Here is a 55,326-nt window from a genome sequence, read left to right as displayed (position 1 = left end):
TCCGGCGAGCAGCCCTTGTTCAGATAGCCGGCGGCCCCGCTTTTCAGCGCGCGTACGCCGAACTGCGATTCCGGATAGGTCGACAGCATGAGTGCCGCGATGCGCGGAAACTCGCCGCGCATCTGCTTGAGCACATCGAAGCCGTCGCGGTCGTTCAGCGCGATGTCCAGCAGCACGACATCCACTGCGGCGTTGCGCAGGAGCTGCATCAGATCGGGGCCGCCAGCGGCTTCGCCCACCACTTCGATGGCCGGATTCTCGCCAAGAATCTGCGCGATGCCGCGACGCAGCATGAGGTGATCGTCGACGATGACGACGCGAGCCCGTTTCATCGTGTCGACTCCGGCACGCGCAATCGCACCGACGTACCTTTGCCCGGCGTGCTTTCGATGGACAGCTCCCCGCCGAGCGCGCGCGCACGTTCGTACATGCCGAGCAGCCCGAACGAGGTGGGTTGTGCCGGCACCCGCATGCCGATGCCGTCGTCGCGGATGTCCAGTTCGAGACCGCTGGGGCTTCCGCCTATCGTGACGATCACTTCGCTCGCCTGGGCATGTCGCACCACATTGGTCAGCACCTCCTGCACGATGCGGTAGACCGCAATTTCCGCGCTCCGGCCGAGGCGGCGTTCTCCACCGCCTTCGGTGGACACCAGGGTGCCGCGCAATCCGCTGCGCGTCTGGGTCTCCTGCAGCAACCATTCCAGCGCGGCCCACAGTCCGAGATGGTCCAGCACGCCGGGCCGCAGATCGGTCAGGATGCGGCGTACCGCACCGAGCGCCTGACCGGTGACCGTCATCATGTCGTCCAGCTTGCGGTTCAGCGCCTCGTCGTCGGCCAGGCGCGGGCGCAGCCAGTTCAGGTCGAACTGCAGCGCAGTCAGCGAGGCGCCCAGTTCGTCGTGCACCTCGCGTGCGATGTGCGTGCGCTCCTCTTCGCGGACTTCCTGCAGGTGGGCCGACAGCCTTCGCAGCGCGCTTTGCGATTGCTGCAGGCGGGCGTTCGCGTCCTGCAGCGCCGCCGTGCGCTCCGATACGCGCCGTTCCAGTTCGATCTGGTTGGCGCGCAGCACGGCCTCCGCGCGCTTGCGTTCGGTGATGTCGGCGAAGGTGACGACGGCCCCCACGATCTGGCCGGCGTCGCGTATCGGGTAGCTGGTGTACTCCGCAGGAAAGGGGGTGCCGTCGCGGCGCCACAGCACCTCCGATTCGCTGCGCACGCCCTTGCCTTCGAGAAAGGCCTTGAAGATGGGGCAGTCATGCACGTCGTAATTGCGGCCATCGGAATGCGCGTGATGGATGAGGTAGTGCATGTTGCGACCCAGCACCTCGTCCGGTTCGAAGCCGATCAGTTCTGCGCCGGCCCGGTTGATGAAGATGCAGCGTCCGCGCTGGTCTATGCCGTAGATGCCTTCGCCGGTCGACTCGAGCAGCATTTCGAGCTGGCGGCGCCAGGCGGCATGATGGGACAGATGATTGAGGTTGGCGAACACGTCATTGCGTCGATACGGGGTGCACAGGCAAGTGCATCATCCGTGCCACGCCGGGCAAACGTCCGCATAGGGCGGCGGCTCGTGCCCGGTGGCCATGCCAACCGTCGAGCCTGGTCATTTTGCGCACCGATATGGTGCGTTCAGACGGTTGCGTCGCGCATGCGCAGTGCGCCGTCGGTTTCGTCGGTCGCGATCAGGCCCTGTTCCTCGTAGCGGCGCAGCTTGCGCCACAGGGATACGCGGTCTATGCCCAGCAGCCTCGCCGCCAGAGCGCGGTTGCCACCCACGCTGGCCAGCACGTCGAGGATGTGCAGACGTTCCACGGTTTCCAGCGTCCGCACTTCGCCGGTGGCCGGACGGGCGGCGCCATTGTTGACGCCGAGGCCTGCCGGCAGATCCTCGCCCCCCAGCATGCGGCCTCCGGTCAGGGCCACGCCGCGTTCGATCACGTTCTCCAGTTCGCGCACATTGCCCGGATAGTCGTAGGCACAGAGCCGCTGCATCGCGGCGGGCGTGATCGCGCTCACGTCCTTGCCCATGGCCTGGGCTGCGCGCCGCAGGAACTGCTGGGCCAGCAACGGAATGTCGCCGCGGCGCGCGCGCAGCGGCGGCAGTTGCAAGGTCACCACGTTGAGGCGGAAATAGATGTCCTGCCGGAAATGGCCGGCCTCGACCGCGGCACGCGGTTCGCGGTTGGTCGCCGCGAGAAAGCGAACGTCGGCGCGCTGCGGTTCGGTGCCGCCGACGCGAAGGTACTCGCGTTCCTGCAGCAGCCGCAGCAGCTTCACCTGCATCGCTGCCGACATCTCCGTGACTTCGTCGAGGAACAGCGTGCCGCCCTGCGCCGCTTCGACCAGACCGCCCCGCGCCTGCTGGGCTCCGGTGTACGCACCCTTCTCGTGGCCGAACAGCTCGTTCGCCAGCAGGTCCTCGGTCAGTGCGCCGCAATTCACCGCGACGAACGGACCGCTGGCACGCCGGCTGTGCGCGTGCAGATGCCGCGCGAGCAGTTCCTTGCCGGTGCCGGTTTCGCCCACGATGAGCACATTGCAGTCGGTCGGCGCCACACCGCGCGCGATATCGAGGATGCCGCGCATGCCCTCGTCGCGCGTGATGATGCGTTCGTCGGCGGCGCTTTCCACGAGCTGGCGCAGGCGCTGGTTCTCGGCCCGCAACTGGGCCTTGTCCGCCGCCTCGCGCACCAGCTTGCGGACTTCGCCCAGACGGAAGGGCTTGGACACGTAATAGAAGGCGCCCGCGCGCATCGCTTCCACCGCCGATTCGGTGGTGGCGAAGCCGGTCACCACCAGTACCTCCATGCCCGGCCAGTTCTCGTGCGCCCGTCGGAGCAGTTCGAGGCCGTCCATGCCCGGCATCTTCACGTCGGTGAGCAGAACGTCGAATTCCCGGCTGCGCAGCAGCGCCAGCGCGGCTTCACCGTTGTCCGCGGTGGTCACGTCCAGGCCGTCGCGCCGCAACGCCGTGGCCAGACCTTCGCGCGCGACCGCTTCATCGTCGACCAGCAATACCTGTGCAGTGCTCATGAGTGGGTCTCCTCCGCCGGAATCCACAGTGAAACCTGGGTTCCACCCTCCGGTCTGTTGTGTATGCCTGCCTTGCCACCGTGCTCGGCGGCGATCTCGTGCACCACGAAAAGCCCGAGTCCGGACCCCTTGCCAACCGGCTTTGTGGTGAAGAAAGGATCGAATACGCGCTGCAGGTTACGCGTATCGATGCCCGGACCGTTGTCGCTGACCGTCACTTCGGTACCACCGTCGCGCATCAATCCGCGCACTGTGATGTGGGGCGTCAGGCCAGCGTCGATACATGCTTCGAGCGCGTTGCGGATGATGTTGAGCAATGCCTGCTGCATGCGCTGACCGTCGGCATAGATCATCAGTCCGGGTTCGACGCGCAGCATCACCGCTTCGCCAGCGTCGGGCTGTTCCGCACTCAGCAGCGCGATGGTTTCCTCGACCAGTGGCGCCAGCGGCTGGGTGATGCGGGCGAAATGGCTGTCGCGCGCGAAATCGAGCAGGGTGCGCACGATGCGCTGTGCGCGCTGGACCTGATCGTCGATCTGCTCGACATAGCCGCCGACCCGACGCGGGTCGGCGCTCTCGGTTTCTTCCTGCAGCAACTGCGCGCTGAGCGAAATGTTGGACAGCGGATTGTTCAGTTCGTGGGCCACGCCGGACAGCATGGTGCCCAGCGACGCCAGTCGGGCGGTGCGCAGCACCGCGAGCTGGCGCTCTTCCAGATCGCCCAGGGCACGGTTGAATGCGCTGACCAGGGCGGCGATCTCGTCGTCGCGGTCGCGTGGCGTGAGCCGGGCCTGATTGCCGGTACCGACGCGGACCAGATCGCTTTCCACTTCGCGCAGTGGCGCCACCACGCGTCGCGTCACCAGTTGCCCGATCACCAGCACCAGCGCGATGGCCGCGATCATGATGGTGTAAAGCTGCGACTCCTGGCCGGACAGGGCGCGCCGCATCGCTTCGCGCGCCTGGTCGGACAGGCGCTCGCTTTCCTCGAACACCTGTTTGCCCACCTCGGTCATGCGCTCTTCCAGCGGAGAAATCGGATCGCCCGGGCGTATGCGCCGCTGCAGGCGGTCATCCAGAAGATCGCGCCAGTCGGCCAGCGACTGTTCCAGTTCGTCCAGCGAAAAGCCCGGCGCCGCCCGCTGCATCAGCGCGCGATCCCGCCGCATCAGCGCCAGCGCCTCTTCCGCCTTGCCGACCGCCGCCTTCAGTTCCGAAGGCTTGCGGAACAGCAGGTAGTTCTTCTCCAGCCGACGGGCCTCGCGCACCACGTCGTGCATGCGGGTCACGTGATGCTCGTCGTCCACCCGCGACAGCAGGTGCCGGACCTGGTCGAGCGCGGCAAACACCAGCAGCACGAACAGGCCGCCCAGCACGATGTAGCCGAGCAGAATCTTGCCGTGCAGGGATCGGGGCAGCAGCTTCATGAATTGCATGCTGCAACGATGCGTTGCCGATTTCAACGATTCCAGGACGCGAGCAAGAGCCGGTTTCATGCGGGTTTTCGATGGAATCCGCAAAGCAGGGCGAAATTCCCGATGCAGGCTGCAACGAGCGGGCCGGATGCTTGCGAGGGCTAGAGTTTGATTCATTGAATAATCAATGACTTGTTGTGCTTGTTCAGCTTGGCACATACCCTGCTAGGAAATCCATGCCAGCCTCGTGGAGAGGGTTTTGAAGGCTCCTCGGGCCGTCTCCGCGGCGGGGCTAGCAATGGGGAGGCCGGTAAACCTAGCGGACAGTACCGGTTCTTTTTGCGGCTCGCGAGAAATCGCGAGCCGCTTTTGTTTTCAGCCTGCGCCGCCGCCGATGCTTCGCATGCGAACCCGCCATTGCGCGGCGGTCACGGCATGGCGTCGTCCCGGTCGGCTTTCCCGATGCGCAGCCAGGGTTGGTGGTGCATGACCATATTCGGGGATAATCCACGACCTTTTCGTCCCCGGGTCGCCACGCGCGATCGCCCGTCCATCCATGGCCGATGCCGCCGATACGCCGATGCTGTCCGCCCGCGCGCTGTCCTGCGCACGCGGCCGTGTGCGCCTGTTCGCCGGGCTCGACCTGGCGGTCAGGCCCGGCGAACTGCTGCAGGTGGCGGGTGGCAACGGCACCGGCAAGACCAGTCTGCTGCGCATCCTGTGCGGCCTGAGCGAGGCCGAGGCGGGCGAATTGATGTGGCGCGCGCGTCCGGTGCGCGAAGTGCGCGACGACTGGAAGGCCGGACTGCTCTACCTCGGCCACCGCAATGCGGTGAAGGATGATTTCACGCCGCTCGAGAATCTCAGGTTCTCGGCCGCCATCGCCGGCGAGGCGCTGGATGCTGACCGCGCGCTGCGCGCACTGGTGGATATCGGCCTGCGCACGCGCCTCGATGTCGCCACCCGGAATCTGTCGCAGGGGCAGCGCCGCCGCGTCGCGCTGGCGCGTCTGCTGTGCGGCACACGGGCTGCGTTGTGGCTGCTGGACGAGCCGTTCACCGCGCTCGACGCGGCCGCGGTGGCCCAGCTTGCCGGCGCCATCGCCGCCCACGTGCGTGGCGGTGGCGCCGTCATCTACACCACGCATCAACCGGTGGACATCGACGTGCCGACCCGCGCGTGCGTGAATCTGGATGACTACGCATGCTGAGCGTGTTCGCCACGGTGTTGCGCCGCGATCTGCTGCTGGCCTGGCGCCGCCGCGCCGACGTGCTGACCGCGCTCGGCTTCTTCCTGCTGGTGACCAGTCTGTTTCCGCTGGGTGTGGGTCCGGAGCCCGAGCAGCTTGCGCAGATTGCGGCCGGTGTCATGTGGGTGGCGGCACTGCTCGCGACGCTGCTTTCGGTGACCCGGCTGTTCGAATCGGACGAGGCGGACGGAACCCTGGAGCAGATGTTGCTGTCCGTGGAGCCGCTGGCCGTGATCGTGCTCGCCAAGGTGTGCGCCTACTGGCTGCTGACCGGATTGCCACTGGTGCTCATCGCGCCGCTGATCGCGCTGCAGTTCAGCCTGTCACCGCAGGAAACCGGCATCGTGTGCGCCACGCTGTTGATCGGCACGCCCACGCTGTCGCTCCTGGGTGCGGTCGGCGCCGCGCTGACGCTGGGTCTGCGCGGCGGCGGCGCGTTGATTGCACTGCTGGTGCTGCCGCTTTATGTGCCGGTGCTCATCTTCGGTGCCGGCGCGGTCGATCGCTGGCGTGCAGGGCTGGACGTGGATGGGAACTTCGCCTTGCTGGGCGCGTGTCTGCTGGTGTCCCTGGCAGTCGCGCCGCTGGCCAGCGCGGCCGCGCTGCGCATCGCCCAGGACTGAGCGATGCCGCGCTCGGTTAAACTTGTTAATTCGTCAGCAATGACCGGAGGCCGTGCGTTGAGCGCGGACATGCGAGCAATCTGCACACCGGGTGTGACCCGTCCATAGATGTCAGAACCCCAGTCTTCCGCCGCCCGCCTGCCAGGCGCTCCCGGCTTCAATCTCTTCCATTACGCGAGCCCGCAGACCTTCTATCCGCTCGCGGGGCGTCTGCTCTGGCCCTGTTGGCTGCTGGCGGCAGCGCTGTGCGCCATCGGTCTTTACATCGGCTTTTTCGTCGCGCCCACCGATGCCACCCAGGGCGACAGCTACCGCATCATCTTCATCCACGTGCCGGCCGCGTGGATGTCCATGGTGGTGTATCTCGCGATGGCCTTCTGGTGCATCGTCGGGCTCATCTTCAATACGCGGCTGTCCTTCATGATGTCCAGCGCACTGGCGCCGACCGGCGCGCTGTGGGCCTTCGTCGCGCTGTGGACCGGCGCGCTCTGGGGCAAGCCGACCTGGGGTACCTACTGGGTGTGGGATGCGCGCCTCACGTCGGAACTCATCCTGTTCTTCCTTTACTGCGGCTACATGGCGTTGCAGGCGGCAATCGATGATCCGCGCCGCGCCGATCGCGCGGGTGCGCTGATTGCCATCGTGGGCGCGGTGAACGTGCCCATCATCTATTTTTCGGTGAAGTGGTGGAACACCCTGCATCAGGGCGCGTCTGTAAGCCTGACGGCGGCCCCGACCATGGCCACCACCATGCTGTGGGGCATGCTGGTGATGGCCCTCGCGGCCTGGGCCTACACCGTGGGCGCAGCACTGCTGCGGGTACGCGCCATCATGATCGAACGCGAGCGGCACACCGACTGGGTGCGCCAGCTTGCCCAAGGAGGAGGCAGCAGGACATGAACTGGGAAAGTGCCCGCCAATTCTGGGAAATGGGCGGCTATGGATTTTTCGTCTGGGGCTCGTACGGCGTGACCGCGCTGCTCGTTGCGGCGGAACTGCTGCTGCTGGCACGCCGCACGAAGCAGGCCCGCGCGCTCGCGACGCAGGACGCGGCGCTGGCCCGCATCGACGCGGAAAGGCGGTCCGGTTCATGAAACCCCGTCACAAGCGCATGGCGCTGGTCGGCGCGGGCGTCGCGCTGCTGGTCGGCGCCGTCGCGCTGGTGCTGAATGCCTTTTCCGACAATATGGTGTTCTTCTTCACCCCCACCCAGGTGGCAGCGAAGGAAGCGCCGCAGAACCGCACTTTCCGCATCGGTGGCATGGTGCAGGACGGCAGCCTGCAACGTCAGCCCGATGGCACCACGGTGCATTTCATCGTGACCGACACTGCACACGCCATCCCGGTCACCTACACCGGTGCGCTGCCCGATCTGTTCAAGGAGGGCAAGGGCGTGGTGGCCCAGGGCAAGTTGCGCGAGGATGGCGTGTTCGCCGCCAGCGAAGTGCTGGCCAAGCACGACGAGAATTACATGCCGCCAGAGGCGGCGCATGCGCTCGAACAGGCCAGGAAGGCCCAGAGCACCGTGGTGCAATAGGCACCGCCCCGCAACGGATCACGAGGTTCCGACATGTTTCCCGAACTGGGTAATTTCTCGCTGGCGATCGCGCTGGCGTTGTCCCTGCTGACCGCCGTGCTGCCTCTGTTCGGCGCGCAGCGCGGCGACGTGCGGCTGATGTCCAGCGCGCGACCGCTGACGCAGGGTGTTTTCGTGTTCGTTGCTTTCGCGCTGTTCTGTCAGATCCAGTCCTTCGTGCTGAATGATTTCTCGGTGCTCAACGTCGCGACCAATTCGAATTCCTCGCTGCCGCTCGAATACCGCATCGCCGCCGCCTGGGGCAGTCACGAAGGGTCCTTGCTGCTGTGGATGTTCATGCTGTCGCTGTGGGCGCTCGCGGTGAGCGTGTTCTCGCGCCGGCTGCCGCTGGACATGGTGGCGCGCGTACTCGCCGTGCTGGGCTGGATAGCGGTCGGTTTCCTTGCTTTCATGCTGGCCAGTTCCAATCCCTTCGACCGCCTGCTGCCGGCTGCGGTCGATGGCCGCGACCTGAATCCACTGCTGCAGGATCCGGGCATGATTTTCCATCCGCCCATGCTGTACATGGGCTATGTCGGCTTTTCGGTCGCGTTCGCGTTCGCCATCGCGGCACTCATCGGCGGCCGGCTGGACGCCGCGTGGGCGCGCGCAGTGCGCCCATGGACGCTGGTCGCCTGGATATTCCTCACGCTGGGCATCGCGCTCGGCAGCTACTGGGCCTATTACGAGCTGGGCTGGGGCGGCTGGTGGTTCTGGGATCCGGTCGAGAACGCGTCCTTCATGCCCTGGCTGGTCGGCACCGCCCTGATCCACTCGCTGGCGGTTACCGAAAAGCGCGGCGCCTTCAAGAGCTGGACCGTGTTGCTGGCCATCGCGGCGTTTTCGCTGTCGCTGCTGGGCACCTTCCTGGTCCGTTCCGGCGTGCTCACATCGGTGCATGCCTTCGCCACCGATCCCGAGCGCGGCGTGTTCATCCTCGCGCTGCTGGTATTCGTGATCGGCAGCTCGCTGCTGCTGTTCGCGATACGCGCGCCGGCGGTCGGCCTGGGGGGCGGCTTCGCGCTGCTGTCGCGCGAAACCTCGCTGCTGGCCAACAATGTGCTGCTGGCGGTCGCCACCTCGGCCGTGCTGCTGGGCACGCTGTATCCGCTGTTCCTGGATGCGCTGGGCATGGGCAAGATTTCGGTGGGCGTACCGTATTTCAATGCGGTGTTCGTGCCGCTGATGACGCCGGTGCTGTTCCTGATGGCCATCGGCCCCTTCGTGCGCTGGAAGAAGGATGACGCGCCCGGCCTGGTGGTGCGACTGCGCTGGGCGTTTGCGGTCAGCGTGGCGGCAACCATCGCGATGATCGTGCTGTCCGGTCGCATGGATGCCATGCTCGGGCTGGGCGCATTCACCGCAGTGTGGATCGTCGCCTCCAGCCTTCAGCTATTCGTCGAGCGCGTGAAGGTGCGCAACGGCCAGGGGAACTGGCTGGAACGCGCACGCGCGCTGCCCGGCGGCTGGTGGGGCATGTGGCTGGCCCATGTCGGCGTGGCGGTCACGGTGGTGGGCATCACGCTGGTGAAGGGCTTCGAACAGAACGCCGATCTGAAGATGGCGCCGGGCCAGAGTGCCACGCTGGCCGGCTACACCTTCACCTTCCAGGGCGCGGTCGAGCATGCCGGGCCGAATTACGATGCCGCGCGCGGCCTCATCGAAGTCACTCGAGACGGCCGTCCGGTCGCCACGCTGCATCCCGAAAAGCGGCTGTATCGCGTTTCGCAGATGCCGATGACCGAGGCGGCCATCGATTCCGGTTTCACGCGCGACGTCTACGTATCGATGGGCGAGCCATTGCCCGACAGCCCGGCGTGGATCGTCCGCATCTTCTACAAACCTTTCGTCAACTGGATCTGGTTCGGCGCGCTCATCATGTCCATCGGCGGCCTGATCGCCGCGGCCGACCGTCGTTACCGCAAGCTCGCGCAGCGCGACGCGCGCCGGGCGACCGCCGGCGACGGTCCGGCCACACCGGTGCGGGAGCAACACGCATGAAACGCTATCTGTGGCCGCTGGCCCTTTTCCTGGTGCTGGCGGGTTTCCTGTTCGCCGGTCTCTACCTCAATCCGCGCGAGGTACCCAGTCCGCTCATCGGCAAGCCGGTACCGCAGTTCAGCGCACCGCAGCTCGCGGAACCGGGCAAGACCTTCTCCCCGGCCGACATGAAGGGCAAGGTATGGCTGGTGAACGTGTGGGCATCGTGGTGCGTGTCGTGCCGGCAGGAACATCCGTTGCTGGTCGAACTCGCGAAGAGCGGGCAGGTGACCCTGGTCGGCCTGCACTACAAGGATGAGCGCGACGCCGGTCTGAAGTGGCTCAAGGAACATGGCGATCCCTACCTGCTTTCCGCGCATGATCGGGACGGGCGGGTGGCGATCAACTTCGGCGTCTATGGCACACCGGAAACCTTCATTGTCGATCGCCAGGGCGTCATCCGCTACAAGCATGTCGGCCCGCTGACCCCGGAAAAGCTGCGCGATGACATCCTGCCGCGCGTGAAACAGCTCGAAACGGCGGCGTCCTGACATGCGCCGCCTGTTCATGCTGTTCGCGCTGGCGGCGCTGCCGTTTCATGCCGTGGCGGACGAAGCCCTGCCGGTGGCGGCGGATGCGGCGCTCGAAGCCCGCGTACAGAAACTGGGCGAGGAATTGCGCTGCCTGGTCTGTCAGAACCAGAACATCGCCGATTCGCACGCCGACCTGGCGCTGGATCTGAAGCAGCAACTGCGCGAGCAGATCGCCGCCGGCCGCAGCGACGATGAAATCAAGCAGTACATGGTCGACCGCTACGGCGATTTCGTGCTGTACCGGCCGCCGCTCAAGACCAGCACCCTGCTGCTGTGGGCGGGACCGTTCGTGCTGCTGCTCGTCGTGGTCGTGCTGCTGCTGCGCCGTCTGCGCAGCCGGGCCATCCGTGCTGCGGTGGCCAATACATTGAGTGCCGATGAAAGTGCCCGCGCGCGTGCATTGCTCGACGGCGAGGAGAACAAGGCTTGATCACTTTCATGGTGGGTGTGGCGCTCATGCTTCTGCTGGCGCTGCTGTTCGTCGCCCTTCCGCTGACGCGGCGAGCGGTGGCGTCCGGAAACGAAGCCCAGCGCACGCTGACGTTGGCCATCCATCGCGATGCGCTGGCCGAACTGGATCGCGATCTTGCGGCCGGTCTGATCGATCCCGAGCAATACCGTATTTCCTGTGCGGAGCTGGAGAGGCGCGTGCTGGATGAAGCGGGCGCGGCGCCCGCGCAGCGGGTCGCTCCCGAGCGGCGCTGGCTGCCTTTCGTTGCAGCGCTGTCGGTACCGGTGGTCGCGGTGCCGGTCTATCTCGCCCTGGGCTCTCCGGCCGCCATCGAGGCGCCGCGGCGTTCCGAGCCGCCCGCGGCGCAACAGGCGCCGGTCACGCCCGAACAGATCGCAGCCATGGTGGATCGCCTCGCCGAGCGTTTGAAGAGCGAGCCGGATAACGCGGAAGGCTGGAGCATGCTGGCGCGCTCGTATTTCGCGATGGGGCGTTTCGACGATGCGGTTTCAGCCTATGACAAGCTGGCGGCGCTGGTGCCCAATGATGCCCAGGTGTGGGCGGACTACGCCGATGCGCTGGCGATGCGTCAGGAGCGCAGGCTGAGCGGCGAGCCGGAAAAGCTGCTGCTCAAGGCGCTGGAGCTGGATCCGGACAATATGAAGGCGCTTGCTCTGGCCGGGGGCGCTGCGATGCAGCGAGGCGATGCCGCCGCCGCGCACAGGCATTGGGACAAGCTGCTCGCCATGCTGCCGGCTGATTCACCGCTGGTACAGCCGATCAAGGACAGCCTGGCCCAGCTCGAAGCGGGCGCGAAGGGCAGCAAATGAGGTGACGGCGTGGTGTGCGCACCCTGTCTTTCTGGTGCGTACGCCGGTGGTCCGGCCTCTTGCGATGCCGTGATGTGTTTGCCGGCGCAGCAAAAGAAAAAAGCCGGCGAGTGCCGGCTTTTTTCATGCGCTCTCTGCCGAGAGATTACTTCTTCTCTTCAGCCGGGGCAGCCGGAGCAGCATCAGCCGGAGCGGCCGGAGCAGCGTCAGCCGGAGCGGCCGGGGCGGCAGCGTCAGCCGGAGCAGCCGGGGCAGCGTCAGCCGGAGCCGGTGCCGGTTCGGCCGGAGCAGCAGCCGGAGCGGGTTCAGCAGCCGGAGCCGGAGCCGGAGCTTCTTCGGGCTTCGAGCAAGCGGCCAGGGCAGCAGCGAGGATGGCGGCGAGGAGGAGGGACTTTTGCATTTTGATTTCCTTGGCTGTTGGCGACAACGTGAATTCGGTCTTTCCACCCGATCAAGCAGATATAGCTCGACCAGCCCAAAATATTAGCATGACCTCAGTGCGGCAAGGGTACGGGGTCGAAACAAGGATTTACAAGCCCAGCCTTGTTGTGCTGATGCAACATGAACAGGCGGCCCAGATTTCGCCGAAACGGTTGGCATAGGCGCTCGCTTCCGCGACATCCTGTCGCATGTAGCGGCCGCGCCAGTGGTCGCGATGAATGCGGCGCACAAGCGCTTCGCGGCCATTCAGGATGAAGCAGTCCGTGAGGTGCTTCAGGCTGCGAGGCGTCTCGCGGATGCGAATGCGATGTGCGTGCGTGGCGCAGGCGGACCACAGCCGGGGCATTCGCGTCTGCAGCGGCTTCGCGTCGTGCAGGACGACGCGCACCTCGCTGCCTGGCGCAGCGATCAGTGCCGCGTGCAGCCGTTCGACCATGGTGCGCGTATCGAGGCCGGTTGCGGTCAGATCGAAATCGAAAATGTCCAGCGAGCCGTGCAGCGTGCCCACGCAGTCGGCGACGGCGGCCTGATAGCCGGCGCGATCGGTGAAGATGAGCTCGCCGCCCGTCATCAGGTACGGTTACCCAGATGCAGGAAGCCGTCGCAGTACCACTCGAACAGCAGGTTCATCGTGTCGCCGTCCGCCGGTACCGCGGGCAGGGCGCGGGTGCTGGCCAGTTCGCGCAGCACGGCGCGCGCGCCAGGCGTGACGTCGACCGGTTCGCCATTGATCCAGAAGTGCGCACCGCTGCGCAGCAGCAGCGTACGGCCATCCAGCCGCACACCGTGCTTCACGGCGCGTTGCGCGAAGCGCGCGGCGCTCAGCGCGTCGTCCGGCGCATCGAAGAACACATGCGGCTTGGGCTCGCTCAGATAGCGGCCGAGAAACTGTTCGACATCCTTGCGTGACCAGGTCAGCGTCTTCAGCAGCGCCTCGACCTTGTCCACCATGGCACCCGGCAGTTGCGCCGGATCGGCCTGCAGCGTGAGGTCGGGATCGGCATACATGCCGCTCACGCACACCTCGTCACGCAGATGGTCGAGAAAGCCGGTCACCAGTTCCTGCATCGACGGCGTGCGGAAGCCGATGGAATAGGTGGTGCATTCGCCCTCGGCAATGCCGTTGTGCGCGCACTTGGGCGGCAGGTACAGCATGTCGCCGGGCTCCAGCACCCACTCCTGTTCCGGCCTGAAATTCTTCAGGATGCGCAGCGGCGCGCCATCGACCAGCGCGAGGTCGGTCTGTTCGCTGATCTGCCAGCGGCGGCGACCGCTGCCCTGCAGCAGGAACACGTCATAGGAATCGAAGTGCGGGCCGACGCCGCCGCCGTCGGTGGCGTAGCTCACCATCACGTCGTCCAGCCGCGCGTAAGGGATGAAGCTGAAGCGGCGCATCAGCGCATCCGCTTCCGGCCGTAGCATGTTCAGGCCCTGCACCAGCACGGTCCAGGGCCGGGTCTTCGGCCGGCGCAGCAGCGAGGCCGGTAGCGGGCCGCGCTCCAGCCGCCAGTTGCGCCCGTCGTGTTCGATGAAGCGCGATTCGACGTCCTCGTCGCGCGCCAGCGCGAGCAGCTCGTCGCGCGGGATCAGTCCGGTGAAGCCGGGGAGGGCGCCGCGTATCAGCAGCGGTTTTTTCTGCCAGTAGTCGCGCAGGAAGGTGCGGGGCGTCAGCCCGCCGAGCAGTGTCTTGTCCATGGGGCGCGATTATCCGCCATGGTGCGGACGCCATGCACGCAACAGGTAAAATCCCGCGCTTTCGCTTTTTCGCAGGACTTGCCATGCCGGTTGCACGCATCGAATCGCTGGATCACGAAGGCCGTGGCGTCACCCATCACGAAGGCAAGGTGATCTTCGTCGATGGCGCGCTGCCCGGCGAAACCGTCGACTTCTCGCCCTATCGCCGCAAGTCCTCGTACGAACTGGCGCAGATCAGTCGCATCCTGCGCAGCAGCCCGCAGCGCGTGACGCCGCGCTGCAGGTATTTCGGCTACTGCGGCGGCTGCAGCATGCAGCATCTGGACGTGTCGGCCCAGGCCTCGGTCAAGCAGCGCGTGCTGGAAGACGCGCTGTGGCATGTCGGCCGGGTGAAGCCGGAAACCGTATTCGCGCCGCTGGTCGGTCCGGGCTGGGGCTACCGTTACCGCGCACGGCTGTCGGTGCGCTACGTTGCGCGCAAGGGCGGGGTGCTGGTGGGCTTCCGCGAGAAGCGTTCGAGCTATGTGGCGGACATGGATTCCTGTGAGGTGCTGCCGCCGCATGTGTCCGCGCTGCTGCCGAAGCTGCGCACGCTGATCGACGGCTTGTCGCTGCGCGACCGGCTGCCGCAGATCGAAATCGCCATTGGCGGCGAGCGCGAAGAACAGATGACGGTACTGGTGTTCCGCATCCTGGAGAAGATGACGGCGGCCGACGAAGCGGCGCTGCGCGCCTTCGGCGACGCGCAGCGCGTGCTCATCTATGTGCAGGAAGGTGGCCCCGAAACCGCCACGCCTTTCTGGCCGCTGCCGATGCCGGAACTGGCCTACTCGCTGCCCGATTTCGGCGTGCGTCTGGCTTTCGCACCGACCGAATTCACGCAGGTGAATCACGGCATCAACCGCTCGCTGCTGCGCCGCGCGATGTCGCTGCTCGCACCGCAGCCGGGCGAGCGCATCGCCGACATGTTCTGCGGCCTGGGCAATTTTTCGCTGCCCATCGCCAGCCTGGGCGCCGACGTGGTGGGCATCGAGGGCGCGGACGCGCTGGTCAAGCGTGCCGCGCGCAATGCCGACGCCAACGGCCTGGGCGAGCGCTGCCGCTTTGCGGTGGCGAATCTGTTCGATACCAGCGAACAGTCGCTCGCGAAGCTGGGGCATTTCGACAAGATGCTCATCGACCCCCCGCGCGAGGGCGCGGTGGAACTGTGCAAGGCGCTGCCGCACGCGGCCGACGACGCGGCGCCGCAGCGCATCGTGTACGTGTCCTGCAATCCGGCTACGCTGGCGCGCGATCTGGCAGTGCTGGTGCACGAAAAGGGCTACCGCGTGCGCGGTGCAGGCATCGCCAACATGTTCCCGCAGACCTCGCACGTGGAATCGATCGCGCTGATCGAACGCAACTGAACGCGGGCAAGCACGCGTACGCCGCAAGTCCCGGGGCGCGCCGCGCGCCCGCGCTGCGGACGAAAAAAAGCCCCGGAGGCTCGCGCCACCCGGGGCTTTTTTCAGGCTGTGCCGACGATCAGTCGCGCTGACCGGTGAAGGCCATGAGCAGGTTCAGCAGGCTCACGAACAGGTTGTACAGATTCAGATACACCGACAGCGAAGCCGACACGTAATTGGTTTCACCGCCGCGCACGATGTTCTGGATGTCGTACAGCATCCAGGCCGCCGAAATCAGTGCGATAGCCGCCGAAATGGCGAGGTAGAGGCCCGGCATCTGCAGGAAGATGTTGGCGACCAGCGCGACCAGGATGACGATCATGCCGACGGCCAGGAAGCCGCGCATGCCCGAGAAGTCGCGCTTGGTGGTGGCCGCGATCGACGACAGCACGAAGAAGGTGGCCGCCGTGCCGCCTGCCGCCATCGCGATCAGCGTGCCGCCATTCGAGAAGCCGAGAGCCACCTGCAGGATGCGGCTCAGCATGAGCCCCATGAAGAAGGTGAAGCCGAGCAGCAGCGCCACGCCCAGGCCGCTGTTCTTGTTCTTCTCGATCGCCCACATGAAGCCCCAGGCAATGCCCATGAACAGCAGGAAGCTGATCAGCGGGCTGCCAGCGAAAAAGCTGAAGCGCATCTGCATGCCGACCAGCGCGCCGAACAGCGTCGGCACCATGGAAACGGCGAGCAGCAGGTAGGTGTTGCGCAGTACGCGATTCTGCCCGGCGGACAGCGAACCGGAGGTCTGGATAGTCTGGAATTGCGGTTGCATCGATGTCTCCCGATGGGAACTTAGTGTCCTAAAGACTAACGGAACCCACCACAAGTTTCAATGCAAGTCCCGTGCTAGACTGCGCGCCTCATCACACCCTGCGCCGCCGCACGGCGCCGCAGCGGCCTCCGGAAGCGTGGCAGAGTGGTTGAATGCACCGGTCTTGAAAACCGGCAACGTCGCAAGGCGTTCGTGAGTTCGAATCTCACCGCTTCCGCCAGCATTCAAGCAAGGCACCGTGATGCTGCCGCTATCCAGCGGGCTCCCGCATTCGCTCGACAGTAATCGCGTCAAGCACCTGACCGTGCCGGACGCGGGCCCAAAGGCGGTTGTGCGCCATTTCCCGATGGCCGATATAGCCACGCCACAACGCGGTGCATGTGAACTCGAATTTCGCATCGACGCCAGCGAGCTGGAAGTAGTCCTGTAGCGGCTCGGAGCACATCGGGCGCGGGCGGCCGTCGACTAGCAGGCTTTCGGGGGTCTGTGCGGTCATGATCGCGTCTACTCAGCGCGCGGCCCGGAAGTCGACGAAGGTCACGTTGCAGCGGTTGTTCGCTGACGGTTCCGGCATACGCCGGGTGGCCAGACGCGCGATGGTTTCATCCAGTCTTGCGAGCACCATCGGCATGACCGCATCGTTCGCATTCAGCATGCAGTCGCCGCGCTGCCGCGCCAGCCAGGCCCGGAACACCGAAGGCTCGCACAGCACCGCGTGGCGCAGTTCGGGCCGGATCGGTGCCAGCACAGAAAGGTGCAGGTTGGGCACCACCGCCTTCCAGTGCGGTCCGCCTGCACGCGGCAGCGTCAGGGCGTGCTCGAGCGCGGGCGAACTCAGCCAGATCAGATTCCAGCGCGCAGCCCTCAGGTCTGCATCCGCTCCGTCGCCGGTTACGGCATGCCAGAGCATGGAACCGTCCGGCATCGGGCTCGGGCAGTAGTCGGTGAAAGGGTGGGGCACGTACATCGCGCGCTCCGCATCGGGGGCCGGCAGTTTCATGGTCGCATCATCCAAATGGCTGATTCATCGGTTGCACACGAAATATCGTCGTGCGGCTGCGGCATCATGTTGCGTACAAGGCTCACCCACTGAGCTCAAGCGAACGGGCAACCATCGACTCGGCTTGGGACTTTGTCCAGACGCACTTGAAGCAACTGCCTGCCGTGAAAGTCACGTCTGGCTACCCGCAGGAGCTTCTGAACATCGTCGAGCGCGACCCGCGTCGTATCTACGATCGCATGGCGTCCTGGTTCATCCGCCACGGCGCAATGGTGCCCATTTCGACGCCAGAGTTTCTGGCCGAGTTGCCGGTCCGCTTCCGCGAGATGGATGGGATGGTGTTCCTGCCCGACCAACTGGTCGAGTACGAAAAGGCGCGGTCGCGCATACCGCAAGTGAAGCAGGCAGAGTTGTTCGTTTCCGATGAGCGAAGTGCCATCGACTGGCTGACCAACTTCCTGCTCAAGCGCCCATCGACTCGATCGGAGATTCACCACGAGTACATTCCGCAGATCGGGTCGGCTAAGCGCAAGGGCGAGCTCATTCCGAAGCTGGACCAGTTGCTTGGACAACTTCTTGCGTTATGACGGTACCGGCGAGGTGCCAAGCCAAATTCACAGCTACCTCTCGACCAACCACAAGGATCTGCGCGGTTTGGAGAAGAACAGCCCAGCGCTGGTGGCCAAGGCCAAGGATCGCTGGTATGTGCCCGATCCGAACAAGGCGCAGGACCTGGAGAAGAAGCGCGAGAAGGCGCTGCTCAAGGAATTCGAGACCTATCGGTCGTTCACCGGTCGCAAGATCAAGGAATCGCGTCTGGAAGTGCTGCGCGCCGGTTTCCGCGCGGCATGGGCAGCCAAGGACTACCAGACCATCATCGGCATCGCCAACAAGCTGCCAGAGGAAACGCTGCAAGAGGACGAAAAGCTGCTCACCCTCTATGATCTCGCGATGACCCGAACAGAGGACGCATCATGATTGTGGGCCTGACGATTCGCAATTTCAAAGGCATCAGGGAGATCGTCGATCTGCCGCTGTCTGCTTTTCATGTGCTGGTTGGCCCCAACGGTGTGGGGAAGACGACTTTTCTGGATGCCATCGACTTCGTTCGCGACTGCTTGGCACAGAGCCCCGCTGCGGCGGTCGAGTCGCGCCACATTGCGGATTTCAACGACCTGACTTGGTTGCGGCAGGGTGGAATCATCGAAGTTGAACTGTGGCTCGATCTTTCGGCACGGTTTCCAGATGCTGCTGAAAGTTTGCTGAATTACCGCCTCGCCATTCGACAAGACCCCAAGTTGGGTGTGTGTGTGGAAGACGAGCAGCTTAGGCAGTATTCGAAGAGCTGGCTGCCCAGCGGGCAGAAGCTGACGTTCAGTCAGAAGGTCAAGCCCAAACGGTTGTTGGGAAAAACAGCCAAGGGTACTGACTTTTACTCAAGGGAAAAGGGAACCTATCAAGACTCCTTCAATTTTGGCCTCGACAAGCTGACTCTGGCTTTGACGCCGCCCGACGAGGAGCGTTATCCCACAGCTAATGCTGTGCGCAATTTCCTGATGCAGGGGGTTCGCTACATCCAGCTTAACAGCCCGGCGATGCGCCTGCCATGTCCGGCCACCCGACCAACGGACCTGGATCTGGACGGCACCAACCTGGCGCGTGTGGTGGGCCGCTTGCTGGGTGCGAATGGCGGACTAGGGCCGTACTGGGCTGAGCCAGATTCGCCGGTTGCTCGCTGGACGGAGCACTTGCGCTATGCCTTGCCCGACTTGGTCAGCATTGGCTGGGCCAGGCGCCAGGCAGACAACGCCGAATACTTGATGCTGCGCTATGAAAATGGTCTGGAGGCGCCGAGCTGGGTGCTGTCTGACGGCACCTTGCGAATGCTGGCGCTGACCATTCCGGCATTTTTGCCGCACGAAACAGCCGTGTACATGGTTGAGGAGCCAGAGAACGGAGTGCACCCCAAGGCACTGGAAATCATCCTTCGATCCCTGTCTTCCATCCCTGGATCGCAGATGTTGCTTGCGACACATTCGCCATTCGTGGTGCAGCAATGTGGCGTGGAGCCGCTCTTGTGCTTCAGTCGGGATGAGCAAGGTGCGCATATCACGCCGGGAGTGGAGCATCCCATGCTCAAGGCTTGGGACGGAGCGCCCGACCTCGGTATCGTCTTTGCCGCCGGGGTGCTCGAATGAAGGATTTGCTCGTTTATGTTGCCGATGCCGATGCTTTGGCCTTCATGAGATCTACGCTGAATAAGCACCAGGCACTTGGCATTCGGGCGATCAGCTTTGATATCGAACGCCACCCGCAGCGCGATGCGGGGATGGTGCAGAGTGGCGCAGAACTGGCGCGCATGAAGAAAGGGCGTTACGGCAAGGCTTTGCTGATGTGGGACCACCACGGTTCGGGGCGCGACCACAAGCAGGAGCCGATCCGGGCCGCTGGGGACATTCAGGGCAAGCTGGATGCATACACCTGGAGCGGTAATAGCGCGGTCGTGGTGCTGGTGCCCGAACTTGAGCAGTGGTTGTGGCATTGCGAAAATGCTGTTGCTGCCCACTGCGGGGTGACAACTGCGCAGTTGGGGGAATGGGTCGCGGAGCGTGCGCAGAAGCTGAACATCTCTGCGGAGACTCTCAAGCAGGAGCAGCCCAAAGAGCTTTTCGAATATGTCATGCGCGAAAAACTCAAGCGCACCGTTTCTCCAAGAGATTTCGAGGAAATAGGTAAGCGCGCCGGAATCACCGGCTTGCTGGCGTGCGATTCATTCCGTTCGATCGTGGATGCGCTTCGTCTTTGGTTCCCGCCTGACATGGCAGCTCTCGACGAGTGATGATGGTGTCGGAATCGCAAGTCTCGCCCATGCATCTTTCGCTGGATCATGCCGTCGGCGACTGGTGCTGGTTCACCCGGCAGGCATCGCCGTGCCGGGTGATCGAGCGGTAGGACTTGTGGGGCTAGGTGGCTTACCGCGTCTGGCTGCCGACCAAGGTCGCGGTGGTGCGCGCCCGGGCGGTGGATCTGGCTTCGCTGTAAAGCGCGCGCCCGAGCGTGGAGCAGATCCTGCACACCACGGCGGCGGCCAAGTTGCTGGATGCGCTGGAGGACAACCTGCTGCTGGCCCCGATCCAGTCCAGCGTGGTGCCATTGCCGCATCAGCTCTACGCGTTGAACCGCGTGGTCATCGGCAATCACGCTCACATGATTGCCGTGCACGATGCAGCGGGCGACCTTGGTCGAGGCGGTGACCTCCAGCGCGGCAGCCTATTCGTCATCGCGCCCGACGTCGTCGAACGTGTGGATACGATGGGCGGCCAGCCGGTAGTAGGTATCGTCATCGCCTTGGTGGGTGATCAGGTAGCGGCGACCGAACATGACGATGCGCAGGTTTCCGTCGTCGTCGACTGACGGCCTGTAGCCCTGCGTTTCGAGCCACGACAGAACTTTGCGCGATTGCGGGGTGGGGGGTATCGCGGAGGCGGGGGATGTACTCATATGGACTCCTTTTTCGAGGTCCTTGCCGGATCGAGGACGTCCATCATGAAGGTGGGGTGCGACGAAATGCGTCGCGGTCGGGGCGGCTTCTTTCCGGCGGCTCTGCTGATGATTTGTTTGATCCACTGGATTGGTTAGCATTCCGGAATAACGCATATTCAACGACGAGCCGACGGGCAGGTGCCCGGAGAATTCTCAGGGGAACACCATGTGTGCAGCCGATGCGCGGGTCGCGGTGCTGGCCGATTGCGACAACACCTCGCCCGACATTCTTGAGCACGCGCTGCGTGTGGTCGCGCAGTTCGGCCGTGTCGTGCTTCGGCGCGGATACGGCAATCATGCGACGCTGGCGAACAGGTGGCAGGAGGCGCTGGTGCGGCTGGCTTTTACGCCATGTCTGCAATACCAGTACGCAGCGGGCAAGAACACGGCCGATATCGCACTGGCACTTGATGCGCTCGAGGCGATGTTCGACGCTCGCGCGGAAACCTTCTGTCTGGTGACCAGCGATTCCGATTTCGCCTATCTGTGCCGGAAATTGCGCGAGCGGGGTGCCACCGTGCTCATCGTCGGTGAATCAAAGACGCCAGATGCGCTGCGCAACGCGAGTGACCAGTTCTTCGAATGGGTTCCGCCTGAGCCGCTTGCCGATACTGAGGAGGGGCAGAAAGCCAAGTCTGAAGCAGCCAAGCCCCCCGCCAAGCGCCGCCCGAAGATGCTCATCAGTGCCGTCGGGCTGCTGGCTGCGGATACCCCCGAGGGCAGGGTGGGCCTTGGCGCGCTCGGTCAGTACCTGAAGCGTACCGACCCGGGGTTCTCACCGAAGATCTATGGCCATGGATCGCTTTCGGAGATGGTATCCACCTATCCCGATCTGCTCATGGTCCATGAGAACGGCGGGCACTGGGTATCGGTGCGGGTCAAGCCTGAGGTATCGCGTACACCATGACACCCAGGATGACTGCCGGGAGCGCTTCGCACCGATTACTGATTCGCTCCAGCAGGCTGCTATGCGGCGACGCTTTCGGTAGGCAATTAAGGCAAAGGCAAACCGCCGCGCGCTGCGACCTTCAGATCGGGCTCGACGGTCGAAAGGGCCTGTGCCGGATGATCCAACTCCATGTCCGCCTCCGCAGCAAGCCCGCCAGAACCTGATGCCTGGCGCGGTCAGCCACGCGCGTCGTCCAGAGAGGAAGGCGGATCGGCTGTCCGGGGCGAGCCCGGCTCATCGCGCTGCCCCTTCTTGCGCTTCGAGCGCGTCCGCCGGTCGGACCCGGCGACGGCCTACTTCTGTATCGCCTCGAACTCGAAGCTCAGACCCACGTCATCCCCGACCAGGCCGCGTTCCACGCCGTAGCTCATCCCCCACTGACTGCGCTTGAGGGTGGTTTTCGCGGAAATGCCCAGGGTGTGCTTCTTGTGGCCGAAGGGGTAGGGGCCGGCCTTGTTCAGTTTCACGTCCAGCGTGACCGGGTGGGTCTGGCCGAGCAGGGTGAGCTTGCCATTGAGCTTGCCGCTGCCGTCGGCGCCGGCTTCGTAGCCGGTGGCTTCGAACACGATGTCGGGAAACTTGTCGGCGTTGAGGAAGTCGCTGTCGCGCACATGCTTGTCGCGCGCCTTGTGGTTGGTGAACACGCTGTCGGCGGACACCACGACGCGGCCGGACGACAGCTTGCGCGTCTGTTCGTCATACACGAAGCTGCCCTGTCCTTTCAGGAACAGACCCAGCGTGTCGGCATAGCCGATGTGGCGCACCTGGAAGGCGATGGAGAAGTGATCCGGGTCGATGTCATAGGTGCGCGGTTCGGCATGCGCGGCGGGCAGGGCGAGCAGGGCGGCGATGGCGATCAGGGTGCGCATGCTTTTCATGGTGCCTCCTCCAGTGCGGGTCAACGAGCTATGTTCAACGGGGTCTGTTGCGGTACAGCCAGGCGATGTCGAGCGCGAAGGATGCGCCGAGCAGCGCCAGCGACAGGGCCAGCAGCGGTGCGGCGATCGCGGGCGTGACCACCGGCAGCATGCACAGCAGCAGGGTGAGCACCTGCCACACGCATACCAGCTTGCGCCGGAAACTGTCCGGCAGCGGCGCGTCCAGCCAGCGCCACAGCGGCATGGCGGCGACGAAGGCGTAGCGCATGCCGCCAATCGCCAGCACCCAGGCGCCCGCCTTGTCGAGCTGCCACAGCAGCGCGCACAGCACCAGCATCAGGAAGGCGTCGATTTCCATGTCCAGCCGGGCGCCGAAGGCGCTGGCGCAGCGCAGCCGGCGCGCCACCTGGCCGTCCACGCCATCGAGCAGCAGTGCGATGCCGGCCAGCACCGCCAGTCCGGTCGCCGGCTGCGCGCCGCCTTCGCCGTGCCCGAGTGCCGACGCGATCACCGCGACCAGCGCCGCCCGCGCCAGCGTGACCGCATTGGCCGGTCCGAGCGGACGTGCGGCGTCCGGCCACAGCCGGGCCACGCTCGCCAGCAGCAGCGCCTGCAGCAGCAGCGCGGCCGCCAGGCGGCCGGACGGCAGCCCCAGCGCAGTGGCGGCCGCGGCCTGCAGCAGTGCGCAGGCCAGCGCAAGCACCGCCAGTTCGCGGTGCATGGGCAGTCGCAGTGCGGAAAGCAGGGGTTTCACGCGTCGTGATGTCCTGGAAATGGGATCGCGGGCTGTCTGGTGCGGTGCCGGAACCGATACGCTATACGGGATGTCCGCGGGTGGACCATGACGATGCCAGCAAGTTTTGCGGAGACCACGGTGATGACGGAAGATTCGGCGCAGTCCTTCTGGACGGTGGCGCCCGGGCGGGGCGAACTGCGCCGCGAGCCGCTGCCGCCGCTGCGGGAGGGCGAGGTCAGGGTGCGCGCGCTGTATTCGGGCGTGAGCCGCTGTACCGAAACGCTGGTGTTCCGCGGCGAGGTACCGCCCAGCGAATACCGGCGCATGCGCGCGCCTTTCCAGCAGGGCGAGTTGCCGGGGCCGGTGAAGTACGGCTACATCAGCGTGGGCAAGGTCGAGGCGGGTGCGGGCGAGGCGGCGCAGGCGCTGGTCGGCCGCACGGTGTTCTGCCTGCATCCGCATCAGGATGTGTACATCGTGCCGGCCGGGGCGGTCGTGCCGCTGCCAGATGGCGTACCGGCCGCGCGGGCGGTGCTGGCGGCGAACATGGAAACGGCAGTGAATGCATTGTGGGACGCGGCACCGGCCGTCGGCGACCGCATCGCGGTGGTGGGCGGCGGCGTGCTCGGCGCGCTGGCGGGCTGGTTGTGCGCGCGCGTGCCCGGTACATCGGTGCACCTGGTCGATATCGACCCGCGGCGCGCCGCTCTCGCCGCAGCGCTGGGCATGGGCTTCAGCCTGCCGGCGCAGGCGGTCGCCGGCTGCGATCTGGTGATCCATGCCAGCGGCAGCGGCGAGGGCCTGCGTACTGCGCTGGCGCTGGCGGGCGACGAGGCGACGGTGACCGACCTGAGCTGGTACGGCACGCGCGAGGTCACCCTGCCGCTGGGTCAGGATTTCCACGTGCGGCGCCTCGTGTTGCGCTCCAGCCAGGTCGGTCGCCTGCCGCCGGCACGCCAGGCGCGCTGGGACTACCGGCGGCGCATGGAACTTGCCCTGTCCTTGCTCGTCCATGAGGCGCTCGATGCGCTCATCAGCGACGAGGCGGCCTTCGCCGACCTGCCGGCGCTGATGTCCCGCCTGGCGCACGCACCCGACGGCGCGCTGTGCCTGCGCATCCGCTATTCCTGAACCCCTGACCCCCCGCGAGGACCACCGCATGTATTCCCTGAATGTCCGCGACCACTTCATGATTGCCCACAGCTTCCGCGGCGCCATCTTCGGCCCGGCGCAACGCCTGCATGGCGCCACCTATGTGGTCGACGCCTGTTTCCAGCGCCGCGAGCTGGATGACGACGGCCTGGTGGTGGATATCGGGCTGGCGGGCAGCGTGCTGCGCGAACTGCTGGCCGAACTGAACTTCCGCAATCTGGACGAAGAGCCTGCCTTCGCCGGGCGCAACACCACCACCGAATTCATGGCGCGCGTGCTGTTCGACCGTCTGGCGGACGCTGTGCGTGCCGGCCGGCTCGGCGTGGGGGCGCGCGGGCTGCAGCGCATCAAGGTGACCTTGCACGAATCGCATGTCGCGTGGGCCGCCTACGAAGGCGAACTGTGAGCGCGTGGCCGCCATGCTGCATGTGATCGTCGCTGGCAGTCCGGACCAGCTCACCGGCGGCTATCTGTACGACCGCCGCATCGTGCGCGCGCTGCACGCGCAGGGCCGCATCGTGCATGTGCGGGGGCTGGCCGGCCGCTTTCCGCATGCCGACGCGATTGCGCGCGCGGCGCTGCAGCAGGCGCTGGCCGCGCTGCCGGATGGCAGTCCGGTGCTTATCGACGGTCTGGCGCTGGGCGGCCTGCCCGATGTCGCCGCGCTGCATGCGCGGCGGCTCAGGCTGATCGCGCTGGTGCATCACCCGCTGGCCGACGAGACGGGGCTCGACGCCGATCTGCGAGCCGCCTTCCTCGACAGCGAGCGCGCCGCGCTGCAACAGGTGGCGCACGTCATCGCGACCAGTCACTGGACGGCCCGGCGGCTGGCCGACTTCGGCGTGAGCGGCGAGCGTCTGTCGGTGGTGGAACCGGGCGTCGATGCGCGGCCGGTGTCGCCGGCCGATGGCGATCCGCCGCGACTGTTGTGCGTGGCCACGGTGACGCCACGCAAGGGACACGATGTGCTGGTCGAGGCGCTCGCCGCGCTGCAGCACCTGCCCTGGCACTGCCTGTGCGTCGGCAGTGTCGAGCGCGATCCGGTGCATGCGCTGGAGGTGAGCCGCCGCATCGGCCGGCTGGGCCTTGCGTCGCGCGTGCAACTGGCGGGTGAGCGCGCGCCGCGCGCGGTGCACACCGCCTATGCCGAGGCGGATATATTCGTGCTTCCGTCGCACTACGAGGGATTTGGCATGGTGGTGACCGAAGCGCTGGCCTGCGGTCTGCCGGTCGTCACGACCACCGGCGGCGCGCTGGCCGACACGCTGCCGCGCGAAGCCGGCCTTGCCGTGCCGCCGGGCGATGCCGCGGCACTGGCCGACGCGCTGCACGCCGTGCTGACCGATGGCGCCCTGCGACGGCGGCTGCGCGAGGGCGCGCGCGCGGCGCGCGAGCGGCTGCAGGACTGGACCGCGGCCGGCGCCGCGTTCGCCCGCGTGCTCGACGCGGTGCAGAGCCGCGCGGAGCGGGCGGCATGATTGTCGCGCCGCATCCGGACGCGGTGTTCGATGCCGGCTGGCTGGCGGTGCGTCGGGCCGCCGACAGCGCGGCGCGCGACGAACGGCTGAACCGTCTGGCAGCGCACTGGTTGCGTCTGCGCTGCGCCGGACGCGCGGCGCGCATCGTCGACCTGGGCTGCGGCAGCGGCGCCAATCCGGTGTACCTCGCGCCGCGCCTGCCCGGACTCCAGGAGTGGCTTCTGATCGATCACGACGCCGCGCTGCTTGCGCGGGCGCGCCGGGTGCTGGGCAGCCTGCGCGATGCCGGGGGCGCGCCGGTGTCCGGATCCTCGCTGCTGCGCGACCTTGCCTCACTCGATGACGATGCCTTGCGCGATGCCGACCTGGTGAGCGCGAGCGCGCTGCTCGATCTGGTGGACGTGAGCTTTCTGGATGTGCTGTGCGCGCGCTGCGCGGCGGCGGGGGCGGCACTTTTGTGCGCGCTGAGCGTGGATGGCCGGTGGACGCTGGACCCGCTGGATGCCGACGACGCCTTCATGCGCGATGCGTTCAACGCGCACCAGATGCGCGACAAGGGGCTGGGTACGGCGCTCGGCCCGGCGGCGGTCGATGCGCTGTGCGCGCGGCTGCAGGCCGTGGGCTATCGCGTCTGGCGTGCGCCCAGCCCGTGGCGGCTCGATTGCGCTGACATGGCGGTGCGCGCGCTCGGCTTCCGCCTGCTCGATGGCTGGCGCGATGCGGCGCTGGACCAGTGTCCGCAGGCGCGCGAACGCATACTGCGCTGGCATGGCCGGCGCATCGCCGACATGGCGCGCGGCGTGCTGCGCATCGAGGTCGGGCATGGCGATGTGTTTGCCTGCCCGGCGGCCGATGCGGGGCCGCTGGAACAGATGTGCGGGGCCTGCTGAGTGCGGCGCTGGTTGCCCTCGTGCTGTGGGCGACCGGCGTGGCGGACACGCTCACCGCCCTGACGCTGCCGGCGCCGCTGTGGCTGTTGCCGGCCCTGCTGCTGGCACTGCCGCAGATTCTGCTGTCGGCGCTGCGCTGGCGCATGACGGCACATGCACTCGGCCTGTCGCTGGGCGTGCGCGAAGCGTTGCGCGAGTACGCGCTGGCCACTTTCATGAACCAGGTGCTGCCGGGTGGCGTGGCGGGCGATGCCGCGCGTGCCTGGCGCCATGCCCGGTGCGCCGGCCGCGGCAGCGCGCCCTGGCTGGCGGTCGTGCTCGAGCGCGCATCCGGCCAGATCGCGCTGTGGCTGGTCACGCTGGTCGGCCTCGTCTGTCTGCCCGATCCGCCGCAAGGCATGATGGCCACGGTGACCGGTCTGCTCGTGCTGTCCGCCGCGTTCCTGGCGTGGGCCGCGTCGGCCGGGCGGATGCCGTCCTGGCTGTCGCCCTTCGCGCAGGCGCTGCGCGCCACGCTGGCGTCGCCCGGCATGCTGGCCCGTCAGCTCGCGCTGTCGCTGCCGGTGGTGGTCTGTTATGTGCTCGCCTATCTGTGCTGCGCGCGTGCGCTCGGCGCCGGCCAACCGCTGATGCAGCTGTGGCCGCTGGCCAGCCTGGTGCTGCTGGCGATGTCGCTGCCGCTCACCGTGGCCGGTTGGGGGGGCGTGAGGGTGCGGCCGCGCTGCTGTGGGCGCAGGCCGGCCTGGATGCGGCGCAGGGCGTGGCGATATCGCTGTGCTATGGCGTATGCGTGCTGCTGTCCAGCCTGCCGGGCGCGCTGGTGCTCGCGCGCGCGTCGGCGCGCAGATCGAGGTCGAACAGCGTGTCGCTGCCGCAGCGATAGAGCGTCGCGCGCGGGCGCCGCGCCTGCTCCAGCGTGGCGATGTCGGGCAGTTGCAGCCCGGGGCGGCCGGAGCCGATCAGCATGGGCGATACCAGCAGATGCAGCCGGTCCACCACGCCGGCTTCGATGAAGCGCGAAACCGTGACCGCGCCGCCCTCGACCAGCACGCGCCGCAGTCCGCGCGCGGCCAGCGCATCCAGTATGGCCTGCGGCGCGAAGCCGGTGCCGGTTCGCGCCAGCCGCAACTGCGTGACATGAGCGCCGCCGTGCCGCGCCACCTCGGCGTCGGCCGCGACCAGATGCAAGGTGGGGGCATCGGTGTCGACGAAGGCGGGCAGGTCGCCGCGCGCGCGGCCGTCCGGATCGATGATGACGCGCTGCGGATGCGTGCCGTCGACCAGCCGCACGGTCAGGCGCGGTGCGTCGGCGTTGGCCGTGCCGACGCCGACGATCACCGCATCGACGGCGGCGCGCAGCCGGTGCAGATGGGTGCGCGCCGCGACGCCATTGATGTAGTGCGAATGACCGCTCGCCGTGGCGATGCGGCCGTCCAGACTCTGGCCGAGCTGTGCGATGCAGCAGCGCGAGCCGGCGAGCAGCGGACCGAACAGCGCGCGCAGCGCGGCCGGCGCTCCGGCGTCGGGCAGTGCATCACGGGTCACCGCGTCTTCCGGGGCGGAGCCATGGAACCATGTGGCATCGTCTGCGGACCAATCACCGGTTTTCAATTGCAGGATGCGCGACCAGGTGCGGCGCATGTCGTCGGGGGAGCGCGTCATGACATCTCTGCGTGCGTTGTGTTGTCGGTAAGTCGCATGCGGTCGCCGGAAGTTCTCGGTGGCACCCCATACCGGAGACAGGAATATGCGTCAGATACAGAGAGCCGTGTCCGATCTTCGCCGCGGCTGGCCGGTGCTGTTGCGCGGCGCGCGCGATGCGGCACTGGCTCTCGCGCTGGAATCGGCCACCGCCGAGGCACTGACCGAAGCGCGCCGACTCGCCGGGTCGCATCCGCGCCTGGTGCTGACGCGACATCGCATGCAGGCGCTGGGCCACAGCATCGCGCATGACGGGCTGGCGCTGATGGCACCGGTGCAGGGCGGGCTCGATCTGCTGCACGGCTGGGCCACGCTGCCGGATGCGCAATTGCCCGACACGCTGGTGCGCGTACCGGCCGAGCCGGTCGAACTGGCGGGACTGCGCATGCTCATGCAGGCGCATTACCTGCCGGCGCTGCTGTCCTTTCCGGTGGCCGCGGATCGCGAGGCGGCGTTGCGCCTGCGCGTCGCCCAGGGCGACATGCTGGAGGTGCAGTGGCGCAGTCTGCAGGCCTTTACCGGTGGCGCGGGTGGTGCGCTCACCCGCGTCAGCGAGGCGCGCATTCCATTGGCCGGATCGCCCGACAGCCGTTTCGTGCTGTTCCGCGAGGCGGACGGACAGCGCGAACACGTGGCCATACTGATCGGAAATCCTGCCGCATGGCGCGATGCCGTGCCGGTGCGTCTGCATTCGGCCTGCCTGACCGGGGACCTGTTCGGCAGCCTGCGCTGCGACTGCGGCGACCAGTTGCGACGCGCGGTCGCCGCCATCGCCGCGCAGGGCGGTGGAGTCCTGCTCTACCTGGCACAGGAAGGGCGCGGCATCGGTCTGGCCAACAAGCTGCGCGCCTATACGCTGCAGGATGGCGGGCTGGATACCGTTGATGCCGACCATGCCATCGGCTTCGGCGACGATGGCCGCGATTTCGGCATGGCGCGCGACATGCTCGGCCAGCTCGGCATACAGCGCATCTGCCTGCTCACCAACAATCCGGGCAAGATCGAGGCGCTGGAGCAGGGCGGCCTGGAGGTCGTGGCGCGGCAGTCGCTGTTCGGTGAGCTGACCGAGCAGAACCGGCGCTACCTGCACGCCAAGGCACATCGTCACGGCCACGATCTGCATGCCTTGCTCGAGTTGAGCGGGGCGGACGAAGACGCCGTGCTGCGTCAGAGCGCCTGAATGACCGGTTGGCCGCGCGCGCGGTCAGGGTGGATCCAGCGGCGCGCGATCGCGCAGCCGGGACATATCGAACCCGGCCGCTTCGTCGATGATGCGGGCGAGCTGTGCCGCGAAATGCCCGGCCAGTCGTCGTCCCGTGTCGGCATCGGCCAGTCGCGCATTGCCGGCCACGCCCAGCGGATGCAGATCCTGCGCCATCCAGCCGAAGGCGGCCACGCCCTCGGGCGCCAGCAGGCTGCCTTCGCGCGCCGCGCGCTCGGGCAGCGCTTCGAAATGGTCGATTGCGTCGCGCCGCACCCGCTCCGGTGCGAAATGCAGCATGAGCGATGTTTCCAGCGCGCCGCCATGCAGGCCGCAGCGCAGTTCCTCGCCCGCGATCGCATCGTCCGGTGGCGGCAGCCGGAAGGTGTGGGCGCGCACCGCCAGCATGCGCGCGCGGGCGCGCAGTTCGAGTGCGGCCAGATCGACGACCGACTTGTTGCCGCCATGCGCGTTCACCATGACCAGACGGCGCAGGCCGGCGCGCGCCACGCTCAGGCCCACTTGCACCAGGGTGGCGAGCGCGGTGTCCGGCTGCAATGTCAGCGTCCCGGCGAAATCCGCATGTTCGGTGCTCAGGGCGACCGCCATCGCCGGCAGCAGCACGGCGCGCGCCGGGTCGGCGATCGCCTGCAGCGCGGCTTCGCTCAGGCCGCTGGCGATGTCGAGATCGGTGGACAGCGGCAGATGTTCGCCATGCTGCTCGATGGCGCCGAGCGGAAGCACCGCCACCGCATCGCGCGCGGCCAGCGCGCGGATGTCCCGCGGCGTACAGTGCTGCCAGTTCAGGAAAGCAGGAGGGTTCATGAGGGTGCGGTCACGATGTCGCTGCGCGGGTTGGAGAGCTTGAACCGGTGAAGGCACTGCCGCAATGGGGGCTCGCCCTGCTGTCATTGTGCGTGCTCAATGCGCTGTGCGCATTCGGCAACGACTGGCCGGGCGCGCTGCCTCGCTTCGAGTGGACGCTGTCGGTGGAGTTCGCGCTGCTGGTCGGCGTGCTGGCCCTGTGCGCGATGCGCGGCCGCGCGCCATCCGGACTTGCGCTGAATGCGCTGGCACTGCTGGCGCTGATCTGGGTCGGGCTGCACTACATCGACGTGACGGTCCCGGCGCTGCTTGGCCGGCCGTTCAATGTGTGGTGGGACGGCCGCCATGCCTGGGCGGTAGCGGCCATGGCGATGGCGTCATGGACGCCGCTGATCGCGGCAACGGTGCTGGCGGTGGCGCTGCTGTCGGCCGGACTGCTGTTTTTCGTGCTGCGCGAGGCACTGCGTGTGCTGGGGCGCGGACTGCTGCGCCTGCCGGCGTTGCGCATCATCTGCCTGACCCTGTCGCTGGCGCTGCTGTCGGTCTGGATGTCGGGCGCCGGTGCCGGGCATCGCGACGAAATGTTCGCGCGGCCGGTGGCGTCCATGCTGGCAGACCAGGCGGGCCTGCTGGCGCGCGCGCTGTCGCCGCGCGGAGAACAGGCGCTCGGCCCCGGCCCGGATTTCAGCGCCGACCTCGATGCCCTGGCCGGCGCCGATGTCGTCATCGTGTTCGCCGAAGCCTATGGTGCGGTCACCGTGGATAACGCCGAGCTGTCGGCACGGCTCGCGCCCGGGCGCGAGCGTCTGCTGTCGGCGCTGCGCGAAAGCGGCCGCCAGGTGTTCAGCGCGCGCGTCACCTCACCCACCTTCGGCGGTGCGTCCTGGCTGGCGCATGCGGCGCTGCTGTCCGGCATCGATACCCGCGATCCGGATGACTACCGCCTGCTGCTCACGACACACCGACCGACGCTGGTGAGTCATTTCGCGCATCATGGATACCGTACGGTGGGCTGGATGCCGGGCCTGCAGAGCGCCTGGCCGGAGGGCGCCTTCTTCGGCTTCGACCGTCTGGCCGGTCTGCATGACCTCGGTTACAGCGGCCCGGCCTTCGGCTTCTGGCAGGTGCCGGATCAGGCAGCGATGGCGGCCCTGATGCTGCAGGAGCTGTCGCCCGTGGCGATGCCGCAGGCCGGATTGCGTCGCGCCGCCACGGGCGCGGGTGCGCGTGCGCCGCGCTTCGTGGTGTTCCCGACCGTCACCACGCACGCGCCCTTCCATCCGGTTGCGCCCTATCTCGACAACTGGCATGACGTGCTCGACGGACGCGGCTTCGATCCGGACCGCGTCGCCGCACTGCGGGCGGTGCCAGCGTCCTGGAGCGATGCGGTACCCGCTTATGTGCAGGCCATGCGCTATCAGTTCGATTGGCTGTCAGGCTGGCTGGCGCGACAGGCGCCGCACGACGCGGTGATCATCGTGATCGGCGATCACCAGCCGGTCAGCGCGGTCAGCGGAAAAGGGGCGGACTGGGATGTGCCGGTGCACCTGATCACGTCGTCAACGCTGTTGTCGGCGCGACTGCAGGCTGAGGGCTGGGCGCCCGGCCTGGATCCGGCCGGCGTGCATCTGGGCGCCATGCAGGCGCTGACCGCCCGGCTGGTCGAACTGTTCAGCGCTTGCCACTGCCGCCGAGAAGGGCCGCCACCTGACGGCGCGGTTTCTTCGCGCCATTAGCGCTGTCCTGCGCAGCGGGCGCCGCGCGTTCGCCGGTGTCGCCGGGTGCCTGGTAGGGCTTGCTGAAATCGAAACCGTCAGCCGCCACCGTGGGCGCGCTGCTGCGTGGCGGCGTGCGCGGCGCGCGGTTGCCGCTGTCGCCGCGTGCGCGACGTTCGTTGCGCAGTTCGGTCACGCGCGCGCGCGACGGATCGAAACCGGGCAGCGCGGCGATTTCGATCGGTTTGCGGATGAGCTTTTCGATGTCGGCGACACGACCTTTCTCTTCCGGCGCCGCCAGCGAAATCGCCTCGCCCGAACGCCCGGCGCGGCCGGTGCGGCCGATGCGGTGCACATAATCCTCTGCGTTGTGCGGCAGCTCGAAATTGATCACGAAGGGCAGGTCCTCGATGTCGAGACCGCGCGCCGCGACATCGGTGGCCACCAGCACGCGCACGCTGCCGCTCTTGAACGCTTCCAGCGCCTCGGTACGCTGTTGCTGGCTCTTGTCGCCGTGGATGGCATCGGCCGCGATGCCCTGGCGCACCAGGTGGTGCGCCAGCCGGCTGGCGCCGAACTTGGTGTTCACGAACACCAGCGCCTGGCGACCGGCATAGGCGTCCTGCGTCAGCAGATGGGTGAGCAGCGCGCGCTTGTCGTCGGTGTCGCAGGCGTGCACGCGGTGGGTGATGGTTTCCGCGGTGGCATTGCGGCGCGCCACTTCGATGAGCTGCGGATCGCGCAGCATGGCCTGCGCCAGCTTCTTGATCTCTTCCGAAAAGGTGGCCGAGAACAGCAGGCTCTGCCGTTGCGTCGGCAGCAGTGCCAGGATGCGCTTGATGTCCGGGATGAAGCCCATGTCCAGCATGCGGTCGGCTTCATCCAGCACCAGCATCTGCACCTGGCCCAGATTCACCGTCTTGCCCTCGACATGGTCGAGCAGCCGGCCCGGCGTGGCGACCACGATTTCGCGGCCTTCGCGCAGCTCGGCCACCTGCGCCTTCATGTCAACGCCGCCATAGATGCAGGCCGAGCGCAGCGGCAGGTGCTTGCTGTAGGTCTTCACGCTTTCATGCACCTGCATCGCCAGTTCCCGTGTCGGGCACACGATGAGCGCGCGCACCGGATGCTTGGCCGGTGACGGCGAACTGTTCGCATGAGGCGCGAGGCGCTGCAGCAGCGGCAGCGTGAAACTGGCGGTCTTGCCGGTGCCGGTCTGGGCGCCACCCATCACGTCACGACCGGCCAGCACGACCGGAATGGCTTGCGCCTGTATGGGGGTGGGCGAGGTATAGCCGGTATCGGCCACCGCGCGCAGCAGTTCGGGGATGAGCCCGAGTTCTTCAAACGACATGTGTGCGAAGCTCTCTTGTGCAGAGGCCGGCGCGCGGTTCGGGGTCGCGACGCGATGACCTTCTGTGGACTTCCGCCTGGCATGCCGGTTCAGGCTGGGGAAATCGGTTCGGGGAAACCCGGTGCCCGTCGCGCGGCAGTGATGCCAGCACGTGGAAAGGGCGCGGGAGAGCAGGCGCCAGGAGCGAACAGGTCAGGCGCCATCAGGCACCGTTTCATGCCGCGCCATAACCGGCGAGGCGACTGCAATGCGTGATTATCGCACAAGCGCGCGGCAAGGGCCGTGCCATGGGCCGCTGGCTTCGTTCGAAGCTGAATCGCGGGCAAGCCCGCTCCCACGAAAACCCTGCTCCGATGCCGGTTAGGGCGAGCTGTTGTGGGAGCGGCCTCTGGCCGCGATGCGGCGGATGCGGGCCGTGGGCTTCGTTCGAAGCTGCATCGCGGGCAAGCCCGCTCCCACGAAAACCCTGCTCCGATGCCGGTTAGGGCGAGCTGTTGTGGGCGGTCTCTGGCCGCGATGGGGCTGATGCGGGCCGCGGGCTTCGTTCGAAGCTGAATCGCGGGCAAGCCCGCTCCCACCAAACCCCGGCTCCGATGCCGGTTAGGGCGAGCTGTTGTGGGCGGTCTCTGGCCGCGATGGGGCGGATGCGGGCCGCGGGCTTTGTTCGAAGCTGCATCGCGGGCAAGCCCGCTCCCACGAAAACCCTGCTCCGATGCCGGTTAGGGCGAGCTGTTGTGGGCGGCCTCTGGCCGCGATGGGGCGGATGCGGGCCGCTGGCTTCGCTCGAAGCCGCATCGCGGGCAAGCCCGCTCCCACCAAACCCCGGCTCCGATGACGGTCCGGGCGAGCTGTTATGGGCGGCCTCTGGCCGCGATGGGGCGGATGCGGGCCGCGGGCTTCGTTCGAAGCCGCATCGCGGGCAAGCCCGCTCCCCACCAAACCCCGGCTCCGATGACGGTCCGGGCGAGCTGTTGTGGGAACGGCCTCTGGCCGCGATGGGGCTGATGCGGGCCGCGGGCTTCGTTCGAAGCCGCATCGCGGGGCAAGCCCGCTCCCACCAAACCCCGGCTCCGATGACGGTCCGGGCGAGCTGTTATGGGCGGTCTCTGGCCGCGATGCGGCGGATGCGGGCCGTGGGCTTTGTTCGAGGCCGCAATCGCGGGCAAGCCCGCTCCCACGAAAACCCTGCTCCCGAGTGCGGTCCGGGGCTGTAGAAAAGCCCCTGCCTGCCGCCCCACCGTTCGCCGTGCCGTTGTTCCCGAGATTGCAGCATCGCCTCTGCGGAGCCCGCCCCCCGGCGATGGCCGCGATTGCAAGACCCCCGAGCGGTGAAGCTCATCCCGGTCCGATGGCGCGCGGCCGTCTGCCCGGCACCTCCGAGTCGCGCGCTACACGCCACCTCCTCGAAAACCGGCTTGGCGAGTCTTGTCCGTCCTCCGTGCCGTGACGCTCAGCGTTGCGCCGGCGCGGGCGCGCCGGCGGTGCCGGGGTCGCCGAGATAGCAGGTGACTTCCTCGATCCGGCGGTGCTGCTCAAGGATCGTGCTGCTCGCCCTACTCGCGCGGCGTGCAGCTCCCCGCTCCATCGGCCACCGGGCCAGCCCTGCCGCCACAACGTGCTGTTCATGGCCGTCTCCGGCGACAGCGACCCCGCACTTCACCACGGTTGCGCACTTCATCAGCACGCTGGGTGAGCGAGGCCCAGGGGCCGCTGTTCACCCAGGTGCTGCTGGTAGGCGACCGCCAGGCGCCTGGATCGGCCCGCGAGCTCTCTTTGGCCATCGACGCGCGTGAAGCTGGCCGTCGAACGCATCGAAGGCCAAGAGCGGCACGCGTGCCGATTTCGAGCGCCGAGGCGGCGAAGATGGACGCGGCCTGTGCAGCGCATGATCGAGGAGCAGAAAGGCGCGCGATGCGCCGCCGGTTGCGACGACGAGGCCGCCCGCGCACAGCGCACCCGCGAACGCTTGAGTCACGCGAAGCCGCCAAAGATACGCGGACTGGCTCGCGGCTCAATCCGGACGAGCGGCGCCGGCGCCAAGGGCGGGGTGCGCCTGAGTAACCGCACCGACAACGACTCGGCCAAGATCGGCCACCGCCAAGGCGCGCGGATCCAGGGCTATACCGGGCGTAGCGGCGGTCGATGCCGCGCGCACCAGATCCGTGCGGTCGATGCGCAGGCGCGAACGGCACGGGCTCTGGAACAGGAACTGCTGCTGCCGGTGATCGGATGCCTGCGGCACCACACCCCCACACCGACACCGGCGAATCTGGCGCCGACGCCGGGGCTATCACGTCGCCGAGCAAAGAGAGATTCGGCGCGCTGGACTCGAGGATAGCGGAAACATTCCCAGCCTGGATCTGGTGACAACGGCTACCGCGGCGGGCGCGACCCGAGTACGCCGGATCAGGGCCACAGCACAGAGCCAAGCCCGATGCGCTCTGTGGGATACGCGATGCCAGAGGCGCGAAGGCAGCCGCGCAGCGCAGGCACGACCACAAGCGCTACGACCAATACAGACTTCACCGGGAAGCGGAACCGCTGCAGCCACGGGCTCTGCCCGGCGGGCAAGCGCTGAACGGCACGGCGGCGACTGCACCATCACGGCCACGCCCGCCACGAAGTACCACCGGCGCCGGCGCGACTGCGTGCCGGCGCGCTGCGCACCGTTGCCCGTGCGGCGCGCGCGCCGCGCGCGCGAAGGTGCGCACAGGTCCGCCCTTCTTTCCGCGGCAAGCGCGATGGCATCGAATCACCACAACCGAGCGGATGAAGCGGCCGCATCGATTCAATTGACGGGCAAAGATGGGATCGCCGCCTAGCGCTTCGCCACCGTCGGAACCCGTGTTCGGGCAATCTGCGCACTATACAGCGGCTCACCCGCTTCACGCTGCGCGACGCAGCGTGTGCGCGTTGCGTGGAAGCGTTACTTACCTGGTGCACCATGGCTACGCGAGCACCATATCGCGAACTAGGTAAGCTGGGCCCGACACGGCTCGGACCGCCTGTCGAGTGCGCCGGGCAGCGGCCGAGCAGGACCCTCAGGAGACGACGATGAAGCGAAGATCGCGAGACTGAAATGAGGAAGAACGACTTCGAACCGGCGAGGGCCGGAAGCAACTGCTTGCCCCGGAATGGGGTTTTTCTACAGCGTCGTTAGGGCGAGCTGTTGTGGGAGCGGTCTCTGGCCGCGATGGGGCGGATGCGGGCCGCGGGCTTTGTTCGAGGCCGCAATCGCGGGCAAGCCCGCTCCCACCAAACCCCGGCTCCGATGCCGGTCCGGGTGAGCTGTTGTGGGAGCGGCCTCTGGCCGCGATGGGGCTGATGCGGGCCGTGGGCTTTGTTCGAGGCCGCAATCGCGGGCAAGCCCGCTCCCACGAAAACCCTGCTCCGATGCCGGTTAGGGCGAGCTGTTGTGGGCGGCCTCTGGCCGCGATGGGGCGGATGCGGGCCGTGGACTTTGTTCGAAGCTGCATCGCGGGCAAGCCCGCGCCCACCAAACCCCGGCTCCGATGACGGTCCGGGCGAGCTGTTATGGGCGGTCTCTGGCCGCGATGGGGCGGATGCGGGCCGCGGGCTTTGTTCGAGGCAGCAATCGCGGGCAAGCCCGCTCCCACGAAAACCCGGCTCCGATGCCGGTCCGGGCGAGCTGTTGTGGGAGCGGCCTGTGGCCGCGATGGGGCTGATGCGGGTCGCTGGCTTCGTTCGAAGCTGCATCGCGGGCAAGCCCGCTCCCACCAAACCCCGGCTCCGATGCCGGTCCGGGCGAGCTGTTGTGGGAGCGGCCTGTGGCCGCGATGGGGCTGATGCGGGCCGCTGGCTTCGTTCGAAGCCGCATCGCGGGGCAAGCCCGCTCCCACGAAAACCGGGCTTGGGCGAGTTGTTGTGTGCGGTCCCGGGCCGTGATCGCTCAGCGCTTGCGCCGGCGCGCGCCGCCGCCCGGCTTGCCGGGGTCGCCGAGATAGCAGGTGACTTCCTCGCGGTCGTGGTAGAGCTGGCGGCTGCGCAACTGCACTTTAAGATCGGCCGAGGCGCAGGCCTCGCGGATCAGTTCGCTGCACAACTGCCATTCCTCGTAGCGGCGTTTCATCGGCAGCTTCAGATTGAACACGGCGTGGCGGCACAGGCCGGTTGTGATCCAGCGCGCGACGAGCTGGGCAATGCGGCGTGGCTGCTCCACCATGTCGCACACCAGCCAGTCCACCGGCTTGCGCGGCACGAAGCGGAAGCCGTCCTCGCGCTTGTGGATCACCAGGCCGGATTCGAGCAGGGCCGGGTTCATGCGTCCGTTGTCGACAGCGGTGACATGGATGTGGCGCGACACCAGTTGCCAGGTCCAGCCACCGGGGGCCGCGCCGAGGTCCACCGCGGTCATGCCGGGCTTGAGCAGTCTTTCCTGTTCGCCTTCGTCCAGCAGCGTGTGGAAGGCTTCGGCCAGTTTCAGTGTCGAGCGCGACGGCGCCTCGCGCGGCATGCGCAGCCGCGGGATGCCGTTGAGCCACTCGCTGCGGCGATCCGGAAAGCTCAGCGCGACGATGGCGGTGTCCGCGCTCACGAACAGGATGTGCAGGCGCGGTGCGCCCGGCTGCTCGCTGAAGGCGCCGGCTTCTTCCAGCGCGCGAGCCATGTGCGGCTCCAGCTTGCGCGTCGTTGCCGACAGCGATTTCGCGTGATCGGTGTCCGGGGTTTCGATCAGGAAGTCGGCATAGCCATCGCACAGTTCGCGCGCCGCTTCGACTACCGGCGTGACGCGGTCGCCCGGATTCATGCCGGATACGGTGCGACCGGACCACAGCAACTGCCGCGCGAAACACAGGTCCCGCCAGCGCAGCACCCGGGTGAGCGCCCACAGTGCGCCGCCATCCGCTTTTGCTTCGACCCAGCCGCCACCGCTTTCCGCCTGCGCTTCGACCATGTGACCCGCTTCGCCGCAGCGGTCGACGATTTCCTGCGCGCATTCGCGCTCGAAGCCCGGGCGACAGTACAGAAGCAGGCCGTGCAGATGTGTTTTCAAGATGAGTCGGTCCGGATGTGGATCAGGGTGATGAACTTCAGTGTGTGGTACATGTCTGGGCTGGGCCCGGACAGGGCGCGACTTTGCAGGGAACGATGAACAGTCCGAACATCCGCAGTCCGAATATCGAGCGCCGCCGGCTCGGGCGCTCGCCGCTCGAGGTGCCCGCCATCGGCCTGGGCACCATGACCTTCGGCCAGCAGGTCGACGCAGCGACCGCCCATTCCCTGATGGACGAAGCCTTCGACGCCGGCATCGACTTTCTCGATGCGGCCGAAATGTACCCGGTCCCGGCGCGCGCGGAAACCTTTGGCGACAGCGAGCGCATCGTCGGCGGCTGGCTCGCCCGCAAACCGCGCGAGCGGGTGATCATCGCGACCAAGGTGGCCGGGCCGGCGCGCGGCATGCCGTGGATACGCGGCGGCCCGCGCGCGCTGGACGAACACAATATACGCGAGGCGATCGACGGATCGCTGCGCAGGCTGGGCACCGATTACATCGACCTGTACCAGATTCACTGGCCGGCGCGCAATGTGCCGATGTTCGGTCAGTACGAATACGATCCTTCGCTCGAACGCGCATCCGATTCGCTGCGCGCCCAGCTCGAAGCCCTTGCGCGCCTGGTCGACGAGGGCAAGGTGAGGCATGTCGGCGTGTCCAACGAAACGCCGTGGGGACTGATGACCTGTCTGCGCCTGGCCGAGGAAGGCCTGCCGCGCGTGGCGAGCATACAGAACGCGTATCACCTGATGAACCGCACCTTCGATCTCGGACTGTCCGAAATCTGCTCACGCGAACAGGTGTCGCTGCTGGCCTATTCGCCGCTCGGTTTCGGGCATCTGAGCGGAAAGTATGTCAACAATCGAAACGCGAGCGGCCGCATCAGCGAATTTCCGGCCTTCGGCCAGCGCTATGCCAAGCCGGGCGTCGAACCGGCGGCCCGCGCGTATGCCGATCTCGCCGCTGCGCACGACCTGTCGCCGGCCGCGCTGGCGCTGGCCTTCTGTTACCGCAGACCGACTGTTGCGAGTACGCTCATCGGCGTGACCTCGTCAGCCCAGTTGCGCGAAAATATTGAAGCGTGGTCGGTGAAGCTGACGGATGCGCTGCGTGCCGGTATCGATGCCATCCATCTTCGCCACACCAATCCTGCGCCCTAGGGGCTGCATGCATTGAATCGCGTGATTCGATGCAAACAGACCCCCGTCACGAATGGCCGCAACGATGCGGCCTGGAAGGAGATGTCCGGATGTTCATGAAGCCGTTCGCCGCGCTGGTCGCGGCCAGCGTTCTGGCTTTCCCGTTCGCGGTCCATGCTCAGGACGCGAAAAAGCAGGCGGCGAAGAAGCCCGCCGCCAGTGCCGCCCGAAAGGCCGCGCCCGCCGCGGCCAAGCCGGCGGAACCTCTCGCGCTGGCGCATTCTCTCGATGAGAACGATGCGCAGGCGCTGCAGAAGCTGGTCGACGCGTTCAACGCGAGCGGCAAGTCCGCGCAGAAGATCGAGCTGGTCGCGCGCAAGTGGGACGAAGGCGAGACGCCGGCCATGTGGGTGCTGGATTCCGACAGCCGCGCCACCTTCCTGCAAGGCAAGCCGCGCTACATGCCGCTGGCCGACGTGATGGTCAAGGGCAAGGAAAAATTCGCGTCCGCACGACTGCCGGCGCCGATGCCCGGCTATCTCGCCGATGCGAAGGGCCGGCTCAACGCGCTCGCGATCGGCCTGTCCACGCCGGTCATGTTTTTCAACAAGGAGGCGTTCGCGCGCGTCGGTCTCGATCCTGCGGCTCCGCCCTCGCACTGGCTCACGCTGCAGGCCGCGCTCGGCGACCTGCGCGATGCCGGCTATGCCTGCCCTTACACCAGCGCGCGTCCGGCGCTCATCCACGTCGACAACCTGAGCGCCTGGCACAACGAGCCATTCGCCCGCAAGGTGGCCGCGAAAAAGGGCCAGAAGGCCGGCGAGGAACTGGCATTCAACGGTCTGGTGCAGGTGAAGCATCTGGCGCTCATGTCGTCCTGGTACAAGAGCCGCTACCTGCACATTTTCGGCCGCGGCGACGAGGCGGTGCCGATGTTTTCCAGCGGCAAGTGCCAGGTGCTGACCGCGATGTCCTCGTCCTGGCCGGAAATCAAGCACGACGCGAAGTTCGAGGTGGGCGTCGCGCCCTTGCCCTTCCATGACGATGTGTACAACAAGACCGGTCACACCCTGGCCGATGGCGCCTCGCTGTGGGTGGCGGCCGGACGCAGCGCGGGCGATCTGCAGACCATGGCGCGTTTCATCAGTTTCATCCTCGATCCCGAGCGTCAGGCGCAGTGGGCGCTCGACACCGGTTTCGCGCCCCTGAACCGCGCCGGCATCGTGGCCTTGAGCCCGGTCGATGCGCCGACCGTCGATGGCGTGGTGCGTGTGGCGCTGCGCCAGCTCGCCGGTCGTGGCGGTGTCACGTCGCCCGACAACACGGTGAGCGATGCCGCCAGCAATCCGCGCATCCGCGCCGCGCTGGATGAGGAACTCGAGGCCCTGTGGGCCGACCGCAAGCCGGCCAAGGCTGCGCTGGACACCGCATTGCAGAGGACGGCGCCATGTGCGACAGCGAACAGCTTGTCCTGCTGATACGCGCCGCGCGCGAGGACGCGTCGGTGCGCGAACCGCTGCGCAAGCTGCTCGCGCTGGATGACGCCGGGCGCGTCAAGGCGATCGAGAACTGGGTCAAGGAGGGCGTGGCCAACGGGCAGTCGATCGAACTGCTGTCGGCCATCGCCTGGCTGAGCGACGATGCGGTGGCCCGGGAAGCGCGCGAAGTGCTCGGCTTCTGACATGAACTGGCCGTGGCCGGTGTGGATCGCCCATCGCGGCGGCGGCCTGACTGCCCCGGAGAACACGCTGGCCGCGCTGCGCGCCGGGGCACGTGCCGGTTTCCGCATGGTGGAGTTCGACGTGATGCTGAGCGCCGACGGGATGCCGGTGCTCATGCACGACGACACGCTGGAGCGCACGACCAACGGTCGCGGGCCGGTCAGCGCGCAGGATCTGGCGGCCTTGCGCATGCTCGATGCTGGCGCCTGGCAAGGCAGCGCGTACGCTGGTGAACGCATTCCGACACTGGACGAAGCGCTGGACCTGCTGTGCGAACTGGATCTGGATGCCAATATCGAAATCAAGCCGGCGCCCGGTTTTTCCGCGCTGACCGGCGTGACGGTGGCACGTGAGGTCGCGCGCCGCTGGCCGGCCGACCGGCGGCCGCCCTTGCTGTCGTCGTTCGACGAAGACGCGCTGGCCGCTGCGGCGGCGACCGCGCCCGCGCTGCCGCGCGGACTGCTGTTCGAACAGGTGCCGGACGACTGGGCGCGGCGCATGCAGGGACACCGTGCGGTGTCGGTGCATTGCGATCACCGCCTGCTGGATGCGGCGCGGCTGCAGGCACTGATCGACGCCGGTGTGCCGGTGCTGTGCTACACGGTCAATGACGCCACGCGGGCTCGCGGACTGCTCGCTGCAGGCGTCCGCGGCCTGTTCACCGACCGACTGGACCTGCCCGAAGCGGTCTGAGTCACGGGGCGGGAAGCCCGTCGGGCTGCTAGAATCGAGGGCTGTTTTCCGCGCTGCCGCGCGCCCCAGTCATCCCGATCGCACATCATGAACAGCGCAGACATCCGTTCCGCCTTCCTCAATTTCTTCGCGTCCAAGGGTCACCAGATCGTGGCCTCGAGTTCGCTCGTGCCGCACGAGGATCCGACGCTGCTTTTCACCAATGCCGGCATGAACCAGTTCAAGGACGTGTTCCTGGGCTTCGACAAGCGCGGCTACACACGGGCCACCACGGCGCAGAAGTGCGTGCGCGCCGGCGGCAAGCACAACGATCTGGAAAACGTCGGCTACACCGCGCGTCACCACACCTTCTTTGAAATGCTGGGCAACTTCAGCTTCGGCGACTACTTCAAGCGCGACGCCATCGCGTTTGCGTGGGAACTGCTGACCGAAGTGTTCAAGCTGCCCAAGGACAAGCTCACGATCACCGTCTATGCCGAGGACGACGAAGCCTTCGACATCTGGACCAAGGAGATAGGCGTGCCGGCCGGGCGCGTCATCCGCATCGGCGACAACAAGGGCGCGCGCTACGCGTCGGACAACTTCTGGATGATGGGCGACACCGGCCCCTGCGGCCCGTGTACCGAAATCTTCTACGACCACGGCGCCGATATTCCGGGCGGCCCGCCGGGTTCGCCGGATGAGGACGGTGACCGTTACATCGAAATCTGGAACAACGTGTTCATGCAGTACAACCGCGACGAGGCGGGCGTGCTGCATCCGCTGCCCAAGCCCAGCGTGGATACCGGCATGGGTCTGGAGCGCATCGCCGCCGTGCTGCAGGGCGTGCACAGCAATTACGAAATCGATCTGTTCGTCGCGCTGATCGCGGCGGCTGCGCGCGAAACCGGGACCGCCGACCTCGACAATCCGTCGCTGAAGGTGCTGGCCGACCACATCCGCGCCTGTTCCTTCCTGATCGCCGACGGTGTCATCCCGGGCAACGAAGGCCGCGGCTATGTGCTGCGCCGCATCATCCGCCGCGCCATCCGCCACGGCTACAAGCTGGGCGCGCGCGCCGCCTTCTTCCACCGCATGGTGCCGGACCTGGTGGCGCAGATGGGCGCCGCCTACCCGGATCTGGCGGCGGCGCAGCAGAAGGTGATGGACGTGCTGAGGCAGGAGGAAGAGCGCTTCTTCGCCACCATCGCCAATGGCATGGACATTCTCGAATCGGCGCTGGCCGCGCTGGCGCAGGGCGCCGCACTGGACGGGGAGACGGCGTTCAAGCTGCACGACACCTACGGCTTCCCGCTCGACCTGACCGCGGACATCTGCCGCGAGCGCGGCGTGACGGTGGATACCGCCGGCTTCGACGCGGCGATGGCCGCTCAGCGCGAACAGGCACGCGCCGCCGGCAAGTTCAAGATGAGCGCCGCGCTGGAGTACGACGGCGTAACCACCACCTTTCACGGCTACGACTTGCTGGAAGCGCCGGGCCGCGTGGTCGCGCTGTACCGCGATGGCGCGCCGGTGAATGAACTGAACGAAGGCGAACTGGGTGTCGTCGTGCTCGACGAAACCCCGTTCTACGCCGAATCCGGCGGTCAGGTCGGCGACCGCGGCGAACTGCGCGCGGCGCAGGGCATTTTCAAGGTCGAGGACACGCTGAAGATACAGGCGGCGGTGTTCGGCCACCACGGCGTGGTCGGCACCGGCCGCATCGCGGTCGGCGACAGCGTGAGCGCCCGCGTCGATGTGCGCGCCCGCGCCGCCACCGCGCGCAACCACTCGGTCACCCACCTGATGCACAAGGCGCTGCGCGAGGTGCTGGGCGAGCATGTGCAGCAGAAGGGCTCGCTGGTCGATGCCGACAAGACCCGCTTCGACTTCGTGCACAACGCGCCGATGAGCGATGACGAAATCGCCCGCGTCGAACGCATCGTCAATGCCGAAATCCTCGCCAACGCCGCCACCCAGGCGCGCGTGATGCCGATCGACGAGGCGCAGAAGACCGGCGCCATGATGCTGTTCGGCGAGAAGTACGGCGACGAGGTACGCGTGCTGGACATCGGTTCGTCGCGCGAACTGTGCGGCGGCACGCACGTCGCGCGCACCGGCGACATCGGCCTGTTCAAGATTACGGTCGAAGCCGGTGTGGCGGCCGGCATCCGCCGGGTGGAAGCGATCACCGGCGAGAACGCGGTGGCTTTCGTGCAGCGTCAGGATCGACTGGTGTCGCAAGCCGCCGCCGCGTTCAAGGCGCCGGCCTCCGAACTGCCGGCCAAGATCGCCCAGGTGATCGACAATGTGCGCGCGCTGGAAAAGGAAATCGCCCGCCTGAAGAGCAAGCTCGCCGCCAGCCAGGGCGACGAACTGGCGGCGCAGGCGGTGGCCGTCGGCGGCACGCGGGTGCTGGCGGCGGTGATGGAAGGTGCGGACGTGCCGGCGCTGCGGGAAACGCTGGACAAGCTGCGCGACAAGCTCGGCTCGGCCGCCATCGTGCTGGCTGCGATCAATGACGGCAAGGTGAGCCTGATCGCCGGCGTCACGCCGGACCTGACGGCGAAGGTGAAGGCCGGCGAACTGGTCAATTTCGTCGCCGCTCAGGTCGGCGGCAAGGGCGGCGGCAAGCCGGACATGGCGCAGGCCGGTGGCACGCAGCCGGAGAACCTGCCGGCGGCGCTGGCCGGTGTGAAGCAATGGGTGGAAGGAAAGCTGGGATGAGAACCTGCCGGGTCGCCGTTGCTGCGCTTGCACTGTCGCTGCAGTCCTTGTCGCTCATGGCCGCGGATGCCGCGGGAGAAGGCCAGGTGATCGAGGCGACTACCGCAGCCGGCGACAAGGTCGAACTGATGCCGGACGGCCGCTGGCGCTTCATCGATCAGGCCAGGCAGGCCGAGGCGAAGAAGGTGGCCGACACCTGGCCGCAGAACAGGCTGCGACCGGAAGGCGCGCAGGGCGGCTGGTTCGGCACCCGCACCATCCTGCCCGGCGACAAGGATTACAACCGCGGTACGCTGAATCCCAAGATGCGCTGACAGCGGCGTTCCTGTCGGGCGCGAATGCCTGTGCCCGGCGCAGGCCCGATCGCGATCCGGCCGGGCGCAAGTTCGCAGGGACGAAAAAAAGAGGGCCTCCGGCCCTCTCCTGTTGCGCGGGGTACGGCGCGTTTCAGGCGGCCATGTCCAGCAGCGGCGCATTCGCCGCACAGTCGCGGATGGCAGGCACCAGCGCGAGGCGGTCCAGGCCGCAGTCATCGGTCAGCGCCTTGTTCAGATGTTCGGCGATGTTTTCCGGCTGCACCTGGTCCTCGATGTCGAAGGCGAGCTGGGCCGCCAGATGCACGATGCGCGCGAGCTTTCCCGCATCCGGGTGCTGCGGCTGGGAATAGTGCTTCAGCGCCTGCACGATGTCGTCCGGGAAGTTCCAGCGCACCGCCAGTTCGGCGCCCACCTCGCAGTGATTGGTATGCAGCTTCACCTGCTCGACCGCGGCGCGTTCCGCCACGCTGAGGTCGCGGCAGTCACGCGCGATTTCCTCGGCCACGCGGGGGAAGGCGATGTGGATCATGAGCTGGCCGACGCGGTGCATCAGGCCGGCGCTGTAGGCGGATTCGGCATCCATGCGCGCCTCCTTCGCAAGCATCGCGGCAGCGCTGGCCGTGGTGAGTGCATGGCGCCAGAAATCCTTCAGATCGACACCCTGCACCTTGGTGAACACGCCGGTCAGGCCGGCGGAAATCACCAGTGTGCGCATGGCACGCGTGCCGATGAGGGTGATTGCCTCGTCGATCGAACCTACCGTGCGTCGACCGGCATAGAAGCCGGAGTTGGCCAGGCGCAGCACCTTGGCCGAAATGGCGGGATCCTGCTTGATGTCGGCGATCAACGGGTGCAGATCCGCATCTTCATCCTTGAGGGTGGCGATCAGTTGCTGCACCACGCGCGGAATGCTGGGGAGCTGGCCCGCGGTGGCAAAGAGGCGTTCGATGGCAAGGCTGGGCGTCAGCATGGTTGTCTTCCTTTGCGGTCACTGAATGCGCGGGGTGCTCAGCGCGGCCGCCCAGGCCATTGCTTCGCAACTTGCGCGGTTGAAATCGTCCATCGTCAGGCCCGGCAGTACGTCAAATGCGCCGGCAAATGCGGACAGGTCGTTGTGCTCCCAGTGCTGGACCAGAAGCAGAAGTCGTCCCAGCGCTCCATCGCCCTTCAGCAAGGCATCGCGTATGGACGCCTCTACCGTGAGCGTTTTCAGGACTTCTTCCATGGGCAGCCGCAGCAGGGCGGGCAGCAGCGACAGTATGCCGGTCAGGAAGGCGCTTTCGGCGTCCATATGCCGGCCGCCGTGCGATTCGACCAGCAGTTCCATGGTACGGGCGCGCGTGGCGGCCATTTCCAGCAGCGAAGGCGGTGTATTCGGGTTGGCACAGAACAGCAGCAGTTGCAGCCAGCGCTGCAACTGCTGGCGGCCGAGCAGCGTGATCGCCTCGCGCACGGTGGATATCTGGCGCTTGCTGCCACAGCCCACCGAATTGGACATGCGCATGAGGTTCAGCAGCAGCGCCGGATCCTGCTTGACCACGGGTTCCATCAGGGTCACGTCGGCGTCGGTGAGCACCAGGCCGAGCAGGCGCAGCAGCGTGCTTTCGGCAGCGGTCAGCCCGCGTGTGCTGAGAATGCTGGGGCGCGCGAAGTAATAGCCCTGGAAGTAGTCGAAGCCGAGATCGCGGCACAGCGCCGCCTGTTCCTCGCTGTCAACCTTCTCGGCGAGCAGCCTGGCCTTGAACGGACGGAAGCGCGCGACCACGTCGGCGAGCTGTCCGGCGGGTACGCCCAGCAGGTCTATCTTGATGAAGGTGGCCAGCTCGATCAGCGGGCGGAAGGCTTCATCGAGATCCAGCACGTCGTCGAGCGCGATGCGGAAACCGCGCCGCACCAGTTCGCGGGTGCGCGCGACAACCTCCGGGGTCGGCCGCACCGTTTCGAGGATTTCGATCACGATCTTGTCGGGAGGCAGCCATTCGATGGCTTCCGACATGAGCATGCTCTCACTGACATTGATGAAGCCGAAGGACTCTCCGAGCGCCTTGTCCAGGCCGAGCTCGTTGAATACGCCCGTGATGACACGGGCGGTGGCATTCAGCTCACAGTCGATGCTGGCGACGTTGACCTGGCCGGAACGGAAAAGCAGTTCGTAGGCATAGGTCGAGTTGCTGCGGTCCAGTATCGGCTGGCGGCCGACATAGATGTCTTGTGTGAGTTCTTCGCAGACCATGTGCTGTTTTCGGCACGGTCTGCGGCGGGTTGAGGCCTTTCCAGCGGAATATTTTCACGCCGGACATGCATACCCGTCGGTGTGCGAAAGACCTGCGAATCAAGGAGATGGGCGGCAGTCGCCGGAACGGCTGCCGCAGCGCCGGTCAGAAGGGCAGGGCGACCCCCGGACGGGCGGCTTCCAGCACGCGGCGGAAGTCGGACTGGATGCGCGCGAGCGCCGCATCGTTGTCCGCCTCGAAACGCAGCACGACCACCGGCGTCGTGTTCGATGCGCGCATCAGGCCGAAGCCGTCGGCGTATTCGACGCGCAGGCCGTCGATCTTGATGATGTCGCGCGCGCCGTCGAACTGCGCCGTTTTCTGCAGTTCGGCGATCAGCGCATGCGGCTCGCCCTCATTCATCTTGAGGTTCAGTTCCGGCGTCGAGGTGGCGGTGGGCAGCGCCTTCAGCACCGCGTTGGCATCCGGCGACGCGGACAGGATTTCCAGCAGGCGCGCGGCGGCGTACAGACCGTCGTCGAAACCGAACCAGCGTTCCTTGAAGAACATGTGGCCGCTCATTTCGCCGGCCAGCGCGGCGCCGCTCTGCTTGAGCTTGGCCTTGATCAGCGCGTGGCCGGTATTCCACATGACCGGCTCGCCACCGTGCTCGCGTATCCACGGTGCCAGCAGGCGGGTGCACTTGACGTCATAGACGATCTGCGCACCGGGCTGGCGCGACAGCACGTCGGCCGCGAACAGCATGAGCTGGCGGTCCGGATAGATGATCTCTCCGTCGCGCGTGACTACCCCCAGCCGGTCGCCGTCGCCGTCGAACGCCAGACCGATCTCGGCATCGCCGGCGGCCAGCACGCGGATCACGTCTTCCAGGTTTTCCGGCTTGGACGGGTCGGGGTGATGGTTGGGGAAGTTGCCGTCGACCTCGCAGAACAGCGGCACGATTTCGCAGCCCAGCGCCTCGAACAGGCGCGGCGCGATGTCGCCCGCCACGCCATTGCCGCAGTCGATCACCACCTTCATGCGGCGCTTGAGCTTCACGTCGCCGGTGACGCGGGTGATGTAGGCATCGCGTACGTCGGCCTGGCGGGTGGTGCCCTGACCGTGCGCCAGGTCCTTGTCGATGATGCGGCGGCGCAGGTCCTGGATGAGGTCGCCGAACAGCGTCTGGCCGCCCAGCACCATCTTGAGGCCGTTGTAGTCGGGCGGATTGTGGCTGCCGGTGACGCTGACCGCGCTGTCGGTGCCGAGATCGAAGGCGGCGAAGTAGGACAGCGGTGTCGGCACGCAGCCGATGTCCAGCACGTCCACGCCGGCGGCATTGATGCCCTGTGCGAGCGCACCGGCCAGTTCCGGGCCGGACAGGCGGCCGTCGCGACCGACGGCTATCGTGCGCTGACCGCGCTTCACCGCTTCCGAGCCGAGTGCGTGGCCGATGGCGCGCACAGCGTCGGCAGTCAGCGTCCTGTCGACGATGCCGCGGATGTCATACGCCTTGAAAATTTCCGGTGCCGGGAAGGACATGTCTTTTCCTCTCTTGTATCGAATGCGGCAATGCAAAATCGCCCGCGATTATCCCGCGTCCGCATGACGCCTCGTGCGACATTGTTTTGCAAACTGTCAGCGGGCCGTGATGAGGTTGGCGATGAACTGCCGGGTTTGTTCCGCGCGCGGCAGCCGCTGTACCGTGTCCATCATGCCCAGCCCGAACAGACAGGCGTACAGCAGCACGCTGCGGTCGGCTGCCTCGGCGGATGCAAAGCCGGCCGCTTCGAACAGTCGCGATGCGCATTCGATACGCAACGCATCGACTTGCTGTACCGCCGCCGCAGCCGCAGCGTCCTGCGTGGCCCAGGCGCGAATCGCCAGTTCCACCCGCAATCCGCGCGGATTGGGTGAGTCCCCGTAGGCGGCGACCAGCCCGCGCAACCGTGCGGCTTCTTCGCCAGGCGGACCTTCGGTGCGCGCGCGGATGTCGGCGATGCGCCCGTCGCGCCAGTCGGCCAGAAGTGCATCCAGCAGCGCCCGCCGGTCCTTGAAATGCCAGTAGAAACTGCCCTTGGTCAGGCCCAGTTCGCGCGCCAGGCTTTCCACCTTGATGCCCTCGGGTCCGCGTTCGGCCAGTGTGCGGCTGGCGGCGCGCATCCAGGTGGCGCGGTCGGTCTGTGCGCGTGCATGCGGTGCCGGCATGAAGCTATTCCGTTTTTCGTATTGACCCCGGCGACTAGCATACGCTAGCGTATGGATACTGACATCGTGCTCTGCGCTGTGCGGAGCGATGGAATGTGCGGTTTTGTGCCTGTGCAGGAGATGCCTCGATGAAAATTCTGGTCCCGGTCAAACGGGTGATCGATTACAACGTGAAGATCCGCGTCGCGGCCGACGGCAGCGGGGTCGAAACGGCGAACGTGAAGATGTCGATGAATCCGTTCGACGAAATCGCGGTGGAAGAGGCAGTGCGACTGCGCGAAGCCGGGGTGGCCAGCGAAGTGGTGCTGGTGTCCTGCGGCGTGGCTGGCTGCGTCGACACCTTGCGCACCGGCATGGCGCTGGGCGCGGACCGCGCCCTTCATGTCAGCAGCGACGCGGAACTGCAGCCGCTGGCGGTGGCCAGGCTGCTGAAGGCGGTGGTCGGGCGCGAACAGCCCCATCTGGTGATCTGCGGCAAGCAGGCGATCGACGACGACGCCAACCAGACCGGCCAGATGCTGGCCGCGCTGCTGGGCTGGGGCCAGGCGGCCTTCGCGTCCAGGGTGCAGATCGGCGACAACCGGGCGTCGGTCACGCGCGAGATCGACGGTGGTCTGGAAACGGTGAGCGTGGCGCTGCCCGCGGTCATCACCACCGATCTGCGGCTGAACGAACCGCGCTTCGCCAGCCTGCCCAACATCATGAAGGCCAAGAAGAAGCCGCTGGATACCGTGACGCCGGACGAACTGGGGGTCGATGTGACACCGCGCCTGAAGACGCTGAAGGTCGCCGAGCCGCCGAAGCGCGCGGCCGGCGTCAAGCTGGCGTCGGTCGCCGAACTGGTCGCGAAGCTGCGCGACGAAGCCAAAGTGCTGCGCTGAGGAGCCGCCCGCATGAGCATTCTGGTCATTGCAGAACACGACAACGCCGGGCTGCGCCCGGCCACCCTGAACACGCTGACGGCGGCGGCGAAGATAGGCGGCCCGGTCACCGTGCTGGTGGCGGGCAGCGAGTGCGCCGGTGCCGCTGCTGCGGCGGCCGCGCTGCCGGGCGTGGCGCGCGTGCTGAGCGCCGATGCGCCGCATCTGGCGCACCCCACCGCCGAGGATATGGCGGCCGTCGCGCTGATCGCGGCCGCCGGACATTCCCATGTCCTGGCGCCGTCCGGCAGCTTCGGCAAGAACTTCATGCCGCGCGTGGCGGCCACGCTGGATGTGGCCCAGGTATCCGACATCGTCGAGGTGGTGTCGGCCGATACCTTCGTGCGCCCGATCTACGCCGGCAATGCGCTCGCCACGGTGCAGAGCGCCGATGCGGTGAAGGTGATCACGGTACGCGCGACCGCCTTCGATCCGGTGACCGCTTCCGGCGGCAATGCGCCGGTCGAGGCCCTGCAGGCGCCGCCACCCAGCCCGCTGTCGGCCTTCGTGTCGCAGGAACTGTCGACTTCGCCGCGACCGGAACTGGGCAACGCCCGTGTCGTGGTGACCGGCGGTCGCGCGCTGGGCAGCGCCGAGGCCTATCGCAGCGTGCTCGAGCCGCTGGCCGACAAGCTGGGCGCCGCAATGGGCGCCAGTCGCGCGGCGGTCGATGCCGGCTACGCGCCGAACGATTTCCAGGTCGGGCAGACCGGCAAGATCGTGGCGCCTGACCTGTATGTCGCGATCGGCGTGTCGGGTGCCATCCAGCATCTGGCCGGCATGAAGGATTCCAAGGTGATCGTGGCGATCAACAAGGACGCCGACGCGCCCATTTTCCAGGTGGCCGACTACGGTCTGGTCGGCGATCTGTTCGAACTGGTGCCGCAACTGGTGGAGGCGCTGGGCTGATCAGGCGGTCAGGTCCGTTTCCGGGCCGGTTGGACCGCTCGCTCACCGAGGCATGGCCGCGGTGCGCGGCCTGGCAGGTGTAGATCCCTACAGGGCCGTCAGAGCCCGGAGGAGGAGTTGCCGATGAGCGAATACATCGCACCGCTGCAGGACATGCGGTTAGCCCTCGATCTGGCCGGACTGGACGAGGTGGTGGCGCTGCCCGGGTACGAGGACGCCAGTCGCGACGTGGTCGATGCCATGCTGGAAGAAGCGGCCCGGCTGACCGGCGAACTGCTGTCGCCCCTGAACCGCGTCGGCGACCGCGTGGGCGCATCGCTGGGTGAGGACGGCCGGGTGACGTTGCCCGATGGTTTCCAGGCCGCCTATCGCGCGTGGGCGGACAACGGCTGGAACGGCATGGGCTGCGATCCGGCCCATGGTGGCGCCGGCATGCCGCATCTGGTGGTCACCCAGATACAGGAAATGGTGATGGGCGCCAATATGGCGTTCTCTCTGTGTCCGCTGCTCACCGCCGGCGCCATCGAGGCGCTGGCGCTGTGCGGCAGCGAGGCGCAGAAGGCGCTCTACCTGTCGCGCATGGTGAGCGGCGAGTGGGCGGGCACCATGAACCTGACCGAACCGCAGGCCGGCTCCGACCTCGCGGCGGTGCGCACGCGTGCCGAACCGCGGCCGGATGGAAGCTGGCGGCTGTTCGGACAGAAGATATTCATTACCTTCGGCGAGCACGAACTGGCATCCAATATCGTGCATCTGGTGCTTGCCCGCACACCGGGCGCGCCGGAAGGCGTGAAGGGCCTTTCGCTGTTCATCGTGCCCAAGTTCATTCCCGATGCGGATGGCCATCCGGGTGCGCGCAACGATCTGCGCTGCGTGTCGCTGGAACACAAGCTGGGCATCCACGCCAGCCCCACCTGCGTCATGGCCTATGGCGACGGTGAGGGTGCCACCGGCTGGCTGTGCGGCGAGGAGAACCGCGGCATCGAATACATGTTCATCATGATGAATGCCGCGCGCTTCGCGGTCGGCCTGCAAGGCATCGCTGTGGCCGAGCGGGCCTGGCAGCGCGCGCACCGGTATGCCAACGAGCGCATGCAGGGCAGCGAAGCCGGTATGCGCGGCGGCGGGCGGGTGGCCATCGTGCGCCATCCCGACGTCCGCCGCATGCTGTTGCGCATGAAGTCGCAGGTGGATGCGATGCGACTGGTAGCGGCAGTCACCGCGGCCGCACGCGATTGCGCGGCGCGCCATCCTGATCCGGCGCAGCGCGCCGAAGCACAGGTTTTTGTCGAACTGATGATTCCCGTGGTGAAGGGCTGGAGCACGGAAACCGCGGTCGACATCGCCTCGCTCGGCGTGCAGGTTCACGGCGGCATGGGCTATATCGAGGAAACCGGCGCTGCGCAATACCTGCGCGATGCGCGCATCACCACCATTTACGAAGGCACGACCGGCATCCAGGCGAATGACCTGGTCGGACGCAAGATCGTTCGCGACAAGGGGGCCGCCATGCATGCGCTGGTGGAGCGCATGCGCGCGCTCGCCGCCAGCGATCTGCCGGTGCCGTTGCAGCCGGTCGCTCGCCGGTTTCGTGAAGCGATCGATGCGCTGGAACGCGCCACCGGCCATGTGCTCGCGACATGGGGGGCGGACATGCGCCTGGCGCTGGCGGGCGCGGTGCCTTTGCTCATGCTGTTCGGTCGTGTCGTCGGTGGCTGGCAACTGCTGCGTGCCGCTCTCAGGTCCCATGAGCTTCTGGAACGGGGTGATGGCGACGCAGCCTTCCTGCATGCGCGTATCGTGTCGGCGCGCTTCTATGCCGATCACGTGCTGACCGAGTGCGAAGGGTTGGCTCGCACCGTGTGCGAAGGCAGCGACGCCGTGCTCGACGAAATGGCAGGACTGTAGCGCCCGTCCGCTGTCGCTGCATCGCGGCCAGAGGCCGCTCCCACAAAAGCTCTCGCCGATCGCGAACGGAGCCGGGGTTTGGTGGGAGCGGGCTTGCCCGCGATTCAGCCTCGAACGAAGCCCGCGGCCGGCATGGCCCGCATCGCGGCCAGAGGCCGCTCCCACAAAAGCTCTCGCCGATCACGAACGGAGCCGGGGTTTGGCGGGAGCGGGCTTGCCCGCGATTCAGCCTCGAACGAAGCCAGCGACCCGCATAAGCCCCATCGCGGCCAGAGGCCGCTCCCACAAGAACTCGCCCGAACCGTCATCGGAGCCGGGGTTTGGTGGAAGCGGGCTTGCCCGCGATGCAGCCTCGAACGAGCCCGGCGGCCGGTATGGCCCGCATCGCGGCCAGAGGCCGCTCCCACAACAGCTCTCGCCGATCACGAACGGACGCGGGGTTTGGTGGGAGCGGGCTTGCCCGCGATGCAGCTTCGAACGAAGCCGGCGGCCGGTATGGCCCGCATCGCGGCCAGAGGCCGCTCCCACAAAAGCTCTCGCCGATCATGAATGGAGCCGGGGTTTGGTGGGAGCGGGCTTGCCCGCGATGCAGCCTCGAACGAAGCCGGCGGCCGGCATGGCCCGCATCGCGGCCAGAGGCCGCTCCCACAAAAGCTCTCGCCGATCACGAACGGACGCCGGGTTTGGCGGGAGCGGGCTTGCCCGCGATGCAGCCTCGAACGAAGCCCGCGGCCGGCATGGCCCGCATCGCGGCAAGAGGCCGCTCCCACAAAAGCTCTCGCCGATCACGAACGGCGCCGGGGTTTGGTGGGAGCGGGCTTGCCCGCGATTCAGCCTCGAGCGAAGTCGGCGCCTACTTCCGGCTGGCGAGCACCTGGGCGAGTTCCACTGCGGAACGCACGCCCATCTTTTCGAAGATGCGCGCGCGGTGGACTTCGACGGTGCGCATGGTGACACCGAGATCGCTGGCGATCACCTTGTTCATCTGGCCGGCCAGGATGCGTTCCATCACCTCGATCTCGCGGCTGGTGAGCTGGGCCAGGCGCTCTTCCAGCTCGCGTTCGGCGAGACGGCGCGCCGCGCTCTGCCGGTGCTGTTCGAGCGCAGCGACCGCGCGGTCGACCAGATCGTTGTCGTTGAAGGGCTTTTCGACGAAGTCGAACGCGCCCTGTTTCAATGCGGCGACGGCCATCGGCACATCGCCGTGGCCGGTCAGGAAGATGACGGGCATGCGGTGACCGTGTTCGCCCAGCCAGGCGAACAGTTCCAGTCCGCTCATGCCCTCCATGCGGATGTCCAGCACCAGGCAGCCGCAGCGGCCGAGTTCGCCGCTGTCGATCAGAGCCTCCGCAGATGGCCACAAGCGCACCGTGTGGCCGCGCGAACGGAACAGCCAGCCCAGCGCATCGCGGATGGCTTCGTCGTCGTCGACGATGTGGATCTGGTCGTGCTCAGGCATCGATCGGCAATTTCATGATGAAAACGGTGCCTCCGCCGTCCGCGTTTTCGTACCACAGCCGCCCGTGGTGCAGTTCGACGATGGAACGGCAGATGTTCAGGCCCATGCCCATGCCATCCGGCTTGGTGGTGAAGAAGGGGGCGAAAAGCTTGTCTCCCAGGTCGGGTGCGATGCCGCGACCATGGTCGCGCACCGCGACCTGTACGCCACTGCCGTCGGCGCTGGTCTGTATCAGCAGGCGGCGGCGACCGGCATCGACATCCGCCATCGCGTCCATGCCATTGCGTATCAGGTTGAGCAGCACCTGTTCCATCATCACGCGGTCCGCCCGTACGTCGGGCAACTGACCGGCCAGCGAGGTGCTGATGCGGATGTCGCGCTTGCGCGCATCGGCTTCGATCAGGCCGACCGCCTCCTCGACCACGTGATTGAGCGAGCAGGGCAGCCGCTTGGGTTCCGAACGGCGCACGAACTCATGGACGCGACGGATGATGGTACCCGCGCGCCGCGCCTGTGCATTCATTCGCGCCAGCGGCTCGCGCAACTCGCCGGCATCGGCCTGTCCGTGCTCCAGCATGTTCAGGCAGGCGGTGC

At 67.0% G+C, this 55,326-nt stretch carries 53 protein-coding genes, 1 tRNA gene and 1 pseudogene (2 of these 55 running past the window's edge); 35 read left to right on the top strand and 20 right to left on the bottom strand.

Features of this window, described 5'->3' with window-relative positions:
- From A3Q7_RS0106885 to A3Q7_RS0106870, 4 genes are all read right to left on the bottom strand, one after another.
- Positions 1-332 carry the 5' portion of a response regulator gene (locus A3Q7_RS0106885; RefSeq protein ID WP_018411120.1) on the bottom strand. It extends 310 nt beyond the left edge of the window, so only the first 332 of its 642 coding nucleotides appear in the window; the start codon lies at positions 330-332; the stop codon falls past the left edge of the window.
- Entirely contained in the window at positions 329-1,492 is a 1,164-nt protein-coding gene (locus tag A3Q7_RS0106880) for a sensor histidine kinase (RefSeq protein WP_018411119.1), read from the bottom strand. Before A3Q7_RS0106880 ends, A3Q7_RS0106885 begins: the two co-directional genes overlap by 4 nt.
- A gap of 140 nt (positions 1,493-1,632) precedes the next feature.
- Complete coding sequence (locus tag A3Q7_RS0106875) at positions 1,633-3,036, bottom strand: sigma-54-dependent transcriptional regulator (RefSeq protein WP_018411118.1); 1,404 nt, start codon at positions 3,034-3,036, stop codon at positions 1,633-1,635.
- Positions 3,033-4,463 (bottom strand): sensor histidine kinase, encoded by a 1,431-nt coding sequence (locus tag A3Q7_RS0106870; RefSeq protein ID WP_026224579.1) that lies wholly within the window; start codon positions 4,461-4,463, stop codon positions 3,033-3,035. Before A3Q7_RS0106870 ends, A3Q7_RS0106875 begins: the two co-directional genes overlap by 4 nt.
- 544 nt (positions 4,464-5,007) lie before the next feature.
- Between A3Q7_RS0106870 and ccmA the strand changes: the two genes are divergently transcribed.
- The 9 genes from ccmA (at position 5,008) to ccmI (ending at position 11,753) form a co-directional block, all read left to right on the top strand.
- The gene (gene ccmA / locus A3Q7_RS0106865) at positions 5,008-5,661 is read left to right on the top strand and encodes a cytochrome c biogenesis heme-transporting ATPase CcmA (protein ID WP_018411116.1); all 654 of its coding nucleotides are present in this window, start codon (positions 5,008-5,010) and stop codon (positions 5,659-5,661) included.
- Positions 5,655-6,323, top strand: a complete 669-nt coding sequence (gene ccmB / locus A3Q7_RS0106860) for a heme exporter protein CcmB (protein WP_018411115.1) — start codon at positions 5,655-5,657, stop codon at positions 6,321-6,323. Before ccmA ends, ccmB begins: the two co-directional genes overlap by 7 nt.
- Before the next feature lie 108 nt (positions 6,324-6,431).
- Positions 6,432-7,223 (top strand): heme ABC transporter permease CcmC, encoded by a 792-nt coding sequence (gene ccmC / locus A3Q7_RS0106855; RefSeq protein WP_018411114.1) that lies wholly within the window; start codon positions 6,432-6,434, stop codon positions 7,221-7,223.
- Positions 7,220-7,417, top strand: coding sequence for a heme exporter protein CcmD (gene ccmD / locus A3Q7_RS0106850; RefSeq protein ID WP_018411113.1), 198 nt, complete (start codon positions 7,220-7,222; stop codon positions 7,415-7,417). Before ccmC ends, ccmD begins: the two co-directional genes overlap by 4 nt.
- Complete coding sequence (gene ccmE, locus A3Q7_RS0106845) at positions 7,414-7,860, top strand: cytochrome c maturation protein CcmE (RefSeq protein ID WP_026224578.1); 447 nt, start codon at positions 7,414-7,416, stop codon at positions 7,858-7,860. Before ccmD ends, ccmE begins: the two co-directional genes overlap by 4 nt.
- Positions 7,861-7,893: 33 nt before the next feature.
- Positions 7,894-9,900, top strand: coding sequence for a heme lyase CcmF/NrfE family subunit (locus A3Q7_RS0106840; protein ID WP_018411111.1), 2,007 nt, complete (start codon positions 7,894-7,896; stop codon positions 9,898-9,900).
- On the top strand, positions 9,897-10,430 hold the full coding sequence (locus A3Q7_RS0106835; protein ID WP_018411110.1) for a DsbE family thiol:disulfide interchange protein: 534 nt from the start codon (positions 9,897-9,899) through the stop codon (positions 10,428-10,430). The genes A3Q7_RS0106840 and A3Q7_RS0106835 overlap by 4 nt, the downstream gene beginning before the upstream one ends.
- A gap of 1 nt (position 10,431) precedes the next feature.
- Entirely contained in the window at positions 10,432-10,902 is a 471-nt protein-coding gene (locus A3Q7_RS0106830; protein ID WP_018411109.1) for a cytochrome c-type biogenesis protein, read from the top strand.
- Entirely contained in the window at positions 10,899-11,753 is an 855-nt protein-coding gene (gene ccmI / locus A3Q7_RS0106825; protein WP_018411108.1) for a c-type cytochrome biogenesis protein CcmI, read from the top strand. The genes A3Q7_RS0106830 and ccmI overlap by 4 nt, the downstream gene beginning before the upstream one ends.
- A gap of 529 nt (positions 11,754-12,282) precedes the next feature.
- Here the strand turns inward: ccmI and A3Q7_RS0106820 are convergent.
- Positions 12,283-12,765 carry a DUF7931 domain-containing protein gene (locus tag A3Q7_RS0106820; RefSeq protein WP_018411107.1) on the bottom strand — a complete coding sequence of 161 codons (483 nt, stop codon included), beginning with the start codon at positions 12,763-12,765 and terminating at the stop codon, positions 12,283-12,285.
- Positions 12,765-13,889, bottom strand: a complete 1,125-nt coding sequence (locus A3Q7_RS0106815) for a cupin domain-containing protein (RefSeq protein WP_018411106.1) — start codon at positions 13,887-13,889, stop codon at positions 12,765-12,767. The genes A3Q7_RS0106820 and A3Q7_RS0106815 overlap by 1 nt, the downstream gene beginning before the upstream one ends.
- 83 nt (positions 13,890-13,972) lie before the next feature.
- On the opposite strand from A3Q7_RS0106815, the gene rlmD reads away from it, so the two are divergent.
- Positions 13,973-15,295 carry a 23S rRNA (uracil(1939)-C(5))-methyltransferase RlmD gene (gene rlmD / locus A3Q7_RS0106810; protein WP_018411105.1) on the top strand — a complete coding sequence of 441 codons (1,323 nt, stop codon included), beginning with the start codon at positions 13,973-13,975 and terminating at the stop codon, positions 15,293-15,295.
- Positions 15,296-15,413: 118 nt separating this feature from the next.
- Here rlmD and A3Q7_RS0106805 read toward each other — a convergent pair whose 3' ends face one another.
- Positions 15,414-16,103 (bottom strand): Bax inhibitor-1 family protein, encoded by a 690-nt coding sequence (locus tag A3Q7_RS0106805; protein ID WP_018411104.1) that lies wholly within the window; start codon positions 16,101-16,103, stop codon positions 15,414-15,416.
- 130 nt (positions 16,104-16,233) lie between these two features.
- On the opposite strand from A3Q7_RS0106805, the gene A3Q7_RS0106800 reads away from it, so the two are divergent.
- Positions 16,234-16,323, top strand: a tRNA-Ser gene (locus A3Q7_RS0106800).
- A gap of 18 nt (positions 16,324-16,341) precedes the next feature.
- Positions 16,342-16,533 (top strand): hypothetical protein, encoded by a 192-nt coding sequence (locus A3Q7_RS21125; protein ID WP_232417852.1) that lies wholly within the window; start codon positions 16,342-16,344, stop codon positions 16,531-16,533.
- Between the two features lie 78 nt (positions 16,534-16,611).
- Here the strand turns inward: A3Q7_RS21125 and A3Q7_RS0106790 are convergent, their stop codons facing one another.
- Positions 16,612-17,103 carry a hypothetical protein gene (locus A3Q7_RS0106790; protein WP_232417850.1) on the bottom strand — a complete coding sequence of 164 codons (492 nt, stop codon included), beginning with the start codon at positions 17,101-17,103 and terminating at the stop codon, positions 16,612-16,614.
- A gap of 146 nt (positions 17,104-17,249) precedes the next feature.
- Here A3Q7_RS0106790 and A3Q7_RS20925 point away from each other — a divergent pair, with 146 nt between their 5' ends.
- The 6 genes from A3Q7_RS20925 to A3Q7_RS0106750 all read left to right on the top strand — a co-directional run bounded on the left by A3Q7_RS20925 (position 17,250) and on the right by A3Q7_RS0106750 (position 21,553).
- Positions 17,250-17,690: a hypothetical protein gene (locus A3Q7_RS20925; RefSeq protein ID WP_198289163.1), complete on the top strand. Its 441-nt coding sequence runs from the start codon at positions 17,250-17,252 to the stop codon at positions 17,688-17,690.
- Positions 17,668-18,081 (top strand): hypothetical protein, encoded by a 414-nt coding sequence (locus A3Q7_RS20920; RefSeq protein ID WP_026224575.1) that lies wholly within the window; start codon positions 17,668-17,670, stop codon positions 18,079-18,081. Before A3Q7_RS20925 ends, A3Q7_RS20920 begins: the two co-directional genes overlap by 23 nt.
- Positions 18,078-19,301, top strand: coding sequence for an AAA family ATPase (locus A3Q7_RS0106775; protein WP_018411101.1), 1,224 nt, complete (start codon positions 18,078-18,080; stop codon positions 19,299-19,301). Before A3Q7_RS20920 ends, A3Q7_RS0106775 begins: the two co-directional genes overlap by 4 nt.
- On the top strand, positions 19,298-19,942 hold the full coding sequence (gene mads4, locus A3Q7_RS0106770; protein WP_018411100.1) for a methylation-associated defense system protein MAD4: 645 nt from the start codon (positions 19,298-19,300) through the stop codon (positions 19,940-19,942). Before A3Q7_RS0106775 ends, mads4 begins: the two co-directional genes overlap by 4 nt.
- A 218-nt stretch (positions 19,943-20,160) precedes the next feature.
- A complete protein-coding gene (locus tag A3Q7_RS20915) occupies positions 20,161-20,517 on the top strand; it encodes a hypothetical protein (protein ID WP_018411098.1) in 357 nt (118 codons plus the stop codon).
- A gap of 295 nt (positions 20,518-20,812) precedes the next feature.
- Positions 20,813-21,553, top strand: a complete 741-nt coding sequence (locus A3Q7_RS0106750) for an NYN domain-containing protein (protein WP_018411096.1) — start codon at positions 20,813-20,815, stop codon at positions 21,551-21,553.
- 335 nt (positions 21,554-21,888) lie between these two features.
- Here A3Q7_RS0106750 and A3Q7_RS0106740 read toward each other — a convergent pair whose 3' ends face one another.
- Both A3Q7_RS0106740 and A3Q7_RS0106735 read right to left on the bottom strand, forming a co-directional pair.
- The gene (locus tag A3Q7_RS0106740) at positions 21,889-22,473 is read right to left on the bottom strand and encodes a YceI family protein (protein ID WP_018411095.1); all 585 of its coding nucleotides are present in this window, start codon (positions 22,471-22,473) and stop codon (positions 21,889-21,891) included.
- 34 nt (positions 22,474-22,507) lie between these two features.
- A complete protein-coding gene (locus A3Q7_RS0106735) occupies positions 22,508-23,227 on the bottom strand; it encodes a CDP-alcohol phosphatidyltransferase family protein (RefSeq protein ID WP_026224574.1) in 720 nt (239 codons plus the stop codon).
- A gap of 123 nt (positions 23,228-23,350) precedes the next feature.
- On the opposite strand from A3Q7_RS0106735, the gene A3Q7_RS0106730 reads away from it, so the two are divergent.
- The 5 genes and pseudogenes from A3Q7_RS0106730 to A3Q7_RS21120 all read left to right on the top strand — a co-directional run.
- The gene (locus A3Q7_RS0106730; protein WP_018411093.1) at positions 23,351-24,340 is read left to right on the top strand and encodes a zinc-dependent alcohol dehydrogenase; all 990 of its coding nucleotides are present in this window, start codon (positions 23,351-23,353) and stop codon (positions 24,338-24,340) included.
- A 28-nt stretch (positions 24,341-24,368) separates the two neighbouring features.
- Complete coding sequence (locus tag A3Q7_RS0106725; RefSeq protein WP_018411092.1) at positions 24,369-24,767, top strand: 6-pyruvoyl trahydropterin synthase family protein; 399 nt, start codon at positions 24,369-24,371, stop codon at positions 24,765-24,767.
- A gap of 13 nt (positions 24,768-24,780) precedes the next feature.
- Positions 24,781-25,839: a glycosyltransferase family 4 protein gene (locus A3Q7_RS20910; RefSeq protein WP_040570842.1), complete on the top strand. Its 1,059-nt coding sequence runs from the start codon at positions 24,781-24,783 to the stop codon at positions 25,837-25,839.
- A complete protein-coding gene (locus tag A3Q7_RS20905) occupies positions 25,836-26,729 on the top strand; it encodes a class I SAM-dependent methyltransferase (RefSeq protein WP_051079113.1) in 894 nt (297 codons plus the stop codon). The genes A3Q7_RS20910 and A3Q7_RS20905 overlap by 4 nt, the downstream gene beginning before the upstream one ends.
- Positions 26,714-27,376 (top strand): annotated as a pseudogene (locus tag A3Q7_RS21120) (lysylphosphatidylglycerol synthase domain-containing protein); the annotation flags it as partial. The gene A3Q7_RS20905 and the pseudogene A3Q7_RS21120, both read left to right, overlap by 16 nt.
- A 130-nt stretch (positions 27,377-27,506) precedes the next feature.
- Here the strand turns inward: A3Q7_RS21120 and A3Q7_RS21115 are convergent.
- Positions 27,507-28,391, bottom strand: coding sequence for a RibD family protein (locus A3Q7_RS21115; protein ID WP_018411091.1), 885 nt, complete (start codon positions 28,389-28,391; stop codon positions 27,507-27,509).
- 85 nt (positions 28,392-28,476) lie between these two features.
- On the opposite strand from A3Q7_RS21115, the gene A3Q7_RS0106705 reads away from it, so the two are divergent.
- Entirely contained in the window at positions 28,477-29,610 is a 1,134-nt protein-coding gene (locus A3Q7_RS0106705; protein WP_018411090.1) for a GTP cyclohydrolase II, read from the top strand.
- Between the two features lie 24 nt (positions 29,611-29,634).
- On the opposite strand, the gene A3Q7_RS0106700 is transcribed toward A3Q7_RS0106705, so the two are convergent.
- On the bottom strand, positions 29,635-30,456 hold the full coding sequence (locus tag A3Q7_RS0106700; protein WP_018411089.1) for a creatininase family protein: 822 nt from the start codon (positions 30,454-30,456) through the stop codon (positions 29,635-29,637).
- Between the two features lie 47 nt (positions 30,457-30,503).
- Here A3Q7_RS0106700 and A3Q7_RS0106695 point away from each other — a divergent pair, with 47 nt between their 5' ends.
- Positions 30,504-32,192, top strand: coding sequence for an alkaline phosphatase family protein (locus A3Q7_RS0106695; RefSeq protein WP_018411088.1), 1,689 nt, complete (start codon positions 30,504-30,506; stop codon positions 32,190-32,192).
- Here A3Q7_RS0106695 and A3Q7_RS0106690 read toward each other — a convergent pair.
- Positions 32,128-33,525, bottom strand: a complete 1,398-nt coding sequence (locus A3Q7_RS0106690) for a DEAD/DEAH box helicase (protein ID WP_018411087.1) — start codon at positions 33,523-33,525, stop codon at positions 32,128-32,130. The two genes, A3Q7_RS0106695 and A3Q7_RS0106690, sit on opposite strands and share 65 nt — an antisense overlap.
- Before the next feature lie 1,885 nt (positions 33,526-35,410).
- On the opposite strand from A3Q7_RS0106690, the gene A3Q7_RS20765 reads away from it, so the two are divergent.
- A complete protein-coding gene (locus A3Q7_RS20765; RefSeq protein WP_198289161.1) occupies positions 35,411-35,863 on the top strand; it encodes a hypothetical protein in 453 nt (150 codons plus the stop codon).
- Positions 35,864-37,435: 1,572 nt separating this feature from the next.
- Here the strand turns inward: A3Q7_RS20765 and rlmM are convergent.
- Positions 37,436-38,539 (bottom strand): 23S rRNA (cytidine(2498)-2'-O)-methyltransferase RlmM, encoded by a 1,104-nt coding sequence (gene rlmM, locus A3Q7_RS0106680; protein ID WP_018411085.1) that lies wholly within the window; start codon positions 38,537-38,539, stop codon positions 37,436-37,438.
- A gap of 95 nt (positions 38,540-38,634) precedes the next feature.
- Here rlmM and A3Q7_RS0106675 point away from each other — a divergent pair, with 95 nt between their 5' ends.
- The 6 genes from A3Q7_RS0106675 (at position 38,635) to A3Q7_RS0106650 (ending at position 45,112) form a co-directional block, all read left to right on the top strand.
- Positions 38,635-39,699, top strand: coding sequence for an aldo/keto reductase (locus A3Q7_RS0106675; RefSeq protein ID WP_018411084.1), 1,065 nt, complete (start codon positions 38,635-38,637; stop codon positions 39,697-39,699).
- An 89-nt stretch (positions 39,700-39,788) separates the two neighbouring features.
- The gene (locus A3Q7_RS0106670; RefSeq protein ID WP_018411083.1) at positions 39,789-41,156 is read left to right on the top strand and encodes an extracellular solute-binding protein; all 1,368 of its coding nucleotides are present in this window, start codon (positions 39,789-39,791) and stop codon (positions 41,154-41,156) included.
- Positions 41,126-41,359 (top strand): hypothetical protein, encoded by a 234-nt coding sequence (locus A3Q7_RS0106665; RefSeq protein ID WP_018411082.1) that lies wholly within the window; start codon positions 41,126-41,128, stop codon positions 41,357-41,359. Before A3Q7_RS0106670 ends, A3Q7_RS0106665 begins: the two co-directional genes overlap by 31 nt.
- 1 nt (position 41,360) lies before the next feature.
- The gene (gene ugpQ / locus A3Q7_RS0106660) at positions 41,361-42,092 is read left to right on the top strand and encodes a glycerophosphodiester phosphodiesterase (protein WP_018411081.1); all 732 of its coding nucleotides are present in this window, start codon (positions 41,361-41,363) and stop codon (positions 42,090-42,092) included.
- An 87-nt stretch (positions 42,093-42,179) separates the two neighbouring features.
- Positions 42,180-44,798, top strand: a complete 2,619-nt coding sequence (gene alaS, locus A3Q7_RS0106655; RefSeq protein WP_018411080.1) for an alanine--tRNA ligase — start codon at positions 42,180-42,182, stop codon at positions 44,796-44,798.
- Positions 44,795-45,112: a hypothetical protein gene (locus tag A3Q7_RS0106650; protein ID WP_018411079.1), complete on the top strand. Its 318-nt coding sequence runs from the start codon at positions 44,795-44,797 to the stop codon at positions 45,110-45,112. Before alaS ends, A3Q7_RS0106650 begins: the two co-directional genes overlap by 4 nt.
- Positions 45,113-45,245: 133 nt before the next feature.
- Here the strand turns inward: A3Q7_RS0106650 and A3Q7_RS0106645 are convergent, their stop codons facing one another.
- The 4 genes from A3Q7_RS0106645 to A3Q7_RS0106630 form a co-directional block, all read right to left on the bottom strand.
- A complete protein-coding gene (locus A3Q7_RS0106645) occupies positions 45,246-46,085 on the bottom strand; it encodes an HDOD domain-containing protein (protein ID WP_018411078.1) in 840 nt (279 codons plus the stop codon).
- A gap of 18 nt (positions 46,086-46,103) precedes the next feature.
- Entirely contained in the window at positions 46,104-47,348 is a 1,245-nt protein-coding gene (locus tag A3Q7_RS0106640) for an EAL and HDOD domain-containing protein (RefSeq protein ID WP_018411077.1), read from the bottom strand.
- Between the two features lie 145 nt (positions 47,349-47,493).
- Complete coding sequence (locus A3Q7_RS0106635) at positions 47,494-48,870, bottom strand: phosphomannomutase/phosphoglucomutase (RefSeq protein ID WP_018411076.1); 1,377 nt, start codon at positions 48,868-48,870, stop codon at positions 47,494-47,496.
- A 96-nt stretch (positions 48,871-48,966) separates the two neighbouring features.
- Positions 48,967-49,536, bottom strand: a complete 570-nt coding sequence (locus A3Q7_RS0106630) for a TetR/AcrR family transcriptional regulator (RefSeq protein ID WP_018411075.1) — start codon at positions 49,534-49,536, stop codon at positions 48,967-48,969.
- 128 nt (positions 49,537-49,664) lie between these two features.
- Here A3Q7_RS0106630 and A3Q7_RS0106625 point away from each other — a divergent pair, with 128 nt between their 5' ends.
- From A3Q7_RS0106625 to A3Q7_RS0106615, 3 genes are all read left to right on the top strand, one after another.
- On the top strand, positions 49,665-50,417 hold the full coding sequence (locus A3Q7_RS0106625; protein ID WP_018411074.1) for an electron transfer flavoprotein subunit beta/FixA family protein: 753 nt from the start codon (positions 49,665-49,667) through the stop codon (positions 50,415-50,417).
- Between the two features lie 12 nt (positions 50,418-50,429).
- A complete protein-coding gene (locus A3Q7_RS0106620; protein ID WP_018411073.1) occupies positions 50,430-51,365 on the top strand; it encodes an electron transfer flavoprotein subunit alpha/FixB family protein in 936 nt (311 codons plus the stop codon).
- 123 nt (positions 51,366-51,488) lie between these two features.
- Entirely contained in the window at positions 51,489-53,273 is a 1,785-nt protein-coding gene (locus A3Q7_RS0106615; protein ID WP_018411072.1) for an acyl-CoA dehydrogenase, read from the top strand.
- A gap of 853 nt (positions 53,274-54,126) precedes the next feature.
- Here A3Q7_RS0106615 and A3Q7_RS0106610 read toward each other — a convergent pair.
- Both A3Q7_RS0106610 and A3Q7_RS0106605 read right to left on the bottom strand, forming a co-directional pair.
- Entirely contained in the window at positions 54,127-54,732 is a 606-nt protein-coding gene (locus tag A3Q7_RS0106610) for a response regulator transcription factor (protein WP_018411071.1), read from the bottom strand.
- A protein-coding gene (locus tag A3Q7_RS0106605; protein WP_018411070.1) for a sensor histidine kinase crosses the window boundary here: on the bottom strand, positions 54,725-55,326 show its 3' portion. 1,321 nt of this gene lie beyond the right edge of the window; only the last 602 of its 1,923 coding nucleotides appear in the window; the start codon falls outside the window, past its right edge; its stop codon occupies positions 54,725-54,727. Before A3Q7_RS0106605 ends, A3Q7_RS0106610 begins: the two co-directional genes overlap by 8 nt.

It is taken from the genome of Methyloversatilis thermotolerans, assembly GCF_000372885.1.
In the GTDB taxonomy this organism is placed as follows: Bacteria; Pseudomonadota; Gammaproteobacteria; order Burkholderiales; family Rhodocyclaceae; genus Methyloversatilis; species Methyloversatilis thermotolerans.
The sequence above is the reverse complement of the archived record's forward strand: the minus strand, read 5'-3'. Positions and strand labels throughout refer to the sequence as shown.

What these genes read in the sequence shown, in the direction of transcription:
- A3Q7_RS0106830 (WP_018411109.1), top strand. Translation starts at nt 10,432, where the DNA reads ATGCGCCGCCTGTTCATGCTGTTCGCGCTGGCGGCGCTGCCGTTTCAT.
- A3Q7_RS21115 (WP_018411091.1), bottom strand. Translation starts at nt 28,391, where the DNA reads ATGACGCGCTCCCCCGACGACATGCGCCGCACCTGGTCGCGCATCCTG.
- ccmE (WP_026224578.1), top strand. Translation starts at nt 7,414, where the DNA reads ATGAAACCCCGTCACAAGCGCATGGCGCTGGTCGGCGCGGGCGTCGCG.
- A3Q7_RS0106700 (WP_018411089.1), bottom strand. Translation starts at nt 30,456, where the DNA reads ATGAACCCTCCTGCTTTCCTGAACTGGCAGCACTGTACGCCGCGGGAC.
- A3Q7_RS20765 (WP_198289161.1), top strand. Translation starts at nt 35,411, where the DNA reads ATGATCGAGGAGCAGAAAGGCGCGCGATGCGCCGCCGGTTGCGACGAC.
- A3Q7_RS0106820 (WP_018411107.1), bottom strand. Translation starts at nt 12,765, where the DNA reads ATGACGGGCGGCGAGCTCATCTTCACCGATCGCGCCGGCTATCAGGCC.
- A3Q7_RS0106805 (WP_018411104.1), bottom strand. Translation starts at nt 16,103, where the DNA reads ATGCAACCGCAATTCCAGACTATCCAGACCTCCGGTTCGCTGTCCGCC.
- mads4 (WP_018411100.1), top strand. Translation starts at nt 19,298, where the DNA reads ATGAAGGATTTGCTCGTTTATGTTGCCGATGCCGATGCTTTGGCCTTC.
- A3Q7_RS0106725 (WP_018411092.1), top strand. Translation starts at nt 24,369, where the DNA reads ATGTATTCCCTGAATGTCCGCGACCACTTCATGATTGCCCACAGCTTC.
- A3Q7_RS0106875 (WP_018411118.1), bottom strand. Translation starts at nt 3,036, where the DNA reads ATGAGCACTGCACAGGTATTGCTGGTCGACGATGAAGCGGTCGCGCGC.
- A3Q7_RS0106665 (WP_018411082.1), top strand. Translation starts at nt 41,126, where the DNA reads ATGTGCGACAGCGAACAGCTTGTCCTGCTGATACGCGCCGCGCGCGAG.
- A3Q7_RS0106630 (WP_018411075.1), bottom strand. Translation starts at nt 49,536, where the DNA reads ATGCCGGCACCGCATGCACGCGCACAGACCGACCGCGCCACCTGGATG.
- A3Q7_RS0106690 (WP_018411087.1), bottom strand. Translation starts at nt 33,525, where the DNA reads ATGTCGTTTGAAGAACTCGGGCTCATCCCCGAACTGCTGCGCGCGGTG.
- A3Q7_RS0106620 (WP_018411073.1), top strand. Translation starts at nt 50,430, where the DNA reads ATGAGCATTCTGGTCATTGCAGAACACGACAACGCCGGGCTGCGCCCG.
- A3Q7_RS0106670 (WP_018411083.1), top strand. Translation starts at nt 39,789, where the DNA reads ATGTTCATGAAGCCGTTCGCCGCGCTGGTCGCGGCCAGCGTTCTGGCT.
- ccmB (WP_018411115.1), top strand. Translation starts at nt 5,655, where the DNA reads ATGCTGAGCGTGTTCGCCACGGTGTTGCGCCGCGATCTGCTGCTGGCC.
- A3Q7_RS0106870 (WP_026224579.1), bottom strand. Translation starts at nt 4,463, where the DNA reads ATGAAGCTGCTGCCCCGATCCCTGCACGGCAAGATTCTGCTCGGCTAC.
- A3Q7_RS0106635 (WP_018411076.1), bottom strand. Translation starts at nt 48,870, where the DNA reads ATGTCCTTCCCGGCACCGGAAATTTTCAAGGCGTATGACATCCGCGGC.
- A3Q7_RS0106840 (WP_018411111.1), top strand. Translation starts at nt 7,894, where the DNA reads ATGTTTCCCGAACTGGGTAATTTCTCGCTGGCGATCGCGCTGGCGTTG.
- A3Q7_RS0106675 (WP_018411084.1), top strand. Translation starts at nt 38,635, where the DNA reads ATGAACAGTCCGAACATCCGCAGTCCGAATATCGAGCGCCGCCGGCTC.
- A3Q7_RS20910 (WP_040570842.1), top strand. Translation starts at nt 24,781, where the DNA reads ATGCTGCATGTGATCGTCGCTGGCAGTCCGGACCAGCTCACCGGCGGC.
- A3Q7_RS0106835 (WP_018411110.1), top strand. Translation starts at nt 9,897, where the DNA reads ATGAAACGCTATCTGTGGCCGCTGGCCCTTTTCCTGGTGCTGGCGGGT.
- A3Q7_RS0106650 (WP_018411079.1), top strand. Translation starts at nt 44,795, where the DNA reads ATGAGAACCTGCCGGGTCGCCGTTGCTGCGCTTGCACTGTCGCTGCAG.
- A3Q7_RS0106610 (WP_018411071.1), bottom strand. Translation starts at nt 54,732, where the DNA reads ATGCCTGAGCACGACCAGATCCACATCGTCGACGACGACGAAGCCATC.
- rlmD (WP_018411105.1), top strand. Translation starts at nt 13,973, where the DNA reads ATGCCGGTTGCACGCATCGAATCGCTGGATCACGAAGGCCGTGGCGTC.
- A3Q7_RS0106625 (WP_018411074.1), top strand. Translation starts at nt 49,665, where the DNA reads ATGAAAATTCTGGTCCCGGTCAAACGGGTGATCGATTACAACGTGAAG.
- A3Q7_RS0106790 (WP_232417850.1), bottom strand. Translation starts at nt 17,103, where the DNA reads ATGAAACTGCCGGCCCCCGATGCGGAGCGCGCGATGTACGTGCCCCAC.
- A3Q7_RS0106730 (WP_018411093.1), top strand. Translation starts at nt 23,351, where the DNA reads ATGACGGAAGATTCGGCGCAGTCCTTCTGGACGGTGGCGCCCGGGCGG.
- ugpQ (WP_018411081.1), top strand. Translation starts at nt 41,361, where the DNA reads ATGAACTGGCCGTGGCCGGTGTGGATCGCCCATCGCGGCGGCGGCCTG.
- A3Q7_RS0106775 (WP_018411101.1), top strand. Translation starts at nt 18,078, where the DNA reads ATGATTGTGGGCCTGACGATTCGCAATTTCAAAGGCATCAGGGAGATC.
- alaS (WP_018411080.1), top strand. Translation starts at nt 42,180, where the DNA reads ATGAACAGCGCAGACATCCGTTCCGCCTTCCTCAATTTCTTCGCGTCC.
- A3Q7_RS0106645 (WP_018411078.1), bottom strand. Translation starts at nt 46,085, where the DNA reads ATGCTGACGCCCAGCCTTGCCATCGAACGCCTCTTTGCCACCGCGGGC.
- A3Q7_RS20905 (WP_051079113.1), top strand. Translation starts at nt 25,836, where the DNA reads ATGATTGTCGCGCCGCATCCGGACGCGGTGTTCGATGCCGGCTGGCTG.
- A3Q7_RS0106740 (WP_018411095.1), bottom strand. Translation starts at nt 22,473, where the DNA reads ATGAAAAGCATGCGCACCCTGATCGCCATCGCCGCCCTGCTCGCCCTG.
- A3Q7_RS0106615 (WP_018411072.1), top strand. Translation starts at nt 51,489, where the DNA reads ATGAGCGAATACATCGCACCGCTGCAGGACATGCGGTTAGCCCTCGAT.
- A3Q7_RS0106750 (WP_018411096.1), top strand. Translation starts at nt 20,813, where the DNA reads ATGTGTGCAGCCGATGCGCGGGTCGCGGTGCTGGCCGATTGCGACAAC.
- ccmC (WP_018411114.1), top strand. Translation starts at nt 6,432, where the DNA reads ATGTCAGAACCCCAGTCTTCCGCCGCCCGCCTGCCAGGCGCTCCCGGC.
- A3Q7_RS0106705 (WP_018411090.1), top strand. Translation starts at nt 28,477, where the DNA reads ATGCGTCAGATACAGAGAGCCGTGTCCGATCTTCGCCGCGGCTGGCCG.
- ccmD (WP_018411113.1), top strand. Translation starts at nt 7,220, where the DNA reads ATGAACTGGGAAAGTGCCCGCCAATTCTGGGAAATGGGCGGCTATGGA.
- A3Q7_RS0106815 (WP_018411106.1), bottom strand. Translation starts at nt 13,889, where the DNA reads ATGGACAAGACACTGCTCGGCGGGCTGACGCCCCGCACCTTCCTGCGC.
- A3Q7_RS0106640 (WP_018411077.1), bottom strand. Translation starts at nt 47,348, where the DNA reads ATGGTCTGCGAAGAACTCACACAAGACATCTATGTCGGCCGCCAGCCG.
- ccmA (WP_018411116.1), top strand. Translation starts at nt 5,008, where the DNA reads ATGGCCGATGCCGCCGATACGCCGATGCTGTCCGCCCGCGCGCTGTCC.